At 71.7% G+C, this 55,054-nt stretch carries 54 protein-coding genes, 1 pseudogene and 1 riboswitch (1 of these 56 only partly in view); of the genes and pseudogenes, 28 read left to right on the plus strand and 27 right to left on the minus strand.

What is annotated here, in order from left to right:
- On the minus strand, positions 1-75 hold the beginning of the coding sequence (locus ACZ7LT_RS24865; protein ID WP_471238301.1) for a hypothetical protein. The gene continues 135 nt to the left of window position 1, outside the view; the window shows 75 of its 210 coding nt (coding positions 1-75); it begins with the start codon at positions 73-75; its stop codon lies off the left edge, out of view.
- Between the two features lie 115 nt (positions 76-190).
- Between ACZ7LT_RS24865 and ACZ7LT_RS24870 the strand changes: the two genes are divergently transcribed.
- A complete protein-coding gene (locus ACZ7LT_RS24870) occupies positions 191-1,066 on the plus strand; it encodes a helix-turn-helix domain-containing protein (protein WP_471238302.1) in 876 nt (291 codons plus the stop codon).
- On the plus strand, positions 1,023-1,319 hold the full coding sequence (locus tag ACZ7LT_RS24875) for a DUF397 domain-containing protein (protein ID WP_471238303.1): 297 nt from the start codon (positions 1,023-1,025) through the stop codon (positions 1,317-1,319). Before ACZ7LT_RS24870 ends, ACZ7LT_RS24875 begins: the two co-directional genes overlap by 44 nt.
- On the opposite strand, the gene ACZ7LT_RS24880 is transcribed toward ACZ7LT_RS24875, so the two are convergent.
- Positions 1,291-2,430 (minus strand): alpha/beta hydrolase family protein, encoded by a 1,140-nt coding sequence (locus tag ACZ7LT_RS24880; RefSeq protein ID WP_471238304.1) that lies wholly within the window; start codon positions 2,428-2,430, stop codon positions 1,291-1,293. The two genes, ACZ7LT_RS24875 and ACZ7LT_RS24880, sit on opposite strands and share 29 nt — an antisense overlap.
- 147 nt (positions 2,431-2,577) lie before the next feature.
- On the opposite strand from ACZ7LT_RS24880, the gene ACZ7LT_RS24885 reads away from it, so the two are divergent.
- The 4 genes from ACZ7LT_RS24885 (at position 2,578) to ACZ7LT_RS24900 (ending at position 6,569) form a co-directional block, all read left to right on the plus strand.
- Positions 2,578-3,651 carry an ArsR/SmtB family transcription factor gene (locus tag ACZ7LT_RS24885; RefSeq protein ID WP_471238305.1) on the plus strand — a complete coding sequence of 358 codons (1,074 nt, stop codon included), beginning with the start codon at positions 2,578-2,580 and terminating at the stop codon, positions 3,649-3,651.
- On the plus strand, positions 3,605-4,810 hold the full coding sequence (locus tag ACZ7LT_RS24890) for a T4 RnlA family RNA ligase (RefSeq protein ID WP_471238306.1): 1,206 nt from the start codon (positions 3,605-3,607) through the stop codon (positions 4,808-4,810). The genes ACZ7LT_RS24885 and ACZ7LT_RS24890 overlap by 47 nt, the downstream gene beginning before the upstream one ends.
- 181 nt (positions 4,811-4,991) lie before the next feature.
- The gene (locus ACZ7LT_RS24895) at positions 4,992-5,909 is read left to right on the plus strand and encodes a phosphatase domain-containing protein (RefSeq protein WP_471238307.1); all 918 of its coding nucleotides are present in this window, start codon (positions 4,992-4,994) and stop codon (positions 5,907-5,909) included.
- A 15-nt stretch (positions 5,910-5,924) separates the two neighbouring features.
- Positions 5,925-6,569: an HD domain-containing protein gene (locus ACZ7LT_RS24900; protein WP_471238308.1), complete on the plus strand. Its 645-nt coding sequence runs from the start codon at positions 5,925-5,927 to the stop codon at positions 6,567-6,569.
- On the opposite strand, the gene ACZ7LT_RS24905 is transcribed toward ACZ7LT_RS24900, so the two are convergent.
- A complete protein-coding gene (locus ACZ7LT_RS24905) occupies positions 6,566-7,339 on the minus strand; it encodes a hypothetical protein (RefSeq protein WP_471238309.1) in 774 nt (257 codons plus the stop codon). The genes ACZ7LT_RS24900 and ACZ7LT_RS24905 overlap by 4 nt on opposite strands.
- Positions 7,340-7,908: 569 nt before the next feature.
- Positions 7,909-8,889, minus strand: coding sequence for a hypothetical protein (locus tag ACZ7LT_RS24910; protein ID WP_471238310.1), 981 nt, complete (start codon positions 8,887-8,889; stop codon positions 7,909-7,911).
- Between the two features lie 196 nt (positions 8,890-9,085).
- On the opposite strand from ACZ7LT_RS24910, the gene ACZ7LT_RS24915 reads away from it, so the two are divergent.
- Complete coding sequence (locus tag ACZ7LT_RS24915) at positions 9,086-10,312, plus strand: Cmx/CmrA family chloramphenicol efflux MFS transporter (protein WP_471238359.1); 1,227 nt, start codon at positions 9,086-9,088, stop codon at positions 10,310-10,312.
- A 16-nt stretch (positions 10,313-10,328) separates the two neighbouring features.
- Here the strand turns inward: ACZ7LT_RS24915 and ACZ7LT_RS24920 are convergent, their stop codons facing one another.
- Positions 10,329-11,714 carry a serine hydrolase domain-containing protein gene (locus ACZ7LT_RS24920; protein ID WP_471238311.1) on the minus strand — a complete coding sequence of 462 codons (1,386 nt, stop codon included), beginning with the start codon at positions 11,712-11,714 and terminating at the stop codon, positions 10,329-10,331.
- A 61-nt stretch (positions 11,715-11,775) separates the two neighbouring features.
- Positions 11,776-12,963: an MFS transporter gene (locus tag ACZ7LT_RS24925; RefSeq protein ID WP_471238312.1), complete on the minus strand. Its 1,188-nt coding sequence runs from the start codon at positions 12,961-12,963 to the stop codon at positions 11,776-11,778.
- A gap of 108 nt (positions 12,964-13,071) precedes the next feature.
- Here ACZ7LT_RS24925 and ACZ7LT_RS24930 point away from each other — a divergent pair, with 108 nt between their 5' ends.
- Complete coding sequence (locus tag ACZ7LT_RS24930) at positions 13,072-13,953, plus strand: LysR family transcriptional regulator (RefSeq protein ID WP_471238313.1); 882 nt, start codon at positions 13,072-13,074, stop codon at positions 13,951-13,953.
- Between the two features lie 50 nt (positions 13,954-14,003).
- Complete coding sequence (locus tag ACZ7LT_RS24935) at positions 14,004-14,360, plus strand: Pepco domain-containing protein (RefSeq protein WP_471238314.1); 357 nt, start codon at positions 14,004-14,006, stop codon at positions 14,358-14,360.
- A 95-nt stretch (positions 14,361-14,455) separates the two neighbouring features.
- Here ACZ7LT_RS24935 and ACZ7LT_RS24940 read toward each other — a convergent pair whose 3' ends face one another.
- From ACZ7LT_RS24940 to ACZ7LT_RS24955, 4 genes are all read right to left on the minus strand, one after another.
- Positions 14,456-15,682 carry an RNA polymerase sigma factor gene (locus ACZ7LT_RS24940; protein ID WP_471238360.1) on the minus strand — a complete coding sequence of 409 codons (1,227 nt, stop codon included), beginning with the start codon at positions 15,680-15,682 and terminating at the stop codon, positions 14,456-14,458.
- 125 nt (positions 15,683-15,807) lie between these two features.
- Positions 15,808-16,173 carry a YciI family protein gene (locus tag ACZ7LT_RS24945; RefSeq protein WP_471238315.1) on the minus strand — a complete coding sequence of 122 codons (366 nt, stop codon included), beginning with the start codon at positions 16,171-16,173 and terminating at the stop codon, positions 15,808-15,810.
- A 42-nt stretch (positions 16,174-16,215) separates the two neighbouring features.
- Positions 16,216-16,530, minus strand: a complete 315-nt coding sequence (locus ACZ7LT_RS24950) for a DUF4031 domain-containing protein (RefSeq protein ID WP_471238316.1) — start codon at positions 16,528-16,530, stop codon at positions 16,216-16,218.
- Entirely contained in the window at positions 16,527-16,883 is a 357-nt protein-coding gene (locus ACZ7LT_RS24955) for a hypothetical protein (RefSeq protein WP_471238317.1), read from the minus strand. The genes ACZ7LT_RS24950 and ACZ7LT_RS24955 overlap by 4 nt, the downstream gene beginning before the upstream one ends.
- A 174-nt stretch (positions 16,884-17,057) precedes the next feature.
- Between ACZ7LT_RS24955 and ACZ7LT_RS24960 the strand changes: the two genes are divergently transcribed.
- From ACZ7LT_RS24960 to ACZ7LT_RS24970, 3 genes are read left to right on the plus strand one after another with little or no spacing between them, the layout of a single operon-like run.
- Complete coding sequence (locus tag ACZ7LT_RS24960; protein ID WP_471238318.1) at positions 17,058-18,086, plus strand: MurR/RpiR family transcriptional regulator; 1,029 nt, start codon at positions 17,058-17,060, stop codon at positions 18,084-18,086.
- Between the two features lie 45 nt (positions 18,087-18,131).
- Positions 18,132-19,103 (plus strand): N-acetylmuramic acid 6-phosphate etherase, encoded by a 972-nt coding sequence (gene murQ, locus ACZ7LT_RS24965; protein ID WP_471238319.1) that lies wholly within the window; start codon positions 18,132-18,134, stop codon positions 19,101-19,103.
- Positions 19,104-19,144: 41 nt separating this feature from the next.
- The gene (locus ACZ7LT_RS24970; protein WP_471238320.1) at positions 19,145-20,596 is read left to right on the plus strand and encodes a PTS transporter subunit EIIC; all 1,452 of its coding nucleotides are present in this window, start codon (positions 19,145-19,147) and stop codon (positions 20,594-20,596) included.
- A gap of 11 nt (positions 20,597-20,607) precedes the next feature.
- Here the strand turns inward: ACZ7LT_RS24970 and ACZ7LT_RS24975 are convergent, their stop codons facing one another.
- The gene (locus ACZ7LT_RS24975) at positions 20,608-20,823 is read right to left on the minus strand and encodes a hypothetical protein (RefSeq protein ID WP_471238321.1); all 216 of its coding nucleotides are present in this window, start codon (positions 20,821-20,823) and stop codon (positions 20,608-20,610) included.
- Positions 20,824-20,937: 114 nt separating this feature from the next.
- Here ACZ7LT_RS24975 and ACZ7LT_RS24980 point away from each other — a divergent pair, with 114 nt between their 5' ends.
- Together ACZ7LT_RS24980 and ACZ7LT_RS24985 are read left to right on the plus strand one after the other, a co-directional pair.
- Positions 20,938-21,780: a helix-turn-helix domain-containing protein gene (locus ACZ7LT_RS24980; protein WP_471238322.1), complete on the plus strand. Its 843-nt coding sequence runs from the start codon at positions 20,938-20,940 to the stop codon at positions 21,778-21,780.
- Positions 21,761-22,030, plus strand: coding sequence for a DUF397 domain-containing protein (locus tag ACZ7LT_RS24985; protein WP_471238323.1), 270 nt, complete (start codon positions 21,761-21,763; stop codon positions 22,028-22,030). Before ACZ7LT_RS24980 ends, ACZ7LT_RS24985 begins: the two co-directional genes overlap by 20 nt.
- A gap of 57 nt (positions 22,031-22,087) precedes the next feature.
- On the opposite strand, the gene ACZ7LT_RS24990 is transcribed toward ACZ7LT_RS24985, so the two are convergent.
- Together ACZ7LT_RS24990 and ACZ7LT_RS24995 are read right to left on the minus strand one after the other, a co-directional pair.
- Complete coding sequence (locus ACZ7LT_RS24990; RefSeq protein ID WP_471238324.1) at positions 22,088-23,296, minus strand: S8 family peptidase; 1,209 nt, start codon at positions 23,294-23,296, stop codon at positions 22,088-22,090.
- Positions 23,297-23,435: 139 nt separating this feature from the next.
- Positions 23,436-24,935: an alpha/beta hydrolase gene (locus tag ACZ7LT_RS24995; protein ID WP_471238325.1), complete on the minus strand. Its 1,500-nt coding sequence runs from the start codon at positions 24,933-24,935 to the stop codon at positions 23,436-23,438.
- Positions 24,936-25,075: 140 nt separating this feature from the next.
- Between ACZ7LT_RS24995 and ACZ7LT_RS25000 the strand changes: the two genes are divergently transcribed.
- The gene (locus ACZ7LT_RS25000; protein WP_471238326.1) at positions 25,076-25,546 is read left to right on the plus strand and encodes a hypothetical protein; all 471 of its coding nucleotides are present in this window, start codon (positions 25,076-25,078) and stop codon (positions 25,544-25,546) included.
- Here the strand turns inward: ACZ7LT_RS25000 and ACZ7LT_RS25005 are convergent.
- The 3 genes from ACZ7LT_RS25005 to ACZ7LT_RS25015 all read right to left on the minus strand — a co-directional run bounded on the left by ACZ7LT_RS25005 (position 25,540) and on the right by ACZ7LT_RS25015 (position 28,521).
- Positions 25,540-27,174, minus strand: a complete 1,635-nt coding sequence (locus tag ACZ7LT_RS25005; protein WP_471238327.1) for a phospholipase D family protein — start codon at positions 27,172-27,174, stop codon at positions 25,540-25,542. The two genes, ACZ7LT_RS25000 and ACZ7LT_RS25005, sit on opposite strands and share 7 nt — an antisense overlap.
- Before the next feature lie 419 nt (positions 27,175-27,593).
- Positions 27,594-27,980 (minus strand): DoxX family protein, encoded by a 387-nt coding sequence (locus ACZ7LT_RS25010; protein ID WP_471238328.1) that lies wholly within the window; start codon positions 27,978-27,980, stop codon positions 27,594-27,596.
- 67 nt (positions 27,981-28,047) lie between these two features.
- Positions 28,048-28,521 (minus strand): carboxymuconolactone decarboxylase family protein, encoded by a 474-nt coding sequence (locus ACZ7LT_RS25015; protein ID WP_467953572.1) that lies wholly within the window; start codon positions 28,519-28,521, stop codon positions 28,048-28,050.
- Positions 28,522-28,741: 220 nt separating this feature from the next.
- Here ACZ7LT_RS25015 and sigJ point away from each other — a divergent pair, with 220 nt between their 5' ends.
- From sigJ to ACZ7LT_RS25035, 4 genes and pseudogenes are all read left to right on the plus strand, one after another.
- Complete coding sequence (gene sigJ / locus ACZ7LT_RS25020; protein ID WP_471238329.1) at positions 28,742-29,674, plus strand: RNA polymerase sigma factor SigJ; 933 nt, start codon at positions 28,742-28,744, stop codon at positions 29,672-29,674.
- A 368-nt stretch (positions 29,675-30,042) separates the two neighbouring features.
- Positions 30,043-30,781 (plus strand): annotated as a pseudogene (locus tag ACZ7LT_RS25025) (serine/threonine-protein kinase); the annotation flags it as partial.
- Positions 30,782-31,167: 386 nt separating this feature from the next.
- Complete coding sequence (locus ACZ7LT_RS25030) at positions 31,168-32,784, plus strand: hypothetical protein (protein ID WP_471238330.1); 1,617 nt, start codon at positions 31,168-31,170, stop codon at positions 32,782-32,784.
- Positions 32,774-34,417, plus strand: a complete 1,644-nt coding sequence (locus ACZ7LT_RS25035; protein WP_471238331.1) for a hypothetical protein — start codon at positions 32,774-32,776, stop codon at positions 34,415-34,417. The genes ACZ7LT_RS25030 and ACZ7LT_RS25035 overlap by 11 nt, the downstream gene beginning before the upstream one ends.
- A 64-nt stretch (positions 34,418-34,481) precedes the next feature.
- Here the strand turns inward: ACZ7LT_RS25035 and ACZ7LT_RS25040 are convergent, their stop codons facing one another.
- The 5 genes from ACZ7LT_RS25040 to thrC form a co-directional block, all read right to left on the minus strand.
- Positions 34,482-34,958, minus strand: a complete 477-nt coding sequence (locus ACZ7LT_RS25040; RefSeq protein ID WP_471238332.1) for an SRPBCC family protein — start codon at positions 34,956-34,958, stop codon at positions 34,482-34,484.
- 138 nt (positions 34,959-35,096) lie between these two features.
- On the minus strand, positions 35,097-36,719 hold the full coding sequence (groL, locus tag ACZ7LT_RS25045; protein ID WP_471238333.1) for a chaperonin GroEL: 1,623 nt from the start codon (positions 36,717-36,719) through the stop codon (positions 35,097-35,099).
- A 332-nt stretch (positions 36,720-37,051) separates the two neighbouring features.
- The gene (locus tag ACZ7LT_RS25050; RefSeq protein ID WP_005315736.1) at positions 37,052-37,255 is read right to left on the minus strand and encodes a cold-shock protein; all 204 of its coding nucleotides are present in this window, start codon (positions 37,253-37,255) and stop codon (positions 37,052-37,054) included.
- Positions 37,256-37,654: 399 nt separating this feature from the next.
- Positions 37,655-37,933, minus strand: coding sequence for a MoaD/ThiS family protein (locus ACZ7LT_RS25055; RefSeq protein ID WP_423628885.1), 279 nt, complete (start codon positions 37,931-37,933; stop codon positions 37,655-37,657).
- Positions 37,930-39,246, minus strand: coding sequence for a threonine synthase (gene thrC / locus ACZ7LT_RS25060; RefSeq protein WP_471238334.1), 1,317 nt, complete (start codon positions 39,244-39,246; stop codon positions 37,930-37,932). Before thrC ends, ACZ7LT_RS25055 begins: the two co-directional genes overlap by 4 nt.
- Positions 39,231-39,384: riboswitch (SAM riboswitch) on the minus strand. (Overlaps the previous gene by 16 nt.)
- Before the next feature lie 118 nt (positions 39,385-39,502).
- On the opposite strand from thrC, the gene ACZ7LT_RS25065 reads away from it, so the two are divergent.
- Positions 39,503-40,471, plus strand: coding sequence for a glucosyl-3-phosphoglycerate synthase (locus ACZ7LT_RS25065; RefSeq protein ID WP_471238361.1), 969 nt, complete (start codon positions 39,503-39,505; stop codon positions 40,469-40,471).
- 241 nt (positions 40,472-40,712) lie between these two features.
- Positions 40,713-42,101, plus strand: coding sequence for an alpha,alpha-trehalose-phosphate synthase (UDP-forming) (locus tag ACZ7LT_RS25070; RefSeq protein ID WP_471238335.1), 1,389 nt, complete (start codon positions 40,713-40,715; stop codon positions 42,099-42,101).
- A gap of 22 nt (positions 42,102-42,123) precedes the next feature.
- Here the strand turns inward: ACZ7LT_RS25070 and otsB are convergent, their stop codons facing one another.
- Genes otsB through ACZ7LT_RS25085 form a run of 3 tightly spaced genes read right to left on the minus strand, consistent with a single transcriptional unit; the run spans position 42,124 to position 44,709 of the window.
- Positions 42,124-42,984: a trehalose-phosphatase gene (gene otsB, locus ACZ7LT_RS25075; RefSeq protein WP_471238336.1), complete on the minus strand. Its 861-nt coding sequence runs from the start codon at positions 42,982-42,984 to the stop codon at positions 42,124-42,126.
- A gap of 50 nt (positions 42,985-43,034) precedes the next feature.
- A complete protein-coding gene (locus ACZ7LT_RS25080) occupies positions 43,035-43,451 on the minus strand; it encodes a DUF3263 domain-containing protein (RefSeq protein ID WP_471238337.1) in 417 nt (138 codons plus the stop codon).
- 10 nt (positions 43,452-43,461) lie between these two features.
- On the minus strand, positions 43,462-44,709 hold the full coding sequence (locus tag ACZ7LT_RS25085) for an ABC transporter substrate-binding protein (RefSeq protein ID WP_471238338.1): 1,248 nt from the start codon (positions 44,707-44,709) through the stop codon (positions 43,462-43,464).
- A gap of 233 nt (positions 44,710-44,942) precedes the next feature.
- Between ACZ7LT_RS25085 and ACZ7LT_RS25090 the strand changes: the two genes are divergently transcribed.
- From ACZ7LT_RS25090 to ACZ7LT_RS25110, 5 genes are all read left to right on the plus strand, one after another.
- Complete coding sequence (locus ACZ7LT_RS25090) at positions 44,943-45,845, plus strand: SIS domain-containing protein (RefSeq protein WP_471238339.1); 903 nt, start codon at positions 44,943-44,945, stop codon at positions 45,843-45,845.
- Positions 45,846-45,993: 148 nt separating this feature from the next.
- A complete protein-coding gene (locus tag ACZ7LT_RS25095; protein WP_471238340.1) occupies positions 45,994-46,929 on the plus strand; it encodes an ROK family protein in 936 nt (311 codons plus the stop codon).
- Positions 46,929-48,074, plus strand: coding sequence for an N-acetylglucosamine-6-phosphate deacetylase (gene nagA / locus ACZ7LT_RS25100; protein WP_471238341.1), 1,146 nt, complete (start codon positions 46,929-46,931; stop codon positions 48,072-48,074). Before ACZ7LT_RS25095 ends, nagA begins: the two co-directional genes overlap by 1 nt.
- Positions 48,075-48,190: 116 nt before the next feature.
- Positions 48,191-49,105: a 1-phosphofructokinase family hexose kinase gene (locus ACZ7LT_RS25105; protein WP_471238342.1), complete on the plus strand. Its 915-nt coding sequence runs from the start codon at positions 48,191-48,193 to the stop codon at positions 49,103-49,105.
- A gap of 55 nt (positions 49,106-49,160) precedes the next feature.
- Positions 49,161-50,012, plus strand: a complete 852-nt coding sequence (locus ACZ7LT_RS25110) for a class II fructose-bisphosphate aldolase (protein WP_471238343.1) — start codon at positions 49,161-49,163, stop codon at positions 50,010-50,012.
- 21 nt (positions 50,013-50,033) lie between these two features.
- Here ACZ7LT_RS25110 and ACZ7LT_RS25115 read toward each other — a convergent pair whose 3' ends face one another.
- The gene (locus tag ACZ7LT_RS25115) at positions 50,034-50,981 is read right to left on the minus strand and encodes a CBM35 domain-containing protein (protein ID WP_471238344.1); all 948 of its coding nucleotides are present in this window, start codon (positions 50,979-50,981) and stop codon (positions 50,034-50,036) included.
- A 111-nt stretch (positions 50,982-51,092) separates the two neighbouring features.
- Positions 51,093-52,889 (minus strand): diguanylate cyclase CdgB, encoded by a 1,797-nt coding sequence (gene cdgB, locus ACZ7LT_RS25120; RefSeq protein WP_471238345.1) that lies wholly within the window; start codon positions 52,887-52,889, stop codon positions 51,093-51,095.
- A 293-nt stretch (positions 52,890-53,182) separates the two neighbouring features.
- Between cdgB and ACZ7LT_RS25125 the strand changes: the two genes are divergently transcribed.
- Positions 53,183-53,734, plus strand: coding sequence for a flavin reductase family protein (locus ACZ7LT_RS25125; protein ID WP_471238346.1), 552 nt, complete (start codon positions 53,183-53,185; stop codon positions 53,732-53,734).
- Positions 53,735-53,765: 31 nt separating this feature from the next.
- Here the strand turns inward: ACZ7LT_RS25125 and arfB are convergent, their stop codons facing one another.
- A complete protein-coding gene (gene arfB / locus ACZ7LT_RS25130) occupies positions 53,766-54,200 on the minus strand; it encodes an alternative ribosome rescue aminoacyl-tRNA hydrolase ArfB (RefSeq protein WP_471238347.1) in 435 nt (144 codons plus the stop codon).
- 149 nt (positions 54,201-54,349) lie between these two features.
- Here arfB and ACZ7LT_RS25135 point away from each other — a divergent pair, with 149 nt between their 5' ends.
- Positions 54,350-54,925 carry a TerD family protein gene (locus tag ACZ7LT_RS25135; RefSeq protein WP_019887429.1) on the plus strand — a complete coding sequence of 192 codons (576 nt, stop codon included), beginning with the start codon at positions 54,350-54,352 and terminating at the stop codon, positions 54,923-54,925.
- Positions 54,926-55,054 lie beyond the last annotated feature (129 nt).

Raw genomic sequence — 55,054 nt, forward strand, 5'->3', positions numbered from 1 at the left:
CGTGATCCCGTGCTCGGCGAGGGCCCCGCGAAGGGCAACGAAGCAGGAGTGGGCGTCGAGGTCGTGCTCGGTCATGTGGGGGTAAGCCTTCCGGTGCGGTGTGTGACGAATACATCACACAGTGAGGTTCACGTCCGTACGGTGGAAGGGCTTCTGCCTCCACGGTACGAAGTGTGGAAGGCGGCCGAAGGTGGCTGCGCGCAAGGACATTGACGGCTCGGCGAGCGTCCCGGAGTTCTACGGGAAGGAGCTCCGCTGGAAACGCGAGGCGGCGGGGCTGACGCTCCAGGACGCGGTGGAAGGCAGCTTCTACGGGGTCAGCTACCTCAGCGAGATCGAACGCGGCACCCGCCGTATGCCGGAGGCGCTGGCCCAGCACGTGGACCGGGTGATGAAGACGGACGGGTTCTTCGAGCGCCGTTGTGAGGACGTCCAGAAGGCGAAGAGGCGGGGTCACGCCGAGTACTTCGAGCGCGTGCTGGACGCGGAGAAACGCGCCGAGACGATCGAGGAGTGGTGCCCGACCGTCTTTCCGGGGCTTTTGCAGACGGCTGCCTACGCACGGGCGGTGATCACGGCGGAACGCCTGCCGGAGCCCCCGGAGAAGACGGACGAGAAGGTCGAGGGCCGTGTGGCACGGGCCAAGCTCTTCGAGGACCCGAGGAAGCCGGAGTACTGGGTCATCCTCAACGAGTCGCTCCTGCATCTGCCGGTCATGCCGTCCGACCTGATGGTCGAGCAGCTGGACCACGTCGCCGACTTGGCGCGACGCGGGCGGGTCCTTACACAGATCCTTCCGTGGAACAGCAGCGCGCATGCGCTCCTGACCGGCAACGTCATGACGCTGACGTTCCCCGATGCTCCTCCCCTGGTCTACACGGAGTCCCAGCACCATGGCGACACCGTGGACGATCCGGCCCTCGTGAAGCTCTATCGGAGGTCGTACGATCTGCTCAGGGGCGCCGCTCTGCCGCCGGAGGCGTCCCTCTCCTTGATCGAGGAAGCGGCAGAGGTCTACCGAAATGGCAAGCACCCGGGTGGATTTGAGCGCCGCGACCTGGCGTAAGAGCAGCTACAGCAACTCGTCCGGCGGCGACTGCGTCGAAGTCGCCGAAGGCTTCCCCGGCGCCGCCCGCTGGCGCAAGAGCAGCTACAGCAACTCATCGGGCGGCAACTGCCTAGAGGTCGCCGACAACCTCCCCGGCCTCGTCCCCGTACGGGACTCCAAGGCCCCCCACCTCCCCGCCCTCCTCCTCACCGCCCCCGCCTGGGTGCCGTTCGTCGAGGCCCTCAAAGGCGGGTGGGCAGGGCGGTCCTGAAGAAGGAGCGGACCGCTGACCGGACCCAGGGGATCGACCGGGCCGGGGCGATCGGGCCCACGAAGCCGGCCCGTTCCGCAGGGGTCATCAGGCCCGCTGCCTGCAACTGCGGGGCGAACGCCGCGTAGTCCGTGAAGACCCAGTGGTCGGCGCCGTTCAGGCGGCGGATGCGGACGTGGCCCCGGGCCGCCGACCAGGAGCGGTCGAAGCGGGCGTCGCGGAAGCCGTCCGTGCCCAGGAGCAGCAGGGGGCGGGTCACGCAGTCACGGGCGATGGGGAAGAGGGCCCCGGACGGGTCATCGAGGTAGCCCTCCAGGTTGACGGCCGCCCGGACGCGGGGGTCGTCGTGCAGGGTCTGGGCAGCGGCCGTACCGCCGGCGGAGTGGCCGTAGATGCCGATACGGCCGCCGGACCGGATGCCCAACCCGGCGAGCAGCGACGGCAGTTCGTCCAAGACATAGGCCACGTCGGCCAGGCGCGCGTCGATCATCCGGTGGAAGAGCGCGGCATCCTCCTTCGGGTTCCCCCGCAGCTCCGTGGTGACGATCCGGCCGTCCGGGAACTCGACCTCGGTCGTCTCGCCCGGGTGGTCGACGCTCACCACCACGTACCCGTGGCTCGCCAGGTCCTCCGCGAGCCCCGTACCGAACGTACGGGAGTCGCCGCCGCCGGGGGTGTAGAGGAGCACCGGGTGGCGGCCGGGGAGCGCGGGGGCGTCGAGGTGGGCATGGGTCGGGGTGGCGGCCCAGTTCACGCCGCTCGTCGGTAGCTCGCGGTGGAGGTGGACGGCGTCGATGTGCGGGACGAGGGCGGCGGCGCCAGGGGTCATGTGGGGGGCGGTCGGGTGGCCGTGGACGGTGCGGGCCGGGTAGAGGACGGTGAGCATCAGCTCGCGGGAGGGCAGCTCCGGCTTCCAGGGGTCCGGGCGGGTGCGGTCGGTCAGGTGCAGGGTGGTGGCGCCGAGGGGGTACGGGCCGGTCGGCGCCGGCAGGCGCAGGACCAGGTCGCGAGACGGTTGGGTGTGTGACGGGCGGGCGTGCGCGGTCCCCGTCGTCGTGAGCAACACCCCAGCCGCGGCGGCCGACTTGAACAGCGTGCGTCGTGTAGTCATGACGGCATGCTGGCTGCGGACGGACACAGTCCGCGATCGTTGAGGCCCTGGCCTTACAGCTTGCGTCACAGCTTGCGTCACAGCCGACGCCCACAGGGGGAGAGAGCACTGATCCGGATTCGGTTCACCGGCACCGACCTCGCCCGCGTGCGCTTCGCGCCCCGCCCCGCGCCCCTGCAAGAGCTGAACGCCGTGTTCATGAAGCTGACCCACGGCGACGACCCGCTGCTGCACGGGCGCTGGCGCCGACGCGTCCTGCGGTCCCTGCCGCCCGCCGTCGAACCGCTCGCCGACCTCGTCCCCGCCCGTACGGCCCCGCGCTTCCTGGACGAGTTCAGCGACTCCCTCGCCGCCGGTCTCGACGCCGTACGGTCCACGCCGCCCGACATCGTCCGTACCGAACTCCGGCGCGTCCACGGCCCCCACCACCGCCCCTCCCCCTGGGTACGTGGGCTCCATCGCGGGGACGCCGACGCGTGGGACGTCCTGTGCCGGGCGCAGCACGCCGCCTTCGAGACTGTCCTGAGGCCCGTGTGGCCGGTGGTGCAGGATCTGCATCGGGCGGAGTTCGCCCGCCAGGCCGTGGCGGTGGCCGAACACGGCATCGGGGCCGTACTCGCCGGCCTGGTGCCCGGCGGCCGCCTGCACGGCGACACCTGGGAGTTCCCCGCGCCCGCCGGGCGGGACGTCACCACGGCCGGTCGCGGGCTGCTCCTGCTGCCCACCTTCCACTGGACCGCCCATCCGGTCGTCGCCGAACCCCCGGGCGGACCCGTCGTGGTCACGTACCCCGCCGGGGACGGGCTGCCCCTCACGCCGTACGGGCCCGGCGCCACCGAGGACGCGCTCGCCGGGGTCCTCGGCAGGACCCGGCTGGAGATCCTGCTCCTGCTCAACAGCGGGGAGGCGCACACCACCAGCGGGCTCGCCCGCCGACTCGGCGTCAGCAAGGCCACCGTCTCGGCACACACCGCCGCCCTACGCGGCGCGGGCCTGCTGACGACGGTTCGCGCGGGCCGCGCCGTCCTGCACAGCCGCAGCGCGCTCGGGGGCCTCCTCGTCGGCCGCCTCGACCAGGGCGGGGACATCGTCGTCGCGCCCGGGCCCCGGCTAAATCGCTGTCCGGGCGCCGTCCCCGCGCGAGAGGATGCACCTCCCCGACCAGGAGGAACCGATGAGCCAGGCCCACCTGACTCTCCACGAACTGCTGCCTCACGGTGAACTCGCCGCCGCGCTCGACGCCGGGCACGTCACCCGCAAGGCACACCCCGAGCTGCCGCTGTCGATCTACACCTACACCCGCACCTGCCAGTACGAACGGATCTGGAACCAGGTCACCATCCGCTGCCGTGGTCTCGTCGCCGACGACACCACCGGCGAGATCGTCGCGCTGCCGCTGCCGAAGTTCTTCAACGTCGGCGAGCACGAGGCCGGTCAGCCGTACGCGCCCGCCCTGCCGGACGAGCCGTTCGAGGTGTACGACAAGGTCGACGGCAGCCTTGCCGTGATCTTCCACTACGCCGGGGCCTGGCGCGTCGCCTCCAAGGGGTCCTTCATCAGCACCCAGGCCACCTGGGCGCAGCGCCACCTCGACGGCCGGGACACCTCCGCGCTCACACCCGGCGTGACGTACCTCGCGGAGATCCTGTACCCGCAGAACCGCATCGTCGTGGACTACGGCGACCGCCGCGACCTGGTGCTGCTCGCCGCCTTCGGCCGGGACGGCACCGAGCTGCCGCTCACCGAGGCGGCCGGGCACTGGGGGCAGATCGGGTCCGTCGTCACGGTCCGGCCCGCCATGCCGCTCGCCGAGCTGCTCGCGCTGACCGCGTCGAACACCCTCCCCGACGGCGGGAAGGCGACCGGCACCGACGCCGAGGGCTTCGTGCTGCGCTTCGCCTCCGGGGTGCGTGCCAAGGCGAAGATCGCCGAGTACGTACGGCTCCACAAGGTCCTGACCGGCGTCACCGAGCGGGACATCTGGCGAAGCCACGGCATCCAGCGGTTCGCGGGGCTGCCGGCCAAGCAGCTCACGCAAGGCCTCGGCTGCTCGGCCGCCGACCTCGAAGCCCACGGCGGCAAGCCGCTGGACGCGCTCCTGGAGCAGGTGCCGGACGAGTTCGACGCGTGGGTGCGGGAGGTGATCGTACGGCTCGACGAGGCGACGACGAGCCGGGAACGGGCCGTCGACGAAGCGTACGCGTCACTCGCCCACCTCGCGGGTGACCGGGGCGCGTTCGCCCGCGCGGCCCGGGAGCTGCCGGACTCGCGGATCCGGTCGGCGCTGTTCCTGCGCCTGGACGGCCGACCGACGAAGCTGCTCGCGTACCGTTCCGTGCGGCCGGAGGCGTCCGATCCGTTCGCGACCGACGACGAGTGACGGATCGCAGACGGCAGACGGCAGCTGACGGATGACAGATGACAGATTTCAGATGTCGGCCGACCGATGACGGCTGACAGATGCCGTTCGACCGATGGCGGATGACAGACGTCAGCTGACAGACGACCGATCACCGACGACCGATGACAGAGAACCGATCACCAACAAGGAGAACCGACCCGTGCCCGTAGTACACGTCATGACCGGGCTGCCCGCGTCCGGCAAGACGACCGCCGCGCGTGAGCTCCAGGCCGCCGCCGAGGGGCGCATGCGTCGCGTCAACCTGGACGACCTGCGGGCCATGCTCGACGTACCGGCGCCCGAGCGGGGCCGCTCCCGCGCCCATGAGCAGACCGTGCTCGCCATCCAGGACGCGGCCGTCCGCACCGCCGTCGACGACGGCTTCGACGTCGTCGTCGACAACACCCACCTCACCCCGCACATACCCAAGCGCCTGAAGGCGGCCGTCACCGGCCTCGACGTCACCTTCGCCGTGCACGATTTCACCGACGTGCCCGTCGACGAGTGCGTGCGCCGCGACGCCGCCCGGGAGCGGGCGGTCGGCGAGGAGATCATCCGGATCCTCGCCGACAAGCACGCCAAGGCCACCCAGGGCGGCTGGCGGCTCACCGATGCCTGGCTGAACGACCGGCCCGCCGCCGTGCCGTACGTGCCCGACCCGGCGCTCCCGTCGGCCGTCCTGTGCGACATCGACGGCACGCTCGCCCTGCGCGGCGACCGTGGCCCGTACGACTTCACGCGCTGCGACCTCGACCTGCTCAATGTGTCCGTACGGCACGCGCTGCGCGCCTTCCAGCACACCGAGCGGGACACGATCGTGCTGCTGTCCGGCCGTAGCGAGGACCACCGGGAACTGACCGAGGCCTGGCTCCAGCGGCACGAGGTGCCCTATGACGAGCTGTGGATGCGCGCGTCCGGCGACGGCCGCAGCGACGACATCGTCAAGGCCGAACTGTTCGACGCGCATGTGCGCCATCGGTACGCGGTCCGGGTCTCGCTGGACGACCGCGACCGGGTGGTGGCGGTGTGGCGGCGCATGGGCCTGCCCACTTGGCAGGTCAACTACGGCAACTTCTGACCCACAATGGGCACCATGGCAGCCGACGAAGACCTCCTGCACCGCTGGACGGCAACCCTGCTGACGGCGCGGGGCCACGCGCCGGGCCCGGACCCCTTGCCGTACGGCGAGAACCTGCTGGCCCGCTGGGCGGAGCCGCAGCGCCGCTACCACACGACGTCCCACCTGCGGGCGGTCCTCGACCGGATCGACGAACTCGCCCCGTACGCGAAGGACTTGGCGGTGGTTCAGCTCGGCGCCTGGTTCCACGACGCCGTCTACCGGCCGGACCGCTCGGAGAACGAGGAACGCAGCGCCGCCCTCGCCGAACGCGCCCTGCCCGAGGCGGGCCTGCCGCCGGCCAAGACCGCCGAGGTGGCCCGCCTGGTCCGGCTCACTGTCACGCACGACCCGGCCGCCGGGGACGCCGACGGCGAGGTGCTGTGCGACGCGGACCTGGCGATCCTGGCGACCGACGCGGATACGTACGGGGGGTACGTGGCGGCGGTGCGGGAGGAGTACGGCTTCGTCCCCGACGAGGCGTTCCGGAGCGGCCGGGCGGCGGTGCTGCGCCAACTCCTCGCGCTGCCGCGGCTGTTCCGCACCCCGTACGGCGCCGAGCACTGGGAGGCGGCCGCGCGCCGCAACCTCACGGCGGAGCTGGCGCGGCTGGGAAGCTAGGGACACTCGCGTGAGCGGTACGCCTTCCCGCTGACGTACTCGACCCGCAGCCCGGCGCCCTTGTCCTCCAGGATGTGCAGGGTGCCGTCCCAGGGCGCCCAGTGCCGGGGTACGAGATAGAGCCGGTCCCCGGAGACGTGGAAGAGCCGCAGCCCGGCGTACCGGTAGCGGTACGGGCTGCCCTTCTCCGTGACCAGGGACAGACAGCTCCCGCCGCCGCGGATCAGCAGGTCCTTCTCGCTGAACACGACGACGGCGGGCAGCCCGCCGGCCACACTCCGCGCGGTGTCGGCCGCCCGCCCCCGCCCGACGATCCCGGCGTAGGCGTACACCGACCAGAACAGTGCGACCACGGCGACGAGCAGCGCGAGCGCCCACAGCCGCGGCCGGGGTGCGTCCCGGCTCCGCGCGTACGCGGTGAGCAGCACCCCGACGAGCACGGCGAGCGGCACGACGACCTCCCCCACACCGGGCGCGACCGGATACACCCCCACGGCCGCGAGGGCCCCCACCCACGCCCACCGCATCCCCCGCACCACCGCCTCCGGCACCCGCCGATGCCCGGCGTATGCCCCGAAGGCGAGGGCGGCCGCGACGAGCACGGGCAGGTAGAGCGCGTTGACACTGCGCAGGAGGTAGTCGGCGGTGGACAGCCGGAAGAGGTTGTCCCGCAGCCCGAGGGCCTTGGTCTCGGCGTCGGTACTGGCCCACCCGAAGTAGAACAAGACGGCGGTGAACAGGGACAGGAGCGACCCGAAGGTTCCAAGCAATTCGGCGAGGCGGCCGGGGGCGGGGGTGTCGTCGGGCGGCGGGGCAGGGTCCGGCCGCGCGGCCGGGCTGCCGGAGGCGGGCGGGGCCGGCTCGCCTCCCGGCGCGGGCGGGCCCGGGCTCGTACGCGCCGCGGGGACGCGTCCCGACGCGGAGGCATCCGCGCCCGGGACGGGGGCTCTCCCGGCGGGAGAACCCGGCGACGCGTCCGCGCCAGCCGCGGCAGGCGCCGTGGCCGGGCCGCCCGGCCGCGCGGCCGGACCCGGGTCGCCTCCGGGGTCCGCAGGCACCCCCGCCGCTCGACCACCGGGCGCCGGGTCGGCCCCCGGACCCGCGTCGCCCCCGGGACGAGCAGGCGCCCCCGTCGCTGGACCACCCTCCGGGCCCTGACTGCCGGAAGCAGCCGCATCGCTCCCCCTGCCGCCGGAGGCGGCCGGGGCCGGCTCACCTCCCGGCGCGGCAGGCGCCGTGGCCGGGCCGCCCGGCCGCGCGGCCGGACCCGCTTCGCCCCCGGCGCCCGCAGGCGCCCCCGCCGCCGGGGGCAGCCCGGGTCGGCGTGTGCGGCGGCGCGTCATGTCGGGTCCGGGGCCGAAGGGTCCGGATCCGTCGGGGACGGGGGCGAGGGTTCCGGATCCGTCGGGGACGGGGGCGGGGCCGTCGGGGACGGGTCGGGGCCGTCGGGGGGCTCGATCGTCAGGGTTCGCTGGCCCGCCGCCGGGCCCGTCGCGTAGACGCGGACCGTGCGGCGGCCCGGCGATGTGCCCTCCGGGACCAGGAAGGTGAGCGTCAGGCGATCGCCCGACATCCGCATGTCCTCCGTGGCCACGTACGCGCCGCCCAGGTGGACGATCACCCCCTTGTACGCGTCGCCGTAGTCGAAGAAGGTGCCCCGCAGCTCCACCTCCACCGTCTCCCCGGGGCGCGCCACCGCGTCCCCGCCCGCGTTCAGGCGGACGATGCGCCACTGGCACGCGGCCGTCCCGGCCCCGCCCGGCGGCTTGCGGAGCGTCGTCGTGGCGCCGGGGTGCTCGCGGTGCCAGCGCAGCAGGCGGCCCAGGACTTCGTACGCCGCGCGGCCCTTGCACGTGGCCGGACGGCCGCCCGGCACCGCCTCGTACGCCCGCGCCGCCGCCTGCCAGCTGCCGCCCTTGCCCTGGACGGCCATGCACGCCTCGGCGAGGCCGCGTACGACGTCCCAGGCCTCCGGCTCGGAGTGCGTGGTCTGCTCGTAGTCCTCCGGGGCGTCGGGGATCTCGCGCCGGGCCGCGCCGCAGTCGCGGGGCCGCTCGCGCAGGAGGTCGTAGACGCTCTCGGGGTCGGGGGCCTTCTCCGTGTTGGGTGCGCCGGGCCCGGGCGGCAGGAAGGAGATGCCCTCGTCGTCGGGGCCGCCGGGCCGTGGGCTGTCGTCGCCGGTGGGCGGGCGCCACGTCGGCGTTCCGGTCGCCGAGGCCCGCGCGCTCGGCCCCGCGCCGTCGGCCCCCGGCGCCCCCTCGTCGTTGCAGCCCGCGGCCCCCGTGAGGGCCAGGGCCAGTAACACCGCGTACACACGCATCGTCCGCACCGCGCACCCCCCGGCTCCGGGTGTTCCTGGCCGTCATGATGGCGCGGCCCCACCGGCCTGGGAAGGAGAACAGCCGTACGGGCTGTACGCACCCCCGGGCCGGGGAATGCCAGGATCAAGCCGGGTGTTGGCACATGTCATGCCGCCTTCCTCCGCCGAGCGCACCCCCACCCCCGCACGCCCCCGTATGCCTCTGGCCGTCTACATCCTCGGCCTCTCCGTCTTCGCGCTCGGCACGAGCGAGTTCATGCTCTCCGGCCTGCTGCCGACCATCGCGGACGACATGAACGTGTCGATCCCCCGCGCCGGTCTCCTCATCTCCGCGTTCGCGATCGGCATGGTCGTCGGCGCCCCGCTGTTGGCCGTGGCGACGCTGCGGCTGCCCCGCAAGACGACCCTGATCACGCTGATCACCGTCTTCGGCCTCGGCCAGGTCGCCGGTGCGCTCGCTCCGACCTACGAGATCCTCTTCGCGTCCCGGGTGGTCAGCGCGCTCGCCTGCGCCGGTTTCTGGGCGGTCGGCGCGGCCGTCGCCATCGCGACCGTGCCGTTCAACACGCGCGCCCGGGCGATGGCCGTCATGATCGGCGGGCTGTCCATCGCCAATGTGCTGGGCGTCCCGGCGGGGGCGTTCCTCGGTGAGCACCTGGGCTGGCGGTCGGCGTTCTGGGCGGTCGGCGCGGCGTCCGCGATCGCGCTGGTGGGCATCCTGGCCAAGATCCCGCACATCCCGCTTCCGGAGCGCAGGCCGGAGCTCAAGGGTGAGCTGGCGATCTATCGCGACCGCCAGGTCTGGTTGTCGATCGTGATCACGGCGCTGGCGGCGGGCGGCGTGTTCTGCGCATTCTCGTACCTCGCTCCGCTCCTGACGGAGGTGGCCGGTCTCGACGCCCGCTGGGTCTCGGCGGTGCTCGGCCTGTTCGGTGTCGGCGCACTGATCGGTACGACGATCGGTGGCCGGGTCGCCGACGCCCACCTCTTCGGGGTGCTGCTGAGCGGCATCACGGCCTCCACGGTCTTCCTGGCCGCGCTGGCGCTGTTCGCGTCCAGCCCGGTCGCGGTGGTCGTGCTGTCGTTCCTGTTGGGCGTCTCGGCGTTCTACACGGCCCCGGCCCTGAACGCCCGTATGTTCAACGTCGCGGGCGCCGCCCCCACCCTGGCGGGCGCCACGACGACCGCCGCCTTCAACCTCGGCAACACCGGCGGCCCCTGGCTGGGCGGCACCGTCATCGACGCCGGCCTCGGCTTCCCCGCGACGGCCTGGGCGGGCGGGGCGATGACGGTCGTCGCGCTGGCCGCCGTGGCGCTCTCGCTGCGTCTGCATGCCTCCCGCTCGCGGGTCGTGGCGGGCGCGCGGGCGGCGGAGCGCAGCAGCGACGACACCGAGCTGGTGGACGGGCGGCCGGCCCCCTGACGCGGCACGCGGCGGCCTACGCCTGCGGCACCCGGCTGAAGAGCCGGCCCGCGAGGTCGATGCCGGTGATCGTGCCGCTGTCGTCGCGGGTGAAGAAGCCGCGCTGTCCCTTCAGGCCGCCGCCGGTGACGATGTACTCGTCCCCATCGCCGGGCAGCAGCCCCATGGGCGCCGGCTCGTGGTCCGCCGGGATTTCGGTCTCGGCCGCGGCCCGGATCTCCGGCTTGATGCCGGCCCCGAGTGTCAGCTCGCCGCCGTCGGCCGCGATGGTGATCGTCATCGCGTCGATGTCGTACCGGCCGACGATCTCCTCGGCCCGCGCCGCGTCGAAGGGCATCGGCTCGGGGTCCTTGTCCACCACACCGAGGTAGTGCTCCAGCGCCCAGCGGACGACGGCCTGGTTGCACGGGATGCCCTCGGGGCCGGCGTTGGACATCACGGCGACGGCGAAGTTCCGCTCCGGTACCAGGAGCAGTTCGGCGAACTGGCCGTTCGCCGATCCGCCGCTGCCGACCGTGCGGACGCCGTCCACGTCGCGCAGGAACCAGCAGATACCGAAGGCGTCGCCGAGGCTGCTGGCCCGCAGTTCGGCCGTGGGCTCCTGCATGCGGCGCAGCGCCTCGGCGGGCAGGATCCGCTCGCCGTTTTCGGTGGTGCCGTCGCCGAGGTGGAAGCGGCCCATGCGGAGCAGGTCGGCCGCCGAGGCGGCGAGGCCGCCGCCGGGGTTGTTGCCGCGGGCGAGCCGCCAGGCCGACGCGACGGAGAGGTCGCCGTTCTCGTCGGCGTTGTGGCCGACGGCGAACCGGCGGGTCATCACGTCCGCGGTGCCGAAGAAGGTGTTCGCGAGTCCGAGGGGCCAGAACAGGAGCTGGGCGACGGCCCGTTCGTACGTCTCGCCGGTGACGTTCTCGATGATCCGGCCGGCCAGGTTGTAGCCGGCCTGGCTGTAGGAGGCGCGGGTGCCGGGCGGCGTGAGCTGCTCCAGGTCGGCCATCTTGGCCACGAAGGCGGCGAGGGCGTCGTCGCCGTCGCCGGTGTCGACGATGACGTTCCAGTCGAGGCCGGCGGTGTGGTTGAGCAGGTTGAGTACGGTCATCTCCGCTGCGGCCCGCTCGTCGGAGAGGGCGAGCTCGGGTACGTAGCGGCGGACCGGCGCGTCGAGGTCGACGCGGCCGTCGGCGACCAGGCGCATCAGGGCGGTAGCGGTGTACGCCTTGGTGATCGAGCCGATCTGGAACAGCGTGTCGCGGTCCACGGGGAGGGGGTTGGCCAGGCTTGTCACGCCGTGGGCGGCGTAGACCTCCTGGCCGTCCACCCAGACGCCGACCGAGACCCCCGGGATGCCGAACTTTCCTGCGGTGGCCTCGACGACCTCGGCGAGCTTCTCCTGCGACTGCGACATGGTTTTCCCCTCATCAACGGCTTGCACTTTGTTCAAGAGGAACGTTAGCCCACCACTTGAACTAAGTGCAAGATCTAGGGGTGGCCGTCACGACCAGCGCGCCCACCGCGAGCACACCGCCCACCCCCATCACGGCCGCCACCCCCGCCGCGTCCGCCGCCAGTCCTCCCACCAACGCCCCCAGCGCAATGGCCGCGTTGAACACCCCCGCGAACAGCGCAGCCCCCGCCTCCCGGTCCTCAGGCACCGCTGCCATCACCCACGCCTGCGTGCTCACCGACACACCCCCGTACGCCAGCCCCCACACCACGAGCAGCACCACAGCCGTCACCACCGACCCGCCCACCACCGGGATCAGCAGCACCGTCGCCGCCAGCGTCGAGGCGATGACGAGCAGCGTCCCGCGCGGCGAGCGGCCCGCCCCGGCTCCCGCCGCGAAGTTGCCCACGACGCCCGCGACGCCGTACACCAGCAGCAGGGTCCCGATCAGGCCCGCGCCCACCCCGGAGACCTCCTCCAGGACCGGGCGCACGTACGTGTACGCGGCGAAGTGCCCCGTCACCAGCAGCGCCACCACCGCCAGGCCCGTCCGCAGCGCCGGGTGGCCCAGCAGCCGCGCCACACCCCCGAGCCGCACGGCCCGCTCGGCGGGCAGCGGCGGCAGCAGCACGGCCAGCGCCGCCCCGACGAGCAGCGCGAGACCGGCGCCGGCCACGAACGCGGCACGCCAGGAGGCCAGTTCGCCGAGGTACGTGCCCGCCGGCACCCCGAGCACCGACGCCACCGCGATCCCGCTGAAGATCAGCGCGGTCGCCGAGGCGACGGACTCCCGCGCCACCAGCCGTACGGCGAGCCCCGCCGCGATCGCCCACACCCCGCCCATGCCCACGCCGACCAGCACCCGCCCGGCGACCATCACCGCGAACGACGGCGACCAGGCGGCCAGCAGATTCCCCGCCGCGAGCACGCCCATCAGCGCGACGAGCGCCCACCGCCGGTCGAGCCGCCCGAGCAGCGGGGTGACCAGCGGCGCGGAGAGGGCCGCGACGAGCCCGGTGATCGTCAGGGTGAGTCCGGCCGTGCCCTCGGAGACCCCCAGCGCCGCGCCCATCGGGGTGAGCAGCCCGACGGGCAGCATCTCGGAGGTGACGACGGTGAAGGTCGCGAGCGCCACGACGGCGACGGCGAGCCGCCCCCCAGAGCGGGCGCGTACGGGTATGTCTTCGATCGTGCTCTCGGTCTGTGCCATGCCTCAAGGCAACCGGCACGCCACCGGCGGAACAACGGCCGTTCTCTCATCCTTCTATGAGCGAGGCTCATCGATCAGGTAGATCGGGAGGACACGAAGGAGACAGGCGTGGACATCCGCGAGCTGGAGGCGTTCCTCGTCCTCTCCGAGGAGCTGCACTTCGGCCGTACCGGCGAGCGCCTCTACGTCTCCCAGAGCCGCATCAGCCAGCTCCTGCGCTCCCTGGAACACCGCGTCGGCGCCCCGCTGGTCGAGCGCACGAGCCGCCGCGTGCGCCTGACCCCGCTCGGCGAGCGGTTCCTCACGGACCTGCGCCCGGCGTACGAACGGCTGGGCGCCGTCCTCGATGCGGCGAAGGCGGCGGCGCGGGGCGTCGAGGGGACCTTGCGCATCGGCTTCCAGTCCACGGTCAACGACCATCTCGTGGACGCGGTCTCCGCCTTGCACACGCGCCACCCGCACTGCGCGACCACGATCACGGAGATCCCGCTGTGCGACCCGTTCGGGGCGCTGCACCGCGGCGAGGTCGACACAGCCGTCGTGCTGCTGCCGGTCCGGGAGCCGGAGTTGACGCTCGGGCCGGTGTTCTCCCGCCGTCAGCAGACCCTCGCGGTCTCCACGGCCCACCCGTTCGCGGCCCGTACGTCCGTCACGGCCGAGGAGCTCGCCGACTGCACCCTGATCGACATCGGCCCTCCGGCCCCCGCGTACTGGCGCCGGGCCGCCGCCCCGGGTCTGACCCCGTCCGGCCCGCGGGTCTCCACCCTCCAGGAGGGGCTGACCCTGGCAGCCGCCGACCGCGGGGCGATGCTGCTGTGCCGTCCGACGGCCGCCACCCACAGCAACCGTGCCCGCGCCCTGACCTTCGTCCCGGTGACCGGTCTGCCCCCGTCGGCTCTGGGCCTGGTCTGGCGCAAGGGCCACGAGACGGCTCACATCCGCGCCTTCGCCGACGCGATCACCGAGACGGACCCCGACAGACCCGACTGACCCCTACAGTTGACAATCCGTACCGTTCACCGCAGTTCAGGGGGCGCACCATGACCGGAATCGCCAACGACGGCAACGACGGCATCGAGGAGCAGAGCCTCCCGTTCTGGGTGGAGGTGACCGAGACGGACGAGGAAGAGTCCACGATGGGCGTCTTCGGGCGGCGCGGCGAGCGGGAGACCGCCCTGCGGCCGGTGCCGCTGGGCCCCCTGCGCAAGAACCTCGCGGACACGGTCGACGCCCTGCAGAAGGTCTTCGCGGACGTGGCCGAGCGCGGCGGCGCCCTGCCGCTCGCCGAGGCACAGCTCACGTTCCAGGTGACCGCGACCGGTGGTATCCAGCTCATCGGAGGCGGGCAGGTGACGGGGACGCGCGGGCTGACCCTCACCTTCAAGCGCCCTTCGTAGCCGCGCATGGCCGGTACAAGGCCCTGAACACCGCCCTGCGCTCCGACGGAGCTGATCCCACCACGAAGATCACGACTTACGGCTGCCGTGACTGATCAAAGATCCGCCGGACAGACCCTGGGCCCCGGCGCCGTCTCCTCCGCGCGCGCCAGCAGCAGTTCACGCTCGCGGGCGTTGCGCGCAAGCGACGCCGCGCGGGCGAATTCCGCACGGGCCTCGGAGACGCGGCCCAGGCGTTCCAGCAGGTCGCCGCGGACGCTCGGGAGCAAGTGGTAGGTCCTCAGGGCCGGTTCGTCGGTCAGGGCGTCGACGAGGGGGAGGGCCGCCGCCGGGCCTTCAGCCATCGAGACGGCGACCGCGCGGTTGAGTTCGATCACCGGGGACGGGGTGAGCGCCATCAGGCGGGCGTAGAGGGAGGCGATCGTCGACCAGTTCGTGTCCTCGTAGCGGACCGCCTGGGCGTGGCATGCGGCGATCGCGGCCTGGAGTGCGTACGGGCCCTCGCCCGCCCGACGCAGCGCGTCGAAGCCGCGGCGGATCAGCAGGCGGTTCCAGCGGGCGCGGTTCTGGTCGGCGAGCAGGACCGGCTCGCCGTCGGGGCCCGTGCGGGTCGTCGTCCGGGACGCCTGGAACTCCAGGAGCGAGGCCAGGCCGTGCACTTCGCCCTCCTCGGGCATCAGCCCCTGCAGGACCCGCGCCAGCCGCAGCGCGTCCTCGCACAGCGCCGGGCGGAGCAGGTCGTCCCCGGCCGTGGCCGCGTAACCCTCGTTGAAGATCAGGTAGATGACCTCCAGGACCGACGAGAGACGCGCGGCGCGGTCCTCGCCGTACGGCACCTCGTACGGCACCGCCGCCTTCGCCAGCGTCCGCTTCGCGCGCACGACGCGCTGCGCCACCGTCGCCTCCGGCGCGAGGAACGCCCGCGCGATCTCCTCCGTCGTCAGCCCGCCCAGCAGCCGCAGCGTGAGCGCGACCCTCGCCTCCGTCGACAGCACCGGATGGCACGCCGTGAAGATCAGCCGCAGCAGGTCGTCGTCGATGTCGTCCGGCTCCGACGGCTCGGGCGGCGGCGGTACGTCCTCCAGGGTCCGCCCGACCTCCGCCAGCTTCCGCGCGTACGTCTCCTTGCGGCGTACGAGGTCGATCGCGCGGTGTTTGGCGGTGGCCATGAGCCAGGCTCCCGGTCTCTCCGGGACGCCCGTCTCCGGCCACCGCTCCAGCGCGGCGACCAGCGCGTCCTGCGCGATCTCCTCGGCGATGCCGACGTCCCGCACGATGCGGGCGACCCCGGCGATGATCCGTGCGGACTCGATCCGGAACACCGCCTCGACCGCGCGCGTCGCCCGCTGCGACTCCCGCTCCGAGGCCCGCTCCGACGGTTCCGTCGCCCGTTCTTCATCCGTCACGGCCGCCCATCAGAGCAGCCGCGCCCCACCCCCGCAAACGGTCAGGCTCCGGGCTCTTCGATCTCGCGGACCTCGCAGGTGACCTTCCACTCCGCCGGGTGGATCTCCAGAAACCGCTTCGCCCACTCCAGCGCCTCGGCCTTGTCCTTCGCCTGGATGATGCAGTAGCCGCCGACGACCTCCTTGGTCTCGGTGAACGGCCCGTCGGTGTAGCCGATCTTGCCGCCGGACCAGATGACCCGGGTGCTCTCGGAGGTCGGCTTCAGACCGGCCGTGTCCAGCATGACCCCCGCCTTGGTGATCTCCTCGAACAGCGCGCCCATGCGCTTGTCAAAGTCCTCCCCGGGAGGGGGACCGGCGTGGAGTTCGTTCTCGTCGATACGGACCAGCGTCATGAAACGCGGCATGGTGACTCCTCGGTCGGTGCGGACGGGGACTGTCCCCGCCTCTCACCCTTGCGTCGAACGGGAGACCCCCGGATCGACAGGCCGCCCAGAATTCTTCCGGGGATTCTTCGGCCGCCGCAGGCCCGCCTCCCTCAGCCGCCGCAGGAGTTCCTTGGAGCTGACCTCCACCGCCCCGGCCGCCACCGCGTCCCCGTACCGCTCCGACGGCAGGTCGTAGTGGTCCCGGTCGAAGGCGCGGGCCGGGGCGCCAATGCCGGCGGCGAAGGCGTGGAGCTCGTCGAAGGACACGTCGCTGACCAGGTGGGACCACATGCGGCCGTGTCCGGGCCACTGCGGAGGATCGACGTAGACCGTCACCGCAGGCCACCGACCGGGGCCACGACCACGCCCTGTTTGCCGCAGACCCAGTGCGGATTCGGGCCCAGCTCGGGTTCGACGTCGAGGGAGTGGGGATCGCCCGACGAACAGACCGGACACAGCGGCCAGCGGCCGTACTTCTCCAGCAGCGCGTCCTGTACGTCTTGGGCGACCAGCCCGGCGACGTACTCAAGGCCTTCCGGCCACTGCTCGACCCACCAGCGGCGGTGGGTCACCGCGTCCTCGACAAGGGTCACGACCTCGGCCTGGGCGACGTCGCGGGCCACGAGGTCGGCGAGGACCAGGGCGCGGGCGGCGTGCAGGGCCTGCTCCAGGGGGTCTACGGCGTTCATGGGTCCATTGTCTCCCTGGTGGCGGCACAGGGGTTGACGCCTCTGAAGGGCCGAAAATATCTTTCAAGTGTGACGGATGACGTGAAGGAAATTTTCACCGCGTCGGCGGGCTCGATGCCGGGTTCGGTACCGGGTTCGGTACCGGGCTCGGTGCCGGGTTCAGTGGCAGGCTCGGTGGCGGGAAGCAGACACCCCGCCCCCGCGCCCCTCGCCGCCGCCGTCGGCCCCCAAGGCCCCCAAAGCCGCCCCCAGGCCTCCCACGGCAAGCAGGGCCCGCGAAGCAGCACCCCCCACCCGCCCCAAGGCCAGAGCACAACCGACGCGCCCCCCGCCCCCGCCGCCCTCGCCGCCAAGGTCCGCACCCTCGCGCCGTCCATGACCCGCTCCATGCAGCGCGTCGCCGAGGCCGTCGCCGCCGACCCGGCCGGCTGCGCCGCCCTCACCGTCACCGGCCTCGCCGAACTCACCGGCACGAGCGAGGCGACGGTCGTCCGCACCGCCCGCCTCCTCGGCTACCCCGGCTACCGCGACCTCCGCCTCGCCCTCGCCGGTCTCGCCGCCCAGCAGCAGTCCGGCCGCGCCCCCTCCGTCACCGCCGACATAGCCGTCGACGACCCGATCGCCGACGTCGTCGCCAAACTCGCCTACGACGAGCAGCAGACCCTCGCCGACACCGCCGCCAACCTGGACACCGTGCAGCTCGGCGCGGCCGTCGCCGCCCTCGCCACCGCCCGCCGTATCGACATCTACGGCGTCGGCGCCTCCGGCCTCGTGGCCCAGGACCTCGGCCAGAAGCTCCTGCGCATCGGCCTGCTCGCGCACGCGCACAGCGACCCGCACCTCGCCGTCACCAACGCCGTCCAGCTCCGCTCCGGAGACGTCGCCATCGCCATCACCCACTCCGGCTCGACCGGCGACGTCATCGAACCCCTGCGCGCCGCCTTCGACCACGGCGCCACCACGGTCGCGATCACCGGCCGCCCGGACGGGCCGGTCTCGCAGTACGCCGACCACATACTCACCACCTCCACCGCCCGCGAGAGCGAGCTGCGCCCGGCGGCGATGTCGTCCCGTACGAGCCAACTCCTCGTCGTCGACTGCCTGTTCACGGGCGTGACCCAGCGGACGTACGAGACGGCCGCCCCGGCCCTCGCCGCCTCCTACGAAGCGCTCGCGCACCGCCACGCCCCCCGCACCCGCTGAGCCCCGAGCCGCGGGACCCCGAGCCGCCAAGCCGCCGAAAGAGCCATGACCAGGTACTCCGAACTGCGCGCCGAACTCGCCTCGCTCACCACCGAGGCCTTCCGCCCCGAACTGGCGGAGATCGACCAACTGCCCACGGAAGACATCGCCCGGCTGATGAACGGCGAGGACCAGACCGTCCCCTCCGCCGTCGCCGCGCAACTCCCCGCCATCGCCGCCGCGATCGACGCCACCGCCGAGCGCATGGCCAGAGGCGGCCGCCTCGTCTACGCCGGCGCCGGGACCGCCGGCCGCCTCGGCGTCCTCGACGCCAGCGAGTGCCCGCCCACCTTCAACACCGACCCCTCCCAGGTCGTCGGCCTGATCGCGGGCGGCCCGACGGCCCTCGTCACCTCCGTCGAGGGCGCCGAGGACTCCAAGGACCTGGCCGCCGAAGACCTCGACGCGCTGAAACTGACCCCCGACGACACCGTCGTCGGCGTCTCCGCCTCGGGCCGCACGCCGTACGCGCTGGGCGCCGTCGAACACGCCCGCGCCCAGGGCGCGCTGACCATCGGCCTGTCCTGCAACGCCGACAGCCCCCTCGCCGCCGCCGCCGACCACGGCCTGGAGATCGTCGTCGGCCCCGAACTCCTCACCGGCTCGACCCGGCTGAAGGCGGGCACGGCCCAGAAGCTGGTCCTCAACATGATCTCGACCATCACGATGATCCGCCTCGGCAAGACCTACGGAAACCTGATGGTCGACGTCCGCGCCTCCAACGACAAACTCCGCGCCCGCTCCCGAAGGATCGTCGCCCTGGCAACGGACGCGACCGACGCCCAGATCGAAAGGGCGCTCACAGCGGCCGACGGCGAGGTGAAGACGGCGATCCTGATGCTCCTGGCGGACGTTGACGCAGACCGGGCGGACGAACTCCTGACGGAGTCGGGGGGCCATTTGCGTACCGCGTTGGGGGCAATCGTCCCGCAGGGCGGGACGGGTGGGCACAACGCCCACGACGCCGGGCGCCGATAAGGCCCCGGCACCCACGAACCCCCGCACAGCAAGGCCCCCACATGGAAGACGCACGCAGAACCGCCACCACCCTCCTCCCCCTCCTCGGCGGCGCCGACAACGTCACCACCGTCGCCCACTGCATGACCCGCCTCCGCCTCGGCCTCCGCGACCGCTCCCTCGTCCAGGACGACGCCATCCGCGCCCTCCCCGGCGTCCTCGGCGTCGTCGACGACGACACGTACCAAGTCGTCCTCGGCCCCGCCGCCGTCGCCAAGGTCACCACCGCGTTCGAGGCGCTCCTCAGCACCACACCCCCCACCGCCGACGACCTCGCCGCCACCGGCGCCGCCCTCAAGGCCGCCCAGAAGGCCAGGAACCAGACCCCGCTCAAACAGCTCCTGCGCCGCGTCGCGAACATCTTCGTCCCGCTGATCCCCGCCCTCATCGGCTGCGGCATCATCGCCGGCCTCAACGGCCTGCTCGTCAACCTCCGCTGGCTCCCCTCCGTCACCCCCGCCCTCGCCGCCGTCGCCTCCGGCTTCATGGCGCTGATCGCGGTCTTCGTCGGCTACAACACGGCGAAGGAGTTCGGCGGCACACCGATCCTCGGCGGCGCGGTCGCCGCGATCATCGTCTTCCCGGGCGTGGCGAAGACGGAGGCGTTCGGCCAGTCCCTCTCCCCCGGCCAGGGCGGCGTCCTCGGTGCGCTCGGCGCGGCGGTCCTCGCGGTGTACGTGGAGAAGTGGTGCCGCCGCTGGGTGCCCGGCACCCTCGACGTGCTCGTCACCCCGACCCTGACCGTCCTGGTCTCCGGCCTGGTCACGATCTACGGCCTCATGTACGTCGCCGGCGAGGTCTCCACCGCCATCGGCACCTTCGCCGACTGGCTCCTCGCCCACGCGGGCGCGGGCGCCGGATTCGTCCTCGGCGGACTCTTCCTCCCGCTGGTGATGCTCGGCCTGCACCAGGCCCTCATCCCCATCCACACCACCCTCATCGAGCAGCAGGGCAGTACGGTCCTGCTCCCCATCCTCGCGATGGCCGGCGCGGGCCAGGTCGGCGCGGCCATGGCGGTGTACGTCCGGCTGTCCCGCAACCGATCCATCCGCCGCACGATCAAGTCCGCCCTCCCAGCGGGTCTGCTGGGCGTGGGCGAGCCCCTGATCTACGGCGTCTCGCTCCCCCTCGGCCGCCCCTTCGTCACCGCCTGCGTCGGCGGCGCCTTCGGAGGCGGCTTCATCGGGCTGTTCAACATGCTCGGCGACCACGTCGGCTCGACGGCCATCGGCCCGTCCGGCTGGGCGCTCTTCCCGCTCCTCGACGGCAACAAGGGCCTGGCGGAGACGGTTGCGATCTACGCCGGCGGGCTCCTCGTCGGGTACGTGACCGGTTTCGCGGCCACGTACTTCTTCGGCTTCAGCAAGCAGCTCCTCGCCGACTTCGACGTCGACGTGGACGCCGGAGACCCGTCAGCGCCCGAAGCCCCGACGAGGGACCCGGTGTCGGTCTAGCAGACGAGTCCTCATTTACGGGCGTGGTGCAGCACGGCGACGAGCCGTAGCGCGGTGTCCAGGTTGCAGCGCCCCAACTCGACGAGCGGGTACGGGTCCGAGCCCGCCGCCGACACCGGATCCATCCGCAGCGACGGCAGGGTGACCCCGGCCGCCCCGAGCTCGGACCTGAGCTGCGCCACGACGTCCTCAACGGCCCGCAGGCGCTCACTCGCGGTCATCGTCATCTGCATCTACCTCCACACCGAGTGTTTCTCGTTCCTCACACAGCGTGTCCGCTGCGAGGCTAGCCTGAACAGATCGGAGGCCCAACAATCCCACCTGTACGAGAGGGAGTTGCCATGCCCGGACGCAAGGACCTCGACCCGTCCTCCAACCCCCGCGCCTTGATCGGCGCCGAACTGCGCCACGCGCGCGAGAAGGCCGGCCTGAGCCAGGAGGCTTGCGGGGAACCACTCTTCGTGAGCGGGTCCTACATCGGCGCGATGGAGAACGGAACGCGTCGCATTCCGCCAGACATTGCGATCCAACTCGACAAGATGTTGGGAACGGGCGACTTCTTCGAGCGCAACTGTGGCGCCGCGAACCAGTCGAAGTACCCCGACCACTTCGCGGAGGCGGCGGACGCCGAGGCGATCGCGGAGCGGATCAAGGAGTACGCACCGCTGCTGATCCCGGGGTTGCTGCAGACAGAGGCGTACGCACGGGAGGTGTTCTGGGCTTACAAGCCCACGGCGCTGGAGTCGGAGATCGAGAAACTGATGGAGGGCAGGCTCGATCGCACGCGGCTTCTCGACGATCCAACAAAACCGATGGTGTGGGCGGTTCTTGATGAGGCTGTACTGCGCAGGGAGGTTGGCGGGGCTGAGGTGATGGCCGAGGCGCTGGGCCATATCGCGGCGCTGATCCGGCGTCGGAGGGTGATTGTGCAGGTGCTGCCGTTCTCGGGGGGCGCGCATGCAGCGATGAACGGGGCGCTCAAGCTGATGTCCTTCGAGGACGCCCCACCGCTCGCCTGGTTGGAAGTACTGAACACAGGACGACTGGAAGACGACCCGGCCAGTGTCGCCCGCTACGAACTCACCTACGATTTGCTGCGGGCCAGCGCACTGTCACCCCAAGAATCCCTGGCCCTGATCGAGTCAGTGGCGGAGGATTACGCCCATGAAGATCAAGAGCCCTGAGTACGACCTGACCACGGCGGTCTGGCACAAGTCCAGCTACAGCGGCGCCAGCGGTGGCGACTGCCTGGAGGTCGCCACCTGGCGCAAGTCCACGTACAGCGGCGGCGAGGGCGGTAACTGCCTCGAAGTCTCCGACGACCACCCCGGCGTCGTCCCCGTCCGCGACTCCAAGAACCCTGACGGCCCGCACCTCGCCTTCCGCGCCGCCGCCTGGGCCGTCTTCGTCGCCGGGCTCACGTCCGTACGGTAGGCGCGGCGCGGCTCTGGCCCGCCCCGGTGTGCGAGGCGGGCCAGAGGGTGTGAGGGGTTACAGGCCGCCGGTCTGGAGCAGCATGTTCGGGGAGCCCTTCGAGACGGTCAGTTCGCCCTTGACGGTCTGGTTAAGGATCCAGTTCGCGACGGCCGCCGGGCTGGCCGACGGGTTCGCGGCCTTGGCGAGGACGGCGACGCCGGCGACGTGCGGGGACGCCATGGACGTACCGTTCAGGGCGGTGGTGCCGCCGCCGAGCTTGGCGGACTGGATGGTCGTGCCCGGCGCGTAGAGGTCGAGGCACGAACCGAAGTTGGAGAAGTCGGCCTCCTCGTCCAGGTGGTTGATGGCGCCGACCGTCAGGACGTTGTCGGCGCTGGCGGGCGAGACGTTGCAGGCGTCCTGGGCTTCGTTGCCTGCGGCGAGCACCGGCAGGATGCCACGGTTCGACAGCGCCGTGGCGGCGTCGTTGACGGCCTGGTTGCGGGGGCCGCCGAGCGAGCCGTTGAGGACGGCGGGCTGGACGGCGTTCTGGGCCACCCAGTCGAAGCCGGCGAGGATGCCGGACCAGGAGCCCTGGCCCTGGCAGTTCAGGACGCGGACGCTGACGACGTTGGCCTCGCGGGCCACGCCGTACGTCGCACCGGCGACGGTGCCGCCGACATGGGTGCCGTGACCGTTGCAGTCGGCGCCGTTGCGGCCGTCGCCGATCGCGTCGAAGCCCTGGAGCGCCCGGCCGCCGAACTCGGAGTGCCCGAACTCAAGGCCGGTGTCGAGGATGTAGGCGGTGGCGCCCTTGCCGGAGTTGGTGACGCTGAACTGGTTGTTCAGCGGCAGGTAGGGCTGGTCGATCCGGTCCAGGCCCCAGCTGGAGGCGACGAGCCGCTCGGCGGTCGCATCGGTCTTCACCGGTGCGACGCTGACCCTGGCGTCCTGCTCGACGGCGGCGACGCCGGGCATCTTGCGGACCGCGTCCAGCTGCGCGGTCGAGAGCTTGGCCGCGTAGCCGGAGATGACCGAGCTGTAGGTGAAGAGCGGCTTCACGCCCGGCACCTTCTGCGCCATGGTGGTGCTGTTCTGGCCCGCCTTCAGGGTGACGATGTACTGGCCCGGGATGACCCTGGGCGAGGGGGACGTGTGGAGCGGGGCCAGCGTCGGGCTGCCCGACGGGCTCGGTGCGGAGTGGGCCGAGACGGACAGGGGCCCTGCGATCGCCAGGGCTGCTGAGACCGCAGCCGCGAGGGCGGTCTTCGTTCTAGTACGCATGCGCATGAGAGGAACATGCAGAAACGATCACACACAATCACGTTAAGTGGCGATTTGAATACTTTCGGTAGTGAATTTCTGAACGCGCTCCGCCGGATGCGTGAAGCCCCGGAACCTTCGACTCCGGGGCTTCGTTGCGTCAGCTCGCGCAGTACGTGTCCTCGTACGGGCGTACGCCGGTCGTCAGAAAGTCCGTCACGGCACGGTCGCCGCAGGCGTTGCCGTTGGTCAGATACATGCCGTGGCCGCCCTGCTCCACCGAGACGAGCCGGGCGCGGTCGCCGAGGGCCCGGCGCATCTTCAGGCCGACGCTGTGGGGGGTGGACGGGTCGCGCAGGCTCTGGATCATCAGGATGTTGGACGGGCCGTCGGAGGTGATCCGGGTCGGCTTGGAGGTCGGCTTGTTCTTCCAGAACGAGCAGGGGGTGATGTTCACCGGCATGCCCGCCGTCAGCGGGTGCGCGGCGCGGTCGGCGAGAACGGCGCGGCGGTGGGCGGGGACGGAGGTGGGCCACTTCACGTCGTTGCAGATGACCGCGACGGCGACGGCCGCGTCGGTGTCCGGCAGGGCGTAGGCGATGTCCGGGGTGAGGACGGGCGTGGCGGCCGGGTCCTTGGCGCCTTGGACGAGACGGGCGAAGGCGGGGAAGGCGCCGTCGGCGTACAGGGCGTTCTGGAGGGACTGGCGCAGCATGTTGCCGGTGAGGGGGAGACCGGGCTGGGTCGACCCGGGCAGGGTCGACGCTTTGGGCGTACGGTCCAGGCGCGCCGCGAGGGCGATGACCAGCGGCCGTACGTCCTCGGGGCGCTGCGCGAGCCGCAGGCCGTCCTTGGCGCGGTCGGGGTGGGCGGCCCAGGCCGCGAAGTCGGGGAAGCGGTCGTCGGCGCCCTGGGCCATGGTCGCGAGCCAGCCCCGGGCGACGCGCCGGGGGTTCGGGTCGTTGCTGGAGTCGAGGACCCAGCGGTCGGTGTGCTGGGGGTACTTCTGGGCGTAGACGGCGCCGACGTACGTCCCGTACGACGTGCCCCAGGCGGAGATCTTCTCCTCGCCGAGGGCCTGGCGGAAACGGTCGAGGTCCCGGGCCTGGTTCTCGGTGGTGAAGCTGCGCAGCTCGTCACCGCCGTTGCGGTCGCAGGCCTCGGCGATGCGGCGGGAGCGGGCGACGTTCTCGGAGATGTCGCCGTCGGGGGCGGGCCAGGAGCGGAGGGTGTAGAGGTACCGGTCTTCGGGCGCGAGCCCGCAACTCGCCTTCGTACTGCCGCCGATACCGCGCGGGTCCATGGCGACGAGGTCGTACGCCCCCGCTGTGGCGTTCTGCAACGCCGGGCCCTTCGCGGTGAGGCGCTGGACTCCGGAACCGCCGGGCCCGCCGGGGATCACGACGAGCGTGCCGCGCCGGGCGTCGGGGCGGGTGCTGGGGAGGCGGGAGACGGCGATCTCGATCTGCCGGCCGTCGGGGTCGGCGTGATCGAGGGGCACGAGCAGCGTGGCGCACTCCTGGCCGGGGGCGCCCTTCTCGCACTTCTCCCAGGCGAGGGTGGGAGCGGCGTGGGCCTCTGTGGCCGGGACTGCGGCGAAAGTCGCGAGGGCGGCGACGGAGAGGCCGGCCAGGAGCGTCTTGTTCACGTAACTCGTCATGGGTGAAGCCTCGTTGACGGCGTTCGTTGATCCCATGCGGCAGCCTGGCCGAAGAGGGGTGGGGTTCTCCCCCGTACAGCGGAGGCGGACCGTACCGGCGGAGGAGGCCGGGGGCGGTCGCCCGCTCACAGACTTGTGTCATGACCCGATCGAAGACAGCCCCCCGGATCGCCGCGCTCACCGCGTGTGGAGGCGCGCTGGCGTACACCCTGAGCAAGGTCGACCTCGCGCGCCGGGGCGAGCTGGGCATGCCGGGCTTCCCGGCGCCCCCGGAGTCGTACGAGAAGGTCGCCGACGTCGCCCTCGCCCAGCTCGGCAACGCGGGACTCGGGCTGGCGATGGCCCTGCTCGCGCTGCTGCTCCTGCGGCCACTGCGGAACCGGTATGTCCGGTGGGGCACGGCGGCCGTGTCCTGGGCGGGCATCGCCATGATCGCGGCAGGCGTCCTCGGCTTCGGAGCCCGCGCGGCCGGCCTGGCTCCGTCCCTGGGCGCGCCCCCGCCCTCCCTCCCCCCGGCCCTGGCGGCCCTCCTGGTCGGCGCGGTCTGGGTGACGGCCTGGACGTGGGCGACGCTCCTGTGGACGCGGGCTTCTTCGCCTGGGCGTCAGTAGGCGTTGTGCCGCCGGAGCCTGGCGGGGCGGCCGTCCGGGTCGACCAGGAGGCGGTAGAGCGGCATGGCGAGGCCGCGGGTGAGGCGGGACATGTCCGGCGGCCGGTAGGCGCGCAGCCGGCCGGGCGGCCTGGGGCCGCGGCGACCGCCCTCGTACCAGTCGTCCAGCGCGGCGGCCCGCGCGGAAGAGACGTCGAAGGCCTTCACCGGATCGCACAGATCGTCCGGCGGGTGCGGCGAGTCCGGCGCATGCGGCGAGCCGGCTTCCGCCGCGTCCAGGTGCTCGCGGAAGAGCTCCAGCCGCAGGTCACGCGCGAAGCGGCGGGCCTGGTCCCCGAGTCCGCCGGGGTCGGGCGGCGGTCGCCCGTCGACGCCGTCGTCCAGGACCACGCAGCTGAGCTCCGAATCGTGCGTCCAGGAACGGAGGTTGATGTTGTCGGAGCCGACCGTCGCCCACACGTCGTCGATCACGCACACCTTGGCGTGCACGTACACGGGGTCCCCCTCGGGGTTCTCCAACCCGTACACGGCCACCCGGGCACCGCCCGCCCGGCGCAGCTCGTCGAGGGCCGCGACGCGTCCGACCAGGTTCATCGGCAGCGTGATCCGCCCGTCCTGCTCGGGCAGGGTGGGGATGACGGCGATCAGCCGCAGACCGGGGTTCTCCCGGAGCGCACGGCCGAAGAACCCGACGACTTTCGGCGACCACAGGTACTGGTCCTCCAGGTAGATGAGCGACCGCGCCCGCCGCAGGGCCTTGAGGTAACCGCGTGCGACGCTGCGTTCGCCGTCGGGGGCGAAGGGATAGCCGCGCAGCAGCCGGTTGGGGTACGTGCGCAGCACCTGCACGGTGTGGGTGCCGCGAGGACCGGGGTCGGGCAACTGGGGCGGCAGGGGATCGGCCTCGGTGTCCTCGTGGTGCGCGAGTTCGCGGACCCGGACCATCGGGCTGCGGGTCAGGGGCGAGGGGTCCTCCCAGCGTTCGCGGAAGACTGCTTCGAGGTCACCGACCGCCGGGCCGCGGACGGCAAGCTGCACGTCGTGCCAGGGCGGCCGCCGCCCGTACGCGGACGCGAAGGGCACCGCCTGGGGGTCACCGTGGTGGGCGGCGTCGTCGTTGCGGCTGTGGCACAGGTCGATGCCGCCGATGTACGCGACGTCGAGGTCCGGACGGCCGGGATGGCGCAGCACCACGAGCTTCTGGTGGTGCGAGCCGCCGGGACGTACCCGCATGTCGAGCAGGCACTCGGCGCCGACGTCCTCCAGCTCCTCGCCCAGGTGGCGGTTCTCGGCCTCGCTGAACTGCAGCTTATCCAGGTGGGACCGCCACAGCAGGCCTTTCACGATCACCCCGCGCTCCGCCGCCTCGCACAGGACCCGGCCGACTTCGGAGCCCTCGCCGTCGAGGCGTTCGTCGGGGTCGCCACGCCAGTCGGTGAACAGCAGGAGGTCTCCGGAGCGCTGCGCCCGTACGGCCGCGAGCAGTTCGGCGAAGTACGCCGCGCCGTGCACGAGCGGCCGCACGTCGTTCCCACGGGTCCAGGCCGCGCCGTCGGGATGGCGCCGGTCCAGCCGGGTGGAGGCGTTCCCGCGTTCGGTGACGGTGAGCATCCAGTCGCTGTACTTCACGATCAGGGTCCTCTCACCGAGCAGCTACCCGCTCGCCCCGACCCGATGCATCCTCGGGCACCGCTCACTCACCGCGTCGCGTCGAGCACATGAAGTGGCTCCCGGCCGAGGGGACGGCGCTTCCTCGCCGGGACGGGGTGGACGTGGGTTCCTGTGGACGCGGGCTTCTTTGCCGGACCGTGCGTAGCCGGGACCGTGGGTGCGGGGTGGGCCGGACGTTGACGCCCCCCGATGCGGGCTTTCCCGGACCGTCCCTGACCGGGACCGCGAGCTTCTGGTGGGTCCGCCCTCACTCCGGCGCCGAGAGTCAGCAACGTTTGTCGGTCAACGCCGAGAACGGTCTGCTGAAGGCGGGAAGCGTGTTGCTGAGTTCCGGAAGCGCGCTGAACGCAGCGGGGTGTAGCCGGACCATGCCCCGGTCAGCCCGTGAAGGACTCGGGGCCGAAGCGGCCCCACACCACGAAGGCGGCCAGGACGAGGTAGACCAGGTCCACCACCATGAATGTGGTCTCGTGACGCCGTATGCGGGTGATCGCCGCGCCGGTCATCATCAGCACCAGGCCGAGGGCCGCCAGCGGGACCAGAACCGGCGCGGTGCCGAGCACGCCGGGCAGGACCAGGCCCACCGCGGCCAGCACCTCGAGGGCTCCGATGGTTTTGATGGCGCCGGCGCTGAAGTCCTCGGCCCAGCGGGCGCTGGGGCCACTGGCGGCGATCTTCTCCCTGGGCGTGATCACCTTGAAAGCGCCGCCGAGCAGGTAGGCGGCGGCGAGCAGTCCGGCGGTGATCCACAGGGCGAGGTTCATGGGATGTGTCCTTGCATGGTGGCGGCTCGGGGAGCCGGGGTCGGGCGGTCGCGTGACGGGCGGATCGTCAGCCGTGCTGGCCGGGCTGGTAGTCGCCCGCGGGCTGCTGGATCATGACGTTTCCGCGGTTGAAGGCGTTGATGATGGCGATCTGGGCCACCAGGTCGGCGAGCTGGTCCTCGTCGTAGTACTTGGCCGCGTTCGCCCAGACCGCGTCCGAGACCCCGCCGGCCGCGTCGGCGATGCGGGTGCCCTCTTCGGTCAGCTCCAGGGCGGCGCGTTCGGCGTCGGTGAACACCGTGGCCTCGCGCCAGGCCACGACCAGGTTGAGACGTACCGCGCTCTCCCCGGCGTGCGCGGCGTCCTTGGTGTGCATGTCGATGCATCCGGCACAGCCGTTGATCTGGCTGGCGCGGAGCATCACCAGTTCCCGGGTGGAGGCCGGAACGGTCGACTCCGCGAGCGCCCTGCTCGCGGCGACGATGTGCTTCATAGCCTTGGCGGCGACGGGGCTGGTCATGAAGTTCAGTCGAGCGTTCATCGTGCACTCCTTGTTCCTGCTGTTCGCTGTCGCCCTCTAAGACAGGGCACCCCCGCAGCCTGTGACAGGGGCTGATGTGACGTGCGTCTCCGCGCCGTACGGTGACGGTCGACCGAAGCCCCTCGGATACCCTCTGGGCATCCTGTGGATCTTGGAATGGGCAGGCGGGGCGGCGCGCTTGGACTGAGCACCGCCGTCCGCGAGTTGGGGGAGGGGTCCCATGTCGGGAGCAACGGATCTGACGGACGAGGCCGGCTATCGACCGCTGATGTTCTCCATCGCCTATGGGATGACCGGGTCGGTGGGCGACGCTGAGGACCTCGTCCAGGACGCCTTCCTCGGCCTGACCCGGGCGCAGCAGGCGGGCACCGCGATCTCCGCACCAAAGGCGTACCTGACCACGGCTGTGACGCGGTTGGGGATCAACCACCTGAGCTCGGCACGAGTACGGAGGGAGACCTACGTGGGGAACTGGCTGCCCGAACCGGTCGTCGTGACCAACGACCGGCCCGGACCGGTCGAGCACGCCGAGCTGGCCGACTCGCTGTCCATGGCCTTCCTCGTACTGCTGGAGGCTCTCTCCCCGGTGGAGCGGGCGGTGTTCATGCTGCGCGAGGTGTTCGGGTACGACTACCCGGACGTGGCGCGGACCACCGGGAAGTCCGAGGCGAACTGCCGCCAGATCTTCGCCCGCGCCAAGAAGCGCATCGCCGCGGCTGGGCCGGACGCGGACAGCGTGCCGCCCCCCGCCCAGCGGGCCGAGGGCGACGAGCTCGCCCGCAAATTCTTCGAGGCGGCCGAGGGCGGCGACCTCGACGCGCTGCTCGGCATGCTCGCGCCCGATGTCGTGTACTACGGTGACGGCGGCGGTAAGGCGCGGGCGACCAGGAATCCGGTAGCTGAGCCGCAGCGCGTCGGGCAGCTGCTCGTCGGTGGGTTCCGCCGGATCCGGAGCCTCGGGGCCGATCTCCGTCCGGCCTGGGTCAACAGCCGCCCGGGGGCCGTGACGTACGACCCCGAGGGCCGGGTGGTCAACGTGGTCGAGCTCGACATCGTCGACGGTGTGATTCGGGCGATCCACGCCGTATCCAACCCCGACAAGCTCGGCCACCTCGGACCGGTGTCCGACATGGCACGGCTCTCAGAGGAATAGTCCACCGGCCCGCGGCACCGCCTCTCCGTACCTTGCGGCTCGATCTGGCGCTACTACTTCTGGCCCCACGCACAAATACCGCTGGGCGTGGGACCCCACCCCCGGGCCGCCCTCCGAGTGTGAAAAGGCGGACGGAGGCGGGCGGTCAAGGGTGGAGCGCAGCGGAATCGGCGAAGCCGACGCGACGAAGGAGCGCCCTTGAGGGCCCGGCTCCGGGAGCCACACTCGGAAAGAGGGCGGACCCACCCGACACCCACGGTCCCGGCCCACCCCGACCCCGTTAAGAAACCTGCTCCCGCCCTCCCGCTTAGGCTGCCGTCAGCGGTCAACCCAACGGCTGACCAGGGGATTCAGGGGGACGAGTACAGATGGACAACGCGACCGAGGTGTTCCAGCCACTGCAGGCGGACGATCCGACCGTCGTGGCGGGGTACCGCCTCGCCGCTCGGCTCGGCACCGGCGGCATGGGGCGGGTCTACCTGTCGCACACGCCGGGCGGCCGACCGGTGGCGATCAAGGTCGTGCGGCCGGAGCTGGCCGACGACCTGGCCTTCCGGCGGCGGTTCCGGCGGGAGATCAAGGCGGCTCAGCGGGTCCGGGGCGCGTACACCGCCGAGCTGATCGGTGCCGACGCGGACGGCGTACCACCCTGGCCGGCGACGCTGTACGTCCCCGGGCCGTCCCTGGCCGAGGCCGTCGCCCGGCGTGGACCGCTGCCGGTGCCGGCGGTGCTGTGGCTGATGGCGGGTGTCGCCGAGGCGCTGCAGGCCATTCACGGTGCGGGAATCGTGCACCGGGACCTGAAGCCGTCGAACGTGCTGCTGGCCGCCGACGGGCCACGGGTGATCGACTTCGGCATCTCGCTCGCCTCGGGCATCAGCTCGCACACGGCGACGGGCACCACCATCGGCACGCCCCAGTACATGGCTCCCGAGCAGGCGTCCGGCGGCGAACTCACTCCCGCGACAGACGTCTTCGCGCTCGGTCAGACGGCGGCCTTCGCGGCCCTGGGCGAGCCGCTGTACGGGGACGGCCCCTCGGTCAGCGTGCTGTACCGGATCGTGCACTCCGAACCCGACCTGTCGACTCCCAGAAACAATGCGACCCCCGCAGGTGCGCCAACACCGTACGGGGGTCTCAGCAACGAGATCGGAACCATCGATCCATGGCTGACACTGAGCTTAGTGGCGACGCCCACCCCATGGCCAACCCCAGCCCGCCCCACGCCACTGCCCCCGGACAAGGTCCGCGCCCATGTGGCGGCCTTGCGATCGAGAGCACCCGCTAGCACCCCCTGATGGGGCGCCAGTTATCGTTGCGCCACGCGATCCGGCACCTACGCCCCATCGCGCTCGGCGACCCGCGAACCGGTGCGCCGTTCCATGACCTGTGGGGGGTCCCTTTTGATGCGCTCTACGCGCACGCTGCCGCGCGCCCTCGTGCGTGCCGCGGCTGTATTCGTTCTCTCGGCGGGTGTCGCTGCCCCCGCCCTGGTGACCGCACCGTCCGCCTACGCGCAGACCGCGCGGACCGTGCAGACCGTGAACTTCTTCACCACCACGCGCGACGACGGCCGGCTCGACATCGGGCTGCCGTACAACGCGCTCCACGTGAAGGTGAGCGTCCTCGCCTCCACGGCCCCGGACGCCGCCGTGCTCCTCACCACCGAGGAGCTGAGCCCGCACACCCGTGAAGACGACGACCGGGCCGACGGCTGGCTCACGAACGCGCCGCTGAAGCTTCCCGAGGGCACCGCCTTCGGGGACTACCCGCTCGCCGTCGAGTACCGGCTGCCCGGCGGGACCATGCAGCGCTGGACCGGTGGCAAGTTCCGCTACAAGCAGCACACCACCGTGACCCGGGTCGCCTTCGACCGCACCAGCACCGACTACGACCACCGCCAGGTCGTCCTGACCGGCCAGGCGACGACGTACGACCCGTCCACCGGGGCCCGTACGCCCGCCCGCGCCGGCGTCAAGGTCAATGTGGCGCTGGACCTCTACGGCCCCAACTGGCACTCGACCCGCGCCTCCGCCGTCACCGACGCCAAGGGCGACTTCTCGCTGCCGGTCACCCCGAACGCGGCGATCCGCGGCGGCAGGGTCACGATCGACCGGCCGCCGGCCGAGGTCTTCGACCCGGAGCACGACGGCCTGGAAGTACCCGAGGTGGCGGTCGCCAAGACGCGGTACCGGATCAGCGCCGACCTGGACAAGCGCCGCGTGCACTACGGCACCGACGTCAACGTGACCGGCAAGGTCGAGCGCCTGACCGCCGACGGCTGGAAGCCCTTCGCGGGCGCGCCCGTGGTGTCCACGCCGCAGGAGCCGGACGCCTCGAACCACACCGTGCAGCGGCTGATGGGCGGTGCCGGGGCCAGGGCCGACGGCACCTTCGCCTACGCGGCCAAGGCCACCTCCTCGACCGGGGTCTACACGCACGTACGGCCGTCGGTGTACCTCACTGACCTGCCGTACGAGCGGGCCGAGATCGCCGTGCCGCAGAAGTTCGCCTTCACCGGTGTCAAGATCGCGCTGGACGAGTACGGCACGGTCAAGGCGACGGGCGGGATGACGGCCAACTGGTGCTGGGACGAGCCCCTGGTCCTGCAGTACTCGCTGGACGGGCGCACCTGGCGCAGCCTCAAGTGGGGTACGGCGCAGGGCGGCACGGCCGGCTACTGCCCGTTCGAGATCTCCCAGCCGGGGTTCGTCCGGGCCTACTACCGTGTCGTGCACGCCGAGACCGACCGGTTCGTCACCACCGCGTCCGCGCCGGTCTTCCAGACCCGTACGGTCACCCGCTTCCAGGCCTTCCGTACCAGCCCGGCCCGCCCCGCCGTCAACAGCAAGATGTCGGTGACGGGCGCCGTGCAGAAGCAGGTCAACGGCGTGTGGAAGCAGCACGCGGGGGCGAAGGTGACGCTGCTGTTCAAGCCGAAGGGCGACAGCCAGTGGTACTGGGTCGCCCGGGACGTGAAGACGGCGTCCAACGGCTCCTTCAGCTTCAAGGCCACCAACTACGGTGACGGCCACTGGGCCATGGTCACCGAGCCGCAGAGCGGCTACTTCTACAGCGAGACCAAGGCGGTGTGGATCGATGCGCGCTGATCTGCGAATGCCCCTCGTCGCCGCCGCGGCGGCGCTGTGCCTGACCGCGACGGCCGCACCGGCCTTCGCCGTCGACACCACGCCCGTCGGCGTCGGCCGGGCCACCACCCATGACTGGCAGCGCGGCACCTTCGAGGTCCCCGCCTGGACGGACGCGGCCGACGCGACGGTGACCTCCGTCTCGGCGAAGATCCGCAAGGGCGACAAGGTGATCACCGAGATCCCGGCCCTGACGGAGATGTACGCCGGCCGTGGCGTGTACCAGCTGCGCGACGAGCAGGCCCTCAAGCTCACCGAGGACGGCGGCGTCGTCCCCGCCCTCGGCTCGTACGCCATCGACGTGACGGTCACCGACAGCAAGGGCAACACCTTCACCCGCGAGGGTGCGGGCACGCTGAACTTCACGCTGCGTCCCGAGTTCGTCCTCGGGCTCGGCATTCCCGCGTGGAACGACCGCAACGTGCGCCCCCAGGGCACGCTGCTGGGTGTGCAGCCGGGCTCCGGCGACAAGGTGCCGCTGGCCGGCCGCACGATCGACGTCGCGCGCTGGCCTGCGAACACCGACCCCTCGTCGGTGGTGACGGCCGCGGACGGCACGTTCATGGGGGCGCCGTACCCGGTGGCGGCGGTCGGCGAGGACTTCGTCGCCACGTTCACCGAGAGCAGCGAGGAGGTCCGCGGCACGTACCGCACGTACCGCGGCATGCATCAGTACCAGCCGCGCCGGGTGTCCATCACCGCCGCCGCCGACAAGACCCGTGCGCAGCCGGGCGAGACCGTCACGGTCACCGGCCGGGTCGTCGACCCGAACGCGGCGGACGCCGCCGTCGCGGACGCTCCGGTGAAGGTCAGCCTGGGCCGGAGCGGCAGTGGTTCCGAGGTCGGCCAGGTCGTGACCACCGACGCGGACGGGCGGTTCACCGCGAAGGTCACCGCCGCGGACGGCCTGCGGCTGAGCGGCTGGGTCGCCGAGGGCGGCGACATGTGGCACAGCGGCTCGGTCACGGGTGAGCTGACGCTGCCGGCTTCATCCCGGTTCTCCAACGTCCAGGGCACTCTCTCGGTCGACCAGCGCATCACCGTCACGGGCCGGCTCCGCCACACCTACGACGCGGACGCGTCGTTCGGCAACGAGCCGGTCCAGCTGGAGCACTCGGCGGACGGCCGGACGGGCTGGAAGCCGATCGCCTCGACCGCGGCGTTCTCGGGCATGGAGTTCGGCCTGAGCGCGCGTACGCTGGGCGGCTACTACCGGGTCCGGCACGCCACGACCGACACCCTCGCCGAGAGCGTCAGCCCCGCCTTCCGTCTCACCCGCACCCAGACCCGGGTCGCGTCGGTGAAGGCAGCCCCGGATCCCGTCGCCAAGGGCGCCGTGGTCACCGTGACCGGTGTGCTGCAGCAGCTGTCGGGGACGGCGTGGAAGGCGTACGCGGGGCAGCCCGTGCAGCTGTGGTTCCAGGCCAAGGGCGCGTCGAAGTCCACGCTGGTGACGTCCGGGAAGTCCAGCTCGACCGGTCTGGCCACGCTCAAGGGCAAGGCGACGGTCGACGGCACCTGGCTGATCCGGTACATCGGTGACGCGACGCACTTCAACTCGACGGCGACCGGCGACTTCGTCGACGTGCGCTGATCCTTACGGGCGAGGCGCGAAGGGCGGCATCCCCCCGGGGTGCCGCCCTTCGCGCTACAGCGAGTCAGACGCGCGCGAGGAAGGTCGCCAGGCGGTCGTACTCCTCCACGACCCCCGCCTCCATGCCCGTCGCCAGCGCCTGGTCCCGGATCTCGGCGGACGGCCAGATCGAGGTGCTCTTCAGCCTGGTCACGCCGTCCTTCTCGTCGAACGTGAGGGTGACGTGGACGGGCGGGCCGGGCATCAGCTCGAAGGTCTCGGTGTAGACGAGCCGCTCCGGCGGGGTGATCTCCTCGTACGTACCGGAGAAGACGATCTCCTGGCCGTCGGGGGCCTTCTGGCCCCAGCGCCAGGCGCCGCCCACGCGGAGGTCGATGTCGCAGACGGTCGTCGTCAGGGAGCTCAGGCCGTACCACTGCCGTACCTGCTCCGGTTTCGTCCAGGCCTCGAAGACCCGGTCGCGCGGGGCCGCGAAGTCCCGGGTGATGACGAGCTCCCGCTCCGAGGGGGTCGTCAGCTTCGTCGTCGACTGCGTGGTCATGGCCTTCGCCACCCTCCTGCTGCCGCGTGCGGGCGTGCGGCGCCTCTTCTTCCAGGGTGTGGCAGAACGCCGAGGGCGGCACCCCCTCCATGAAGGGGTGCCGCCCTCGGACCGTCGGACGGATCCGATCCCGGAGGATCAGAAGTCCATGTCACCGCCCGGCATGCCGCCCGGAGCGGCCGCGGCGGCCTTCTCCGGCTTGTCGGCGATGACAGCCTCGGTGGTGAGGAACAGCGCGGCGATGGAGGCGGCGTTCTGCAGGGCAGAGCGGGTCACCTTCGCCGGGTCGATGATGCCCTCGGCGATCATGTCGACGTACTCACCGGTCGCGGCGTTCAGGCCGTGGCCGACGGGCAGGTTGCGCACCTTCTCGACGATGACGCCACCCTCGAGACCACCGTTGACGGCGATCTGCTTGAGCGGGGCCTCCAGCGCGAGCTTCACGGCGTTGGCGCCGGTGGCCTCGTCGCCGCTCAGGTCGAGCTTCTCGAAGACCGAGGAGGCCTGGAGCAGGGCCACGCCACCACCGGCGACGATGCCCTCCTCGACGGCCGCCTTCGCGTTGCGAACGGCGTCCTCGATGCGGTGCTTGCGCTCCTTGAGCTCGACCTCGGTCGCGGCGCCGGCCTTGATGACGGCCACGCCGCCGGCCAGCTTCGCGAGGCGCTCCTGGAGCTTCTCGCGGTCGTAGTCCGAGTCGGAGTTCTCGATCTCGGCGCGGATCTGGTTCACGCGACCGGCGACCTGGTCGCTGTCACCGGCACCGTCGACGATGGTGGTCTCGTCCTTGGTGATGACGACCTTGCGGGCGCGGCCCAGCAGGTCCAGGCCGGCGTTCTCGAGCTTGAGGCCGACCTCCTCGGAGATGACCGTGCCGCCCGTGAGGATGGCGATGTCGTTCAGCATGGCCTTGCGGCGGTCGCCGAAGCCCGGGGCCTTGACCGCGACGGACTTGAAGGTGCCGCGGATCTTGTTGACGACCAGGGTCGACAGGGCCTCGCCCTCGACGTCCTCGGCGATGATCAGCAGCGGCTTGCCCGACTGCATGACCTTCTCCAGGAGCGGGAGGAGGTCCTTCACGGAGGAGATCTTGGAGTTGACGATCAGGAGGTACGGGTCGTCGAGCGACGCCTCCATACGCTCCATGTCGGTGGCGAAGTACGCCGAGATGTAGCCCTTGTCGAAGCGCATACCCTCGGTGAGCTCCAGCTCCAGACCGAAGGTCTGGGACTCCTCGACGGTGATGACGCCTTCCTTGCCGACCTTGTCCATGGCCTCGGCGATCAGCTCACCGATCTGGGTGTCGGCGGCGGAGATGGAGGCCGTGGAAGCGATCTGCTCCTTGGTCTCGACATCCTTCGCCTGCTCGAGCAGGGCGCCGGAGACGGCCTCGACGGCCTTCTCGATGCCGCGCTTGAGGGCCATCGGGTTGGCGCCGGCGGCGACGTTGCGCAGGCCCTCGCGGACGAGCGCCTGGGCGAGGACGGTCGCGGTGGTCGTACCGTCACCGGCGACGTCGTCCGTCTTCTTGGCGACTTCCTTGACCAGCTCGGCGCCGATCTTCTCGTACGGGTCCTCGAGCTCGATCTCCTTGGCGATGGAGACACCATCGTTGGTGATCGTGGGGGCGCCCCACTTCTTCTCAAGGACGACGTTCCGGCCCTTGGGGCCAAGGGTGACCTTGACGGCGTCGGCGAGCTGGTTCATGCCGCGCTCGAGACCGCGCCGGGCCTCCTCGTCGAACGCGATGATCTTGGCCATGTGAAGTGGTCCTCCCGGACATGGGGTGGATAACGCTCCTGGACCGCGCCTGCGCCCGCGACGGACGGTCTGCGTGCCTGTGGTTCCTTGCCCCACGCGGCGTGCGGACCTCACCGACCCGGTCCCTCGGTAGCACTCTCACCTTCAGAGTGCTAACGCCAATGATTAGCACTCGGCATAGGAGAGTGCAAGCGCCTACCAAGGATCGGGAGGGGCCGCGGGCGTGTTCCCGTCGGGCGTCCGGGAACGCGCGAGGGGCCCGTACCCCCCTGGGTGTCCCCCGGGATACGAGCCCCTCGGCGTGAGTGTGCCGTGGCCGAATCGCGCCGCGCTCAGACGGCGAGCTTGACCATGTCAGCCTGCGGACCCTTCTGGCCCTGCGAGATCTCGAACTCGACTCGCTGACCCTCTTCAAGGGTGCGGTACCCGTCCATCTGGATCGCGCTGTAGTGGACGAAAACATCCGCACCACCGTCGACCGCGATGAAGCCGTACCCCTTCTCCGCGTTGAACCACTTGACGGTGCCCTGAGCCATGCCTAACTCCCCTATTACTGGCCCTTGCGCAGGACCGCACTTCGCGGACCCGGGTCAGACCTCGCCCACCGACAGGAGTGGGCTCGAACGCGTCGACCGCGGCTGAATGTATCTGCCCAACTGCCGTCTGCAACAGGTCAATCGGACGAGAAATCTGAGCGTGGCCGAACGGCGAATTCAGGAGAATTCACTGACTTACGGGGCAAGTCGGGCCAGGCAAAGGGCGCATATGGCGCAGAACGATCGAACACTTTGGCTGCTTCTTATCGCGTGCGAGCGCATTCTCATATGCGGCTGGCACAAGCAGCGGAGGGGACTTCCCCAACTCTACCGCGTTCAACCATGCAGAATTGCCCCCTCCACTTCCGGTGGAGGGGGCAATTCCGTAAATCGGGTCGTTCAGCAGCCGCCGGCGACCGCGGGGATGATCGACACGCCGGCGCCGTCCGGCGTCGCGGTCTCAAGGCCCTGCTCGAAGCGGACGTCGTCGTCGTTGACGTACACGTTCACGAAGCGGCGCAGCTTGCCCTGGTCGTCGAGGACGCGGGCGGCGATGCCGGTGTGGTTCTTCTCCAGGTCCGCGATGACCTCGGCCAGGGTCGCGCCCTCGGCCGGGACCTCGGCCTGGCCGCCGGTGTACGTACGGAGGATGGTGGGGATGCGGACGTTGACGCTCATGCGAGGCCAGCCTCTCGGAAAGAGTCCAGGTTGGGGCGGATGACAGCGGTCATACCCGTCGTCGGGGCCACCGCGTCGAGGGTCTTGAGGCCGTCACCCGTGTTGACGACCACCGTGGTCAGGGACGGGTCGATGGCCCCGGACTCGATCAGCTTCTGCGCGACGCCGAGGGTGGTGCCGCCCGCGGTCTCGGTGAAGATGCCTTCGGTGCGGGCCAGCAGCTTGATCGCGGCCACGATCTGCTCGTCGGTCACGTCCTCGACGGCGCCGCCCGTGCGGCGGCAGATGTCCAGGACGTACGGGCCGTCCGCCGGGTTGCCGATCGCCAGGGACTTGGCGATGGTGTCCGGCTTCTGGGGCCGTACGACGTCGTGGCCGGCCTTGAAGGCGACCGACACCGGCGAGCAGCCCTCCGCCTGGGCGCCGAAGATCTTGTACGGCTTGTCCTCGACCAGGCCCAGCTTGATGAGCTCCTGGAGCCCCTTGTCGATCTTGGTGAGCTGGGAGCCGGAGGCGATCGGGATGACGATCTGGTCCGGGAGCCGCCAGCCGAGCTGCTCGCAGATCTCGTACGCGAGCGTCTTGGAGCCCTCGCCGTAGTACGGGCGCAGGTTGACGTTGACGAAGCCCCAGCCCTCGCCGGCCGGGTCGCCGATGAGCTCGGAGCAGAAGCGGTTCACGTCGTCGTAGTTGCCCTCGATGCCGACGAGCTCGCCGCCGTAGACGGCGGCCATGACGACCTTGCCCTGCTCCAGGTCGTGCGGGATGAACACGCAGGAGCGGAAGCCGGCCCGGGCGGCGGCGGCGCCGACCGCGCCGGCGAGGTTGCCGGTGGAGGAGCAGGAGAGGGTGGTGAAGCCGAAGGCGCGGGCGGCCTCGAGGGCCTGGGCGACGACGCGGTCCTTGAAGGAGTGCGTGGGGTTGCCGGAGTCGTCCTTGACGAAGAGCTTGCCCGGCTCGATGCCCAGTTCGCGGGCGAGGTTGTCGGCCTGGACGAGCTTGGTCCAGCCGGGGTTCAGGTTCGGCTTCTGCGCGACGTCGGCGGGGACGGGCAGCAGGGGGGCGTAGCGCCAGATGTTGTCGGGACCGGCCTCGATGCGCTTGCGGAGGCCTTCGGGGTCGCCGAGGGGGAGGGCGTAGGAGACTTCGAGCGGGCCGAAACACAGCTCGCAGGCGAAGATGGGACCGAGTGGGAACTGCTCGCCGCATTCCCGACAGGAGAGGCCGGAAGCGGGACCGAGATCGACGGTCTGGGTGGCGGAAACAGTCTGTACAGCCATGGAGGCGAGGCCCTTTCTCCTCATCTTTCTCATGACGAACGTCGTCGTGAGACGGATTTGGCACCTTCCCTAGCCGGGAGCCTCGCTGGCGCGTTGTGTCGCGCGACGAGACCGACTGGAGGGTTGCCGGGGCTTCAACGGGCCGTTTCCCTCTGCCCCTCTGGATGAGCGGTATTCGGTTGTGTGGCGCGGGGACCCCGACATGCGACGGCCGTCCGCGTTGTTCAAGACTGTAACCGAACCCCCGGGCGGCTGAGACGGTCGTCCGATCCGCGAGATGGAGATCACGTTGCTGGAAGAGGTGGAGCGCTGGCTCGGTCGGCGGTCCTGGTCGGTGGCCGACCGTCCGCTCGACCGGATCCTGGCGGCGAAGCGCGCCACGACGGTCAGTGTCGTCCTGCCTGCGCTGAACGAGGAGGCGACGGTCGGGGACATCGTGGCCGTGATCCGGCGTGAGCTGATGTCGCCGGCCGTGCCGCTCGTGGACGAGCTGGTGGTGGTCGACTCGGGCTCCACGGACCGTACGGCCGAGGTCGCGGCGGCCGCCGGGGCGCGGGTGGTGGCGCGTGACGCGATACTCCCCCGCATACCCGCCGTGCCGGGCAAGGGCGAGGTGCTGTGGCGGTCGCTGATGGCGACCAGCGGGGACGTCGTCTGTTTCGTGGACGCGGATCTCAGGGATTTCTCGGCGGACTTCGTCTCGGGGATCGTGGGCCCGCTGCTCACCGACCCGGACGTGGACTTCGTGAAGGCGATGTACGACCGTCCGCTCGGTACTGAATTCGATGGGCTCGCCTCCGGCAAGACCCCTGGTCAGGGCGGGCGGGTGACCGAGCTGGTGGCCCGGCCGCTGCTCAATCTGCACTGGCCGCAGCTGGCCGGCTTCGTGCAGCCGCTGGGCGGGGAGTACGCGGCGCGGCGCTCGCTGCTTGAGCGGCTGCCGTTCCCGGTGGGGTACGGGGTGGAGCTGGGTCTGCTGGTGGACGCGTTGCACACGGTGGGGCTGGACGCGTTGGCGCAGGTGGATGTGGGGGTGCGCAAGCACCGGCACCAGGGCGGGCAGGCGCTGGGGCGGATGGCGGCGGCGATCTACCGCACGGCGCAGCTGCGGCTGTCGCGGGGGCATCTGGTGCGGCCGCGGCTGACGCAGTTCGAGCGGGGCGAGGACGGTTTCGTCCCGCGGACGTACGAGGTGGACACGCAGGAGCGGCCTCCGATGATCGAGATCGCGGAGTATCGGCGTCGCAGCGTGGCGTAACCCGTAACGATCATGCGTTTTGCCTACATTTCTTGGCATGGGTATGGATACGGGTTGGAGTGTCGAGGCGCTGTGGCTGCTGGGCGGGGTCGTGCTGACCCTGGCGGCGATCGGGGTGGTCGCTCTGGCGGCGCTCCGGACGCGGCGGCACGATTGAGGAGTGGCACCGGACCTGGTCAAGCCGACCGGTTCCGGTCATGCGTACGTTTGAGCGTTTCCCGAGCGGGCTAGGTTCGGTTCCATGGCCTCAGAGCGCATCGCCCAGGTACTCGTCGCGTCCAACCGCGGCCCGGTCTCGTATGTGCCGCACGACGACGGCACCCTCGAAGCGCGCCGGGGCGGAGGCGGTCTCGTCTCCGGCCTGAGCGCAGTCTCGGCCGAGGACAGCGTGTGGGTGTGCGCGGCGCTCGGCGAGGGGGACCGGGAGGCGGTCCGGCGCGGGGTGTCCGAGCCGGGTGTCCGAATGCTGGGCATCGACCCGGACGTCTTCGCCGCGGCCTACAACGGCATCGCGAACTCGGTGCTGTGGTTCGTCCACCACATGCTGTACCAGACCCCGCTGGAGCCGGTCTTCGACGTGGAGTTCCGCCGGCAGTGGGCGGCGTACGAGGCGTACAACCGCGCCTTCGCGGAGGCGCTCGCGGCGGAGGCGGCGGACGGCGCGTCGGTGCTGGTGCAGGACTACCACCTGGCGCTGGTGCCGGGGCTACTCCGGGACCTGCGCCCGGACCTGCGGATCGGCCACTTCTCGCACACGCCGTGGGCCCCGGCGGAGTACTTCCGGATGCTGCCCGACGACATCGCCGAGCAGCTGCTGCGGGGGATGCTGGGCGCGGACCGTCTCGGCTTCCTGACCCGGCGGTGGGCGGACGCGTTCGCCGCGTGCTGCGAGGCGGTCGTCGGCGGCACGGGCGGTACGGAGCTGGGGGTGCACGGCCTCGGCGCGGACGCGGACTTCCTGCGCGAGCGCGCCCACCGGCCGGACGTGGAGGAGCGGCTGGCGACGCTGCGGGAGCAGATCGGCCCCGGCCGCAAGGTGATCATCCGGGTGGACCGCACGGAGCTGTCGAAGAACATCGTGCGGGGCCTGCGGGCGTACCGCACGCTGCTGGAGGAGCACCCGCAGTGGCGGGGCCGAGTGGTCCACGTCGCCTTCGCGTACCCCTCCCGGCAGGACCTGAAGGTGTACCGCGACTACACGGAGGAGGTCTCGCGGGTCGCCGCGGAGATCAACGAGGAGTACGGCACCCCGGACTGGACCCCGGTCCTCCTCCACGTGAAGGACGACTTCGCCCGCTCCCTGGCCGCGTACCGCCTGGCGGACGTGGCGCTGGTCAACCCGATCCGCGACGGCATGAACCTCGTCGCGAAGGAGGTCCCGGTCGTGACGGACCGGGGCGTGGCCCTGGTCCTGTCCCGGGAGGCGGGCGCGTACGAGGAACTGGGCGAGGACGCGATCGGGGTGAACCCGTACGACGTGGTGGCCACGGCGGAGGCCCTCCACGAGGCCCTCTCCCTCCCGGACGGCGACCGCGCGGAACGCACGAAGCGGCTCGCCGCGGCGGCGACGGCGCTGCCGCCGCAGCGGTGGTTCGTGTCGCAGCTGGAGGCGTTGGGGGAGCTGGGGTAGTCCCCCGGCGGCCCGCCGCGCTCTAGTCGGGCTGGTCGGCCTCGTCCGTCGGCGAGAGCGTGTGGGCGAGGGTCGCGAGGAAGGCGACGACTGAGGAGGGGCCGGGGACGAGGAAGTCGGCGCGGGTGGCGAGTTCGGGGACCTCTGTGGAGCCGCTGCAGACCAGGAGGCCCGGGATGCCGTCCGAGCGGAGTTTTTCGACCGCCGCGAAGGCCGCCAGGTCGCCCAGGTCGTCGCCCGCGTACAGCACGGCCCCGGCGCCCGTCTCCCGGACGTACTCCTCCAGGGCCACGCCCTTGTCCATGCCCGGCGGGCGGAGTTCAAGGACCATGCGGCCCGGTTCGAGGACGAGGCCGTGGCGGGCGGCGAGGTCGCCGAGGGGGCCCTTCAGGGCGTCGAAGGCGGCCTGGGGGTCGTCGGCGCGGCGGGTGTGGACCGCGACCGCGCGGCCCTTCTCCTCGATCCAGGTGCCCCGCCACGCCCCGAACCGGTCCAGGGCGCCCGGCAGTTCGGCCCGTACGGCCGCCACACCGGGGTGCGGCGCCGCCGCCTTCACCGTGCCCGTGACGGCGTCCCAGCGCTCCGCGCCGTAATGGCCGAGGACGACAAGGTGCTCCAGGCCGGGGACCCCGGCGAAGCCGCCGTAGCGGACCGCGACCCCGGCGGGCCGCCCGGTCACCACGGCCACCGACGCCACGTGGGGGGCGAGCGCGGCCAGCGCCGGGACCGCGCCGGGGTGGGCGCGGGCCTGTTCGGGGTCGGGGACGATCTCGGCGAGCGTGCCGTCGAAGTCGAGACCGACGACGGCCCGCTCGGGGTGGGCCAGCAGCGCGGCGAGTCCGTCGCGGCCGGCGGGGGTCGTGGGATGCGGAAGGCTGCCCATGCGTCGACCCTAACGACCTGGGCGGGGGTCGGCCACGGAATGAGCCAGGCTCATCGGCGCTCTTGGTGTGCCGCGCGGATCCGCCGGAGCCGGTTGACGGTGACGGGGTCGTGCGCGAGGGCGCGGGGATCGTCGAGGAGCGCGTTCAGGAGCTGGTAGTAGCGCACCGGCGACAGCCCGAGCTGCTCCCGCACCGCCCGCTCCTTCGCGCCGGGCCCGGGCCAGGACCGTCGCTCGAAGGCCAGCACGGCGAGCTCACGCTCGCGAAGGCCGCGGGGGGTGGAGGCGCTGGGGCCGGAGACGCTGCGGGCGGCGTCCCCGGTGGGCTCAGGCCTCGCCGGCTCGGAGGCCGCAGGGTCGGCGGGCCCCTCGGGCTCGGACCCGGCGGGCCCGGGCGCGGCCGGGGCTGCGGGCTCGGGCCCCGTGGGCTCGGGGGCGGCCGGGTCCTGCGGCGTGCTCGCGGTCATACGACCCAACTTATTCCGCGTTCTCCGCCGCCGTCGCCTCACGGCCTATCTGGCCCAGCACACCCGACGCCGCCGGCCCCGGCTCCACCGCCTTGCCGATGTTCTGCTTGATGTTCTCGCTCACCTTCGCCCAGGACGTCTTGCCGACCGGCGGCAGCTCCGACGACGGCAGCTCGGTCAGGAACGCCTGCAGGTTCGCGTGCTGCGGGTCCTGCCGCATCACGGTGTTCGCGCTCACCGTCACCGGCAGCAGATCGTTGTCCCCCGCGAACTTCAGGACGTTCTTGTCGCTGAAGACGAAGTTGAGGAACTCACCGATCTCCTTGCGGTGGTTCTTCTGCTTGAAGCCCATGATCCAGTCGGCGACGCCCATCGCCGACCTGGCCTTGCCGTTCACGCCCGGCAGCGCGACCTTGCCGACCTTCACGCCCTTCTTCTCCGCCTCCTGCATCAGCGACGGGTGGCCGTTGAGCATGCCGACCTCGCCGCGCGCGAAGGCCGCGAAGGCGTCCTTGCGGTTGAGCTTGCCGGGGGCGACCGGGCCGGTGAGGCCCTTCCCGACGAGGTTCTTGCGCAGCCACTCGAACGTCTTGACGTTCTCCTCGGAGTCGATGGTGTAGCGACCGACCCCGTCGGTGTACCCGTCGCCGCCGCTGAGCAGCCACATCATCGTCTCCGCCTGCGCCTCCTCCGGGCCGAGCGGCAGCGCGAAGGGGTACTTCACGTCCTTCTTCTTCAGCTTCTCCGCGTCCTCGGCGAGCTCCGCCCAGGTCTTGGGGCCGCCGTCGATTCCGGCCTTGTCGAAGAGGTCCTGGTTGAAGAAGAGCAGCCGGGTGGAGGCGGCGAACGGCATGCCGTACTGCGCGTTGCGCTGCTCCCCCGCCGCCGCGAGCGGCCGCAGGAAGTTGGCCTGAACCGGTACGGAGAGCAGCTCGTCGGCGGTGTAGAGCTCGCCGCCGGCGGCGTAGTCGGCGTACGCACCGATCTGGGCGATGTCCGGGGCGTCGCCGGCCTTGACCATCTCGGCGACCTTGCGGTCCACGTCGTTCCAGGACTCGACCTGGACCTCGACCTTCACGCCCGGGCGCGTGGCCGTGTACGCGGCGACGAGGTCGGCCCAGTAACGCTTGGTCGTGTCACCGCCGTTGAGGTCGTAGTCGGCGGCGACCAGCTTGAGGGTGACGTCGCCGTCCTCGGCCTCGGCACCACAGCCCGACAACGTTGCCGTCAGGCCAAGTGCCAGGATCGTCGCGGTCATTCCCAAGAAGCGGCGCTGCACAGCCCTGTCCCACCCTCTGCTCATCATGGATCCAGAGATTCTCCCATGCACCGGATGAGGTCTAGTCCACGCGGGTATCGCTTCCGCAACGCATCGCCGGGCGAGGACGCATTGCCGGGCCGAAGCGCGCCTGCTATGCACTACCCGGCACGTTGTCAGTTCTGTTCTGTTCCGATCTGTTGCTTTCTGCAGGAACCAAGGAGCCGTGACGTATGTCCCGTACCGCATCCCGTACCGCAGCGGAGATAGCGACCCAGCCGGAGTGTTGGCGCCGAGCGGCCGAGGCCGTGGCCGATTTCGAGGGACTGCCGAGGCCGGGTGAGCGGGTGGCCGTCACGGGGTGTGGGACGTCGTGGTTCATGGCGATCGCGTACGCGGCGCTGCGGGAGGCGGCGGGGCAGGGGGAGACGGACGCCTTCGCGTCGTCGGAGTTCCCGGTGGGCCGGACGTACGACCGGGTCGTCGCGATCACCCGCTCGGGTACGACGACGGAGGTCCTGGAGCTGCTGACCGCGCTGCGCGGGAAGGTCCCGACGCTCGCCCTGACCGCCGACCCGAAGACCCCGGTCATGGAGGCGGCGGACGCGGTGGCCGTCCTGGACTGGGCGGACGAGGAGTCGGTGGTCCAGACGCGGTTCGCGACGACGGCGCTGGCGTTTCTGCGGGCGGGGCTTGGGCCGGTGGCGGGCTTGAAGCCGGTCGCGGAGGCGGCGCGGGACGCGGAGCTGGCGGTGACGGAGCCGCTGCCGGAGGCGGTGGTGGGCGCGGAGCAGTGGACCTTCCTGGGGCGGGGCTGGACGTACGGGCTGGCGCTGGAGGCGGCGCTGAAGATGCGGGAGGCGGCGGGGGCGTGGACGGAGTCGTACCCCGCGATGGAGTACCGCCACGGGCCGATCTCGATCACCGGCCCGGGGCGGGTGGCCTGGGTCTTCGGCGAGCCCCCGGCGGGCCTGGCGTCCGACGTCGCCCGCGTGGGCGGCGCGCTGATCTCGTCCCCGTCCGACCCCCTGGCCGACCTGATCCGCGCGCAGCGCCTAGCGGTGACGCTGGCGGAGTCCTCGGGCCTGGACCCGGACCGGCCGCGGAACCTGACGCGGAGCGTGATTCTGTCGTGAGGGTCCCGTAGGCGGCCGCCCGGGCCCCGGCCGCCCCTGCCCGTCCCGTACGCCCCGCACCCCCGGGCCACCCCGAATTTGTATGCCGCCGCAACAATCACTCGAAGTGGACTAGACCTTTCGCGGCCGTCCGGGCCAGACTGTCTCCGTGAGACACGTCATCGCCCTCGATGTGGGCGGCACCGGCATGAAGGCCGCCCTCGTCGGGGCGGACGGGACACTGCTGCATGAGGCGCGGCGGGCCACCGGGCGGGAGCGGGGGGCCCAGGCGGTCGTCGGGTCGATTCTGGAGTTCGCCGACGAGCTGCGCGCGCACGGGCTGGAGCGGTACGGACAGGCCGCCCTCGCCGCCGGGGTCGCCGTGCCGGGGATCGTCGACGCCGAGAACGGCGTCGCCGTCTACGCCTCCAACCTGGGCTGGCGCGACGTCCCCCTGCGGAAGCTGCTCGGGCGGCGCCTCGGCGTCCCCGTCGCCCTCGGGCACGACGTCCGTACCGGCGGTCTCGCCGAGGGCCGGATCGGCGCAGGACAGGGCGCCGACCGGTTCCTCTTCGTCCCCCTCGGCACCGGCATCGCCGGCGCCATCGGCATCCGCGGCACCATCGAGGCTGGCGCCCACGGCTACGCCGGGGAGATCGGCCACATCATCGTCCGCCCCGGCGGCACCGAGTGCGGCTGCGGCCAGCGCGGCTGCCTGGAGCGGTACGCCTCCGCCTCGGCCGTCTCCCAGGCCTGGGCCGCCGCCTCCGGTGACCCGCACGCGGACGCCGCCGACTGCGCCAAGGCCGTCGAGTCCGGCGACCCCCGGGCCGCCCAGATCTGGCAGGAGGCCGTCGACGCCCTCGCGGACGGCCTGGTCACCGCGCTCACCCTGCTGGACCCCCGCACGCTCATCATCGGTGGCGGTCTCGCCGAGGCAGGGGAAACCTTGTTCACACCACTGAGGGCCGCCGTGGAGGAACGCGTCACGTTCCAGAAGCTGCCCGCCGTCGTACCGGCGGCCCTCGGGGACACCGCCGGATGCCTGGGCGCGGGCCTCCTCGCCTGGGACCTTCTCTCCCTCGACTCGGAGGTATCCGCCTGATGGCCGTTTCCACAGTTCTCGCCGGCGCACGCGTCGTGCTGCCGACCGGGATCGTCGACAGCGGGCGGGTGATCGTCGAGGGCGAGCGCATCACGGGCAGCGCCCCCGCCGACACGGAAACGCTCGACCTGTCCGGCCACTGGCTCGTCCCCGGCTTCGTCGACATGCACAACCACGGCGGCGGCGGCGCCTCCTTCACCTCCGGCACCGTCGACGAGGTCCTGCACGGCGTCCACACCCACCGCCTGCACGGCACCACCACCGTCGTCGCCTCCTTCGTCACCGGCGACACCGACTTCCTCACCCGGCGCGCCGGGCTGCTCTCCGAACTCGCCGAGCAGGGCGACATCGCCGGCATCCACTTCGAGGGCCCCTTCATCTCGCCGTGCCGCAAGGGCGCGCACGACGAGACGCTGCTGCGCGACCCCGACCCGGCCGAGGTCCGCAAGCTCGTCGACGCGGCCCGCGGCCACGCCAAGATGGTCACCCTCGCCACCGAACTCCCCGGCGGCCTCGACTCCGTACGCCTCCTCGCCGACCACGGCGTGATCGCCGCCATCGGCCACACGGACGCCACGTACGAGCAGACCGTGGCGGCCATCGACGCCGGCGCGACCGTGGCGACCCACCTCTACAACGCCATGCCCGCCCTCGCCCACCGCGCCCCCGGCCCCATCGCCGCGCTCCTGGAGGACGAGCGGGTCACCGTCGAGCTGATCAACGACGGTACGCATCTGCATCCGGCCGCCCTGGAGCTGGCGTTCCACCGCGCGGGCCCGGCCCGGGTCGCCTTCATCACCGACGCCATGGACGCGGCCGGCTTCGGCGACGGCGTCTACCACCTCGGCTCGCTGGAGGTCGAGGTCAAGGACGGCGTCGCCCGGCTCGTCGAAGGCGGCTCGATCGCCGGCTCGACCCTCACCCTCGACACCGCCTTCCGGCGCGCCGCGACCATCGACCGGCTGCCGGTCGAGTCGATCGTGCAGGCCATCTCCGCCAACCCGGCCAAGCTGCTCGGCCTGTACGACGAGGTCGGCTCCCTGGAGCCCGGCAAGTACGCCGACCTGGTCGTCCTCGACGCCGACTTCACGCTCAAGGGCGTGATGCGGCGCGGCGCTTGGGTGGTTGAGCCCCAAGTGGGCTGATTTCGTAGCGAATTACGGCAGCGGCGGTTGGTCCAGGGTCTGGGCCAACCGCCTTTCGTTTGGCATGATCGGGTCGCACAAGGGGCGAGAAAGCGTTTTCCACGGGGGTGCGTACGGTGATCCTTACGGTCACGCTGAACACCGCCCTGGACCTCACCTACCGGGTCCCCGCGCTCGCGCCCCACACCACCCACCGGGTCACCGACGTCGTCGAACGCCCCGGCGGCAAAGGCCTCAACGTCGCCCGCGTCCTCGCCGCCCTCGGCCACGAGACCGTCGTCACCGGCTTCGCCGGCGGCCCCACAGGCGAGGTCCTACGCGCCCTGCTCGCCCCGCTGCCCGTACGCGACGCACTCGTCCCCACCGCCGGGACCACCCGCCGTACGGTCGCCGTCGCCGACACGGCCACAGGCGACACCACGCAGTTCAACGAGCCCGGACCGCACATCTGCCCCGCCGAGTGGGCCGCGTTCCTCGCCTCGTACGAGACGCTGCTCGGCCAGGCCGACGCGGTCGCGCTCTGCGGCAGCCTGCCGCCGGGCATCCACGTCGGCGCGTACGCGGAGCTGATCCGGCGGGCCCGCGCCGCCCACGTACCCGTACTCCTGGACACCAGCGGCGAGCCGCTGCGCCGGGGCATCGCCGCCCGCCCGGACCTGATCAAGCCCAACGCCGACGAACTCGCCCAGCTCACCGGTGCCCGCGAGCCCCTGCGCGCCACCCGCGACGCCCGCCGGCGCGGCGCCCACGCCGTCGCCGCCTCACTGGGCGCGGCCGGCGTGCTGGCCGCCACCCCCGACGGCACCTGGCAGGCCACGCCGCCCGCGCCGGTGCGCGGCAACCCGACCGGCGCGGGCGACTCGGCCGTCGCGGGTCTGCTGTCCGGTCTCGTCGAGGACCTGCCGTGGCCGCAGCGCCTCGCGCGGGCGGTCGCGCTGGCGACGGCGACGGTGCTGGCCCCGGCGGCGGGCGAGTTCGACGCGGGGGCGTACGAGGAGCTGTTGCCCCGGGTGCAGGTGGCGACGGCGTAGACCGGGGCCGCGCCCACGAGGAGGCGACGCGCCCCACGAGAAGAGGAGCCCGCACATGCCACTCGTCAGCACCGGCCAGCTCGTCCGTGAGGCGCGGCGCGCGGGGCAGGGTCTCGCCGCGTTCAACGTGATCACCCTGGAACACGCCGAGGCCATCGCGGCGGGCGCCGAGCGGGCCGGGGCCCCGGCGGTGCTCCAGATCTCGGAGAACGCGGTCCGCTTCCACGGCGGGCGGCTCTCCGCCGTCGCGGCCGCGACCGCCGCCGTCGCCCGCGCCTCCGACGCGCCGCTCGCGCTCCATCTCGACCACGTCGTCTCGGTCGGGCTGCTGCGGCAGGCGCACGCGGAGGGGTTCAGCTCGGTGATGTTCGACGCGTCGAAGCTGCCCTACGGCGACAACGTCAAGGCGACCGCGGAGGCGGTGCGCTGGGGCCACGATCGGGGCATCTGGGTCGAGGCGGAGCTGGGGAAGGTCGGCGGCAAGGAGGGCGAGCCGCCGCTGGACGCGCACGCCCCCGGCGTCCGCACGGACCCGGCGGAGGCGGCCGCGTACGTCGCCGACACGGGCGTCGACGCGCTCGCCGTGGCCGTCGGCTCCTCCCACGCGATGACCGAGCGCACGGCGTCCCTGGACCACGCCCTGATCGCCCGCCTGAAGACGGCGGTCCCGGTGCCGCTGGTACTGCACGGCTCGTCGGGGGTCCCGGACGCGGAGATCCGCGCGGCGATCACCGCGGGCATGGTCAAGATCAACGTCGGCACGGCCCTGAACACGGCCTTCACCACCGCGGTCCGCGCCTTCCTGACGGCCCACCCCTCGACGGTCGACCCCCGGAAATACCTCGTCCCGGCCCGCGAGGCGATGGCCGGGACGGTGGCGGACTTCCTGGCCGTCGTCAGGGGCTGACGGCGGCCGGGGCGGCCAGGATCAGGCGCCGGTGTCGGGCCGGACCTCCAGCCAGTCCAGGATGGCGTTGCACTGGTTGCCCTGCTCGCAGGAGATCTTGATCTCGTTGTCGCCCTGCTTCAGCTCGACCGGCGCCCACGTGGTCTGCCAGTTGTTCTCCCACGCCGGGTCCGTGGAGTGGCGGAAGTTCTTCAGGCCTATGGGGCTGGTGTTCGCCTTGCCGTTGATCGTCAACGTGGCGTTGGCGTCGACCATCGGAATGGCGTAACGGACGTAGAGCCGGTAATTGCCCTTCTCCTCGACCTTCGCCTTCCAGGTGACGGAGGCGCCGATCGCGTTGAAGTTGGTGACGTACGCGCCGTCGGTGCCCTCGGCGCCCTTGATGTCGGTCGCGAGCGCCGCCGGCGGGCCGAGCTTCAGCGTCGCCGCGTCCTGCTTGGGCAGCGGCGCCGACGGCTTGTCTTCGTCCTTGGAGGGCTCGGGGCTCGGGGATTCCTGGACCTGAGTGGAGCCGCCGCTCGGTGTACCGGCGCCCGTCTCCTTCTTCTCGTCGCCGTTGGTGAGCACCGCCACCGTGATGCCGACCACCACGACCGCCACGACCGCGATCGCGCCGAACAGCAGGCCCTTGGTGTTGGGGCCGCCGCGGCCGGAGCGCTGGGGCTGGCGGGGGCCGCCCTGGGGCGGGACCTGGCCGTAGGTCTCGGGGGCCGCGTACTGCGCCGCCGGCTGGCCGTACGGCTGCTGCGGCTGCTGCTGGTGCGGCACCTGACCGTACTGGCGCTCGCCGACCGCCCTGACCTGGTTGTACGACGTTCTGGGCACGCCGGGCTGCGCGGCCGGACCGGGGTAGCCGTAGCCACCGCCCTGGCGGGGCGACTGTGTGCCTGTCGCCTGTCCGTCCGCGTACAGGTAGCCGAACGGATCGTCGTCCTCGGGCGTGCTCGCGCCGTTGTTACCGGCAGCCATCCCTGGTCACTCCTATCCATGCTCGCCAGCCGTCGCCGACCGGCCGAGCCTACCCCGAACGGGCCACCCCGGGCCCCGGCCCTTGACCGGCCTGATGGCCGGGGCTGGAGGCTACCCCGCCCGGCGGTGCACCTTCGACCGGGACCGCTTTTCGATGTACATCCGCTGGTCGGCGGAGTTCAGGACCTCTTCGACGGTCATGCCGCACTCTGCCCAGCCGATGCCGAAGCTCGCCCCCACCCGGACGGCCCGTCCGTCCACCCGGATCGGCGGAATGATGGCGTTGCGCAGGCGAAGTGCCAGGTCAGCGGCGTCGGCGGCACCGAGGCCGTCGGCGAGGACGACGAATTCGTCACCCCCGAGCCGGGCGACGGTGTCCCCGTCGCGTACGCCGGTGGTGAGCCGGCGCGCGACCTCGACCAGCACGGCGTCGCCGGTGTGGTGCCCGAACCGGTCGTTGATCGACTTGAAGCCGTCGAGATCGCAGAAGAGGACGGCCAGCCCCTTCGTGCCGTCGTCGATCTCGTCCGAGGGCGCGACCGTGTGCACATGGTGGTCGTACGGGCCGCCGGCGCCCCGGTCGAAGTCGAAGCCGTCGGCCCGGAAGCTGTGCTCGTACTCGCCCTGCTCCTGGTACTCGCCCTGGCTCTGGCCCTGGTCCTGGCTCTGGTACTGCTGCTCGTACTCGCCGTGCTGCTGTCCGTGCTGCTGGTACTCGGGCGCGTAGTCGTACTCCCCGTGCCCGGCGGCCGTCGGCACCGCGTACCCGCCGCCGTCCCGGGAGCCGAGCGCGGGGCGCTCGCAGAGCCGGGCGCTGAGCCGGGCCCGCAGCTCGGCGCTGTTGGGCAGGCCGGTGAGCGCGTCGTGCGAGGCGCGGTGGGCGAGCTGGAGCTCGTGCCGCTTGCGCTCTTCGATGTCCTCGACGTGGGTGAGCAGGAACCGGGGCCCGTCGGCGGTGTCGGCGACGACGGAGTTCCGCAGCGAGACCCAGACGTACGTGCCGTCGCGCCGCCCCAGCCGCAGCTCGGCCCGGCCGCCCTCGGCGGACGTACGCAGCAGGGTGCCGATGTCCTCGGGGTGGACGAGGTCGGAGAAGGAGTAGCGGCGCATCACGGACGAGGGGCGGCCGAGCAGCCGGCACAGCGCGTCGTTGGTGCGCAGCAGCCGGCCGTGCTGGTCGCCGCCCATCTCGGCGATGGCCATGCCGGACGGCGCGTACTCGAAGGCCTGCCGGAAGGACTCCTCGCTGGCGCGCAGGGCCTGCTGCTCGCGTTCGAGCCGGACGAGGGCACGCTGCATGTTTGCTCTGAGCCGGGCGTTGCTGATCGCAATCGCGGACTGCGACGCGTACATCTGGAGTGCCTCACGGCCCCAGGGGCCGGGGTGCCTGCCGTTGCGGGGGCGGTCGACGGAGATCACGCCGAGCAGCTCCCGGCCGCTGCCCGGGGGTCCCCCCGGGTGGGTGGAGCGAACGCCGGGGGAGTACATCGGGGCGTAGAGCCGGTCCTGCGGGTGCCACTCGTCCTCGAAGCGCGGGGCGGGGCCTTCGGTGTGCCATTGAGGGACGTCGTCCTCTACGAGGACCCAGCCTTCGGTGTGGGGTATGAACCGCAGGTCACCCCAGGCCTCGCCCATGGAGAGGCGGCGGTCCCAGGAGGCGCGGGAGCCGACCCGGCCGGTGATCAGGGCTTCGGCCGCGGGGCTGCCGGCGAAGGCCGCGACGACCAGGTCACCGTCGGGGCGTACGAGATTGACGCAGGCCAGCTCGTAGTTGAGGCCCGCGACGACGCCGTCGGCGACGGTCTGCAGGGTGTCCGCCAGGCTGCGGGCTGTATTGAGGTCGGCGACGACCTGATGCAGCTGCCGCAGGGTCGCAAGACGGACGTACGGCTCCGACTCGGTCTCCATTGCTCGCTCTCCCCGAGACCTCGACAGCAACTCCAGGATTCTCATCGGCACTCTTGCTGCACTGTCCCCGCCACTGAATCACAGCGAGCTGTGCACCCGGTACACAGGGTCAACAAATACTGCCCTCTGTGACTCAAGTCACAAGGGGTGATGAAGGGTGCCGTGCGGGGCGCGGGAGCGCTCCCTCTCTTTTCTGAACGCAAACTGAACACATGGTCCTAGGACCCACCCCGTAGCCCGACTGGTTCCCGGGCCCGATGCTCCACGGCGAACGGCGAGGTTAGCGTGCCGGTGTGTTGCAGACGAGCCCCGCCCCGGTCCCCGCCGTCCCCCATCCTGAGGGGGTGAGCAACGACGACTTCCGAGCCGCGATGTCCCGGCTGGCCGCCGGCGTGGTGCTGGTGACGGCCCACTCGCCGGACGAGGGCCCCTACGGCGAGGACGTCGGCATGACCGCGACGGCCTTCATGTCCGTCTCGCTGGACCCCCCGCTGGTCCTGGTCAGCCTGCGCGAGGGCTCCCGGATGGACGACCTGCTGGCGGAGCAGCCGCTGTGGGGGGTCTCGGTGCTCGCGGAGAGCCAGCGGCAGGTGGCCGGCCGGTTCGCCATGAAGGGCCGTATCAGCGACCGTCTCCTCTTCGCGGACCTCGCGCACACGCGCGGCAAGGTGTGCGGGGCGCCGCTGATCGACGGGGCGCTGGCGGTGCTGGAGTGCTCCACGGAACAGCGCGTCGAGGCCGGCGACCACACGCTGGTGATCGGGCGGGTGCTGCGCGCGGAGCTGCCGAACGTGGAGGGCAGTCCGCTGACGTACTTCAAGGGGCGTTACCGGCAGCTGGGGTGACGCGAGCCCATGAGGCAGGGGCGGGCCGGGGCTACCAGTCCCGGCCCGAGCGGCCCCGCTTCGTCTCCGCGCGGGCCTTCTTCTCCCGCAGCCGCCGTTCGTTGATGCCGCGAGGGATCCGCGTCGGCCGGCGCGGCTTCGGCGGCGGGGCCGTCGCCTCGGCCAGCAGGGCGGCGAGGCGGACCGCCGCCGTCTCGCGGTTGCGCCACTGGGAGCGGTGCTCCGACGCCCGTACGGTGATCACACCGCCGACCAGCCGGGAGGCGAGGCGCTCCAGGGCGCGCTCCTTCCACACCGGCGGCAGCGCGTCCGTCGCCGCCAGGTCGAAGCGGAGCTCCACCTGCGAGTCGCTGGTGTTGACGTGCTGTCCGCCCGGGCCCGAGGAGCGCGAGAAACGCCACATGAGCTCGGCCTCGGGCAGCGAGACGGAGCCGCGGATGACATGGGGACCGGACATGCCTTCCATGTTCCCCGCCTCCCTGCCCCCGCGTCACCCTCTTTTCATGGGGCAGTCTTTCGGGGGCTTTCTGCTTGATGGAACCAGGCCGTCGCGCCCGGCGTTATGACGGATGAAGGTCACGGGGACCACGAGGAACACGAGGAAAGGCACTTTCCATGGCTGTAAGCCTGTCCAAGGGCGGCAACGTTTCGCTGACCAAGGAGGCGCCGGGCCTGACCGCGGTCACCGTCGGCCTCGGCTGGGACGTCCGTACGACCACGGGTACCGACTTCGACCTCGACGCCTCCGCCATCGGTGTGGACGGCGCGGGCAAGGTCGCTTCCGACGCGCACTTCGTCTTCTTCAACAACAAGTCGACGCCGGACCAGACGATCGTGCACACCGGTGACAACCGCACCGGCGAGGGCGGCGGCGACGACGAGCAGATCAACGTCAACCTGGCGGGCCTCCCGGCCAACGTCGACAAGATCGTCTTCCCCGTCTCCATCTACGACGCGGTCAACCGCTCGCAGAACTTCGGCCAGGTGCGCAACGCGTACATCCGCATCCTCAACCAGGCCGGCGGCGCCGAGATCGCCCGCTACGACCTGAGCGAGGACGCCGCCACCGAGACCGCCATGGTCTTCGGCGAGCTGTACCGCAACGGCGCCGAGTGGAAGTTCCGTGCGGTCGGCCAGGGTTACGCCTCCGGCCTGGAGGGCATCGCCCGCGACTTCGGCGTCAACATCTGACGTAACGGCAGTTGAGTTCAGGGCCCCGGCGGACGCTCGGGTTCTAGGAGTCGTTGCAACACCCCAGCTCAAGGGGTGGCATGGACTTCGATATCCGCGAGGACCGGCAGCCGCAGGGACGCAGGAAGC

This window comes from Streptomyces sp. NPDC039465 (assembly GCF_055639315.1).

Coding starts and splice junctions, on each gene's coding strand:
- ACZ7LT_RS24875 (WP_471238303.1), top strand. CDS start 1,023: ATGGCAAGCACCCGGGTGGATTTGAGCGCCGCGACCTGGCGTAAGAGC.
- ACZ7LT_RS24880 (WP_471238304.1), bottom strand. CDS start 2,430: ATGACTACACGACGCACGCTGTTCAAGTCGGCCGCCGCGGCTGGGGTG.
- ACZ7LT_RS24890 (WP_471238306.1), top strand. CDS start 3,605: ATGAGCCAGGCCCACCTGACTCTCCACGAACTGCTGCCTCACGGTGAA.
- ACZ7LT_RS24900 (WP_471238308.1), top strand. CDS start 5,925: ATGGCAGCCGACGAAGACCTCCTGCACCGCTGGACGGCAACCCTGCTG.
- ACZ7LT_RS24910 (WP_471238310.1), bottom strand. CDS start 8,889: ATGCGTGTGTACGCGGTGTTACTGGCCCTGGCCCTCACGGGGGCCGCG.
- ACZ7LT_RS24915 (WP_471238359.1), top strand. CDS start 9,086: ATGCCTCTGGCCGTCTACATCCTCGGCCTCTCCGTCTTCGCGCTCGGC.
- ACZ7LT_RS24920 (WP_471238311.1), bottom strand. CDS start 11,714: ATGTCGCAGTCGCAGGAGAAGCTCGCCGAGGTCGTCGAGGCCACCGCA.
- ACZ7LT_RS24925 (WP_471238312.1), bottom strand. CDS start 12,963: ATGGCACAGACCGAGAGCACGATCGAAGACATACCCGTACGCGCCCGC.
- ACZ7LT_RS24935 (WP_471238314.1), top strand. CDS start 14,004: ATGACCGGAATCGCCAACGACGGCAACGACGGCATCGAGGAGCAGAGC.
- ACZ7LT_RS24945 (WP_471238315.1), bottom strand. CDS start 16,173: ATGCCGCGTTTCATGACGCTGGTCCGTATCGACGAGAACGAACTCCAC.
- ACZ7LT_RS24955 (WP_471238317.1), bottom strand. CDS start 16,883: ATGAACGCCGTAGACCCCCTGGAGCAGGCCCTGCACGCCGCCCGCGCC.
- murQ (WP_471238319.1), top strand. CDS start 18,132: ATGACCAGGTACTCCGAACTGCGCGCCGAACTCGCCTCGCTCACCACC.
- ACZ7LT_RS24970 (WP_471238320.1), top strand. CDS start 19,145: ATGGAAGACGCACGCAGAACCGCCACCACCCTCCTCCCCCTCCTCGGC.
- ACZ7LT_RS24975 (WP_471238321.1), bottom strand. CDS start 20,823: ATGACGATGACCGCGAGTGAGCGCCTGCGGGCCGTTGAGGACGTCGTG.
- ACZ7LT_RS24980 (WP_471238322.1), top strand. CDS start 20,938: ATGCCCGGACGCAAGGACCTCGACCCGTCCTCCAACCCCCGCGCCTTG.
- ACZ7LT_RS24985 (WP_471238323.1), top strand. CDS start 21,761: ATGAAGATCAAGAGCCCTGAGTACGACCTGACCACGGCGGTCTGGCAC.
- ACZ7LT_RS24990 (WP_471238324.1), bottom strand. CDS start 23,296: ATGCGTACTAGAACGAAGACCGCCCTCGCGGCTGCGGTCTCAGCAGCC.
- ACZ7LT_RS24995 (WP_471238325.1), bottom strand. CDS start 24,935: ATGACGAGTTACGTGAACAAGACGCTCCTGGCCGGCCTCTCCGTCGCC.
- ACZ7LT_RS25000 (WP_471238326.1), top strand. CDS start 25,076: ATGACCCGATCGAAGACAGCCCCCCGGATCGCCGCGCTCACCGCGTGT.
- ACZ7LT_RS25010 (WP_471238328.1), bottom strand. CDS start 27,980: ATGAACCTCGCCCTGTGGATCACCGCCGGACTGCTCGCCGCCGCCTAC.
- ACZ7LT_RS25015 (WP_467953572.1), bottom strand. CDS start 28,521: ATGAACGCTCGACTGAACTTCATGACCAGCCCCGTCGCCGCCAAGGCT.
- sigJ (WP_471238329.1), top strand. CDS start 28,742: ATGTCGGGAGCAACGGATCTGACGGACGAGGCCGGCTATCGACCGCTG.
- ACZ7LT_RS25035 (WP_471238331.1), top strand. CDS start 32,774: ATGCGCGCTGATCTGCGAATGCCCCTCGTCGCCGCCGCGGCGGCGCTG.
- ACZ7LT_RS25040 (WP_471238332.1), bottom strand. CDS start 34,958: ATGACCACGCAGTCGACGACGAAGCTGACGACCCCCTCGGAGCGGGAG.
- groL (WP_471238333.1), bottom strand. CDS start 36,719: ATGGCCAAGATCATCGCGTTCGACGAGGAGGCCCGGCGCGGTCTCGAG.
- ACZ7LT_RS25050 (WP_005315736.1), bottom strand. CDS start 37,255: ATGGCTCAGGGCACCGTCAAGTGGTTCAACGCGGAGAAGGGGTACGGC.
- ACZ7LT_RS25055 (WP_423628885.1), bottom strand. CDS start 37,933: ATGAGCGTCAACGTCCGCATCCCCACCATCCTCCGTACGTACACCGGC.
- thrC (WP_471238334.1), bottom strand. CDS start 39,246: ATGAGAAAGATGAGGAGAAAGGGCCTCGCCTCCATGGCTGTACAGACT.
- ACZ7LT_RS25070 (WP_471238335.1), top strand. CDS start 40,713: ATGGCCTCAGAGCGCATCGCCCAGGTACTCGTCGCGTCCAACCGCGGC.
- otsB (WP_471238336.1), bottom strand. CDS start 42,984: ATGGGCAGCCTTCCGCATCCCACGACCCCCGCCGGCCGCGACGGACTC.
- ACZ7LT_RS25080 (WP_471238337.1), bottom strand. CDS start 43,451: ATGACCGCGAGCACGCCGCAGGACCCGGCCGCCCCCGAGCCCACGGGG.
- ACZ7LT_RS25085 (WP_471238338.1), bottom strand. CDS start 44,709: ATGACCGCGACGATCCTGGCACTTGGCCTGACGGCAACGTTGTCGGGC.
- ACZ7LT_RS25090 (WP_471238339.1), top strand. CDS start 44,943: ATGTCCCGTACCGCATCCCGTACCGCAGCGGAGATAGCGACCCAGCCG.
- nagA (WP_471238341.1), top strand. CDS start 46,929: ATGGCCGTTTCCACAGTTCTCGCCGGCGCACGCGTCGTGCTGCCGACC.
- ACZ7LT_RS25110 (WP_471238343.1), top strand. CDS start 49,161: ATGCCACTCGTCAGCACCGGCCAGCTCGTCCGTGAGGCGCGGCGCGCG.
- ACZ7LT_RS25115 (WP_471238344.1), bottom strand. CDS start 50,981: ATGGCTGCCGGTAACAACGGCGCGAGCACGCCCGAGGACGACGATCCG.
- cdgB (WP_471238345.1), bottom strand. CDS start 52,889: ATGGAGACCGAGTCGGAGCCGTACGTCCGTCTTGCGACCCTGCGGCAG.
- arfB (WP_471238347.1), bottom strand. CDS start 54,200: ATGGAAGGCATGTCCGGTCCCCATGTCATCCGCGGCTCCGTCTCGCTG.
- ACZ7LT_RS25135 (WP_019887429.1), top strand. CDS start 54,350: ATGGCTGTAAGCCTGTCCAAGGGCGGCAACGTTTCGCTGACCAAGGAG.